40 protein-coding genes, 3 tRNA genes, 1 pseudogene and 1 riboswitch are annotated in these 42,377 nt (G+C 32.1%); of the genes and pseudogenes, 15 read left to right on the forward strand and 29 right to left on the reverse strand.

Features of this window, described 5'->3' with window-relative positions; genetic code table 11:
* The first annotated feature begins 384 nt into the window (after positions 1–384).
* A complete protein-coding gene (locus N5D03_RS09750; RefSeq protein ID WP_280051520.1) occupies positions 385–1,758 on the forward strand; it encodes an NAD-dependent succinate-semialdehyde dehydrogenase in 1,374 nt (457 codons plus the stop codon).
* 61 nt (positions 1,759–1,819) lie between these two features.
* Here the strand turns inward: N5D03_RS09750 and N5D03_RS09755 are convergent, their stop codons facing one another.
* Positions 1,820–2,218 carry a group III truncated hemoglobin gene (locus N5D03_RS09755; RefSeq protein ID WP_019975256.1) on the reverse strand — a complete coding sequence of 133 codons (399 nt, stop codon included), beginning with the start codon at positions 2,216–2,218 and terminating at the stop codon, positions 1,820–1,822.
* 94 nt (positions 2,219–2,312) lie between these two features.
* Between N5D03_RS09755 and rbfA the strand changes: the two genes are divergently transcribed.
* Together rbfA and N5D03_RS09765 are read left to right on the forward strand one after the other, a co-directional pair.
* A complete protein-coding gene (rbfA, locus tag N5D03_RS09760) occupies positions 2,313–2,672 on the forward strand; it encodes a 30S ribosome-binding factor RbfA (protein ID WP_038334637.1) in 360 nt (119 codons plus the stop codon).
* Positions 2,672–3,856: an FtsX-like permease family protein gene (locus N5D03_RS09765; RefSeq protein WP_219034704.1), complete on the forward strand. Its 1,185-nt coding sequence runs from the start codon at positions 2,672–2,674 to the stop codon at positions 3,854–3,856. The genes rbfA and N5D03_RS09765 overlap by 1 nt, the downstream gene beginning before the upstream one ends.
* Positions 3,857–3,910: 54 nt before the next feature.
* Here the strand turns inward: N5D03_RS09765 and N5D03_RS09770 are convergent, their stop codons facing one another.
* From N5D03_RS09770 to guaA, 9 genes are all read right to left on the reverse strand, one after another.
* Complete coding sequence (locus N5D03_RS09770; protein WP_280048984.1) at positions 3,911–5,737, reverse strand: hypothetical protein; 1,827 nt, start codon at positions 5,735–5,737, stop codon at positions 3,911–3,913.
* 8 nt (positions 5,738–5,745) lie between these two features.
* Entirely contained in the window at positions 5,746–6,303 is a 558-nt protein-coding gene (locus N5D03_RS09775; RefSeq protein WP_038334631.1) for a C40 family peptidase, read from the reverse strand.
* A 44-nt stretch (positions 6,304–6,347) separates the two neighbouring features.
* On the reverse strand, positions 6,348–6,890 hold the full coding sequence (locus N5D03_RS09780) for an RNA polymerase sigma factor (protein WP_038334626.1): 543 nt from the start codon (positions 6,888–6,890) through the stop codon (positions 6,348–6,350).
* An 81-nt stretch (positions 6,891–6,971) separates the two neighbouring features.
* A tRNA-Gln gene (locus N5D03_RS09785) sits at positions 6,972–7,042 on the reverse strand.
* A 39-nt stretch (positions 7,043–7,081) separates the two neighbouring features.
* A tRNA-Gln gene (locus N5D03_RS09790) sits at positions 7,082–7,152 on the reverse strand.
* A 92-nt stretch (positions 7,153–7,244) separates the two neighbouring features.
* Positions 7,245–7,315, reverse strand: a tRNA-Gln gene (locus tag N5D03_RS09795).
* A gap of 145 nt (positions 7,316–7,460) precedes the next feature.
* A complete protein-coding gene (locus N5D03_RS09800) occupies positions 7,461–8,633 on the reverse strand; it encodes a hypothetical protein (RefSeq protein ID WP_115001283.1) in 1,173 nt (390 codons plus the stop codon).
* 153 nt (positions 8,634–8,786) lie between these two features.
* On the reverse strand, positions 8,787–9,356 hold the full coding sequence (xpt, locus tag N5D03_RS09805; RefSeq protein ID WP_115001284.1) for a xanthine phosphoribosyltransferase: 570 nt from the start codon (positions 9,354–9,356) through the stop codon (positions 8,787–8,789).
* A 73-nt stretch (positions 9,357–9,429) separates the two neighbouring features.
* The gene (gene guaA / locus N5D03_RS09810) at positions 9,430–10,962 is read right to left on the reverse strand and encodes a glutamine-hydrolyzing GMP synthase (RefSeq protein WP_280051521.1); all 1,533 of its coding nucleotides are present in this window, start codon (positions 10,960–10,962) and stop codon (positions 9,430–9,432) included.
* Between the two features lie 168 nt (positions 10,963–11,130).
* Here guaA and N5D03_RS09815 point away from each other — a divergent pair, with 168 nt between their 5' ends.
* On the forward strand, positions 11,131–11,886 hold the full coding sequence (locus tag N5D03_RS09815) for a glycerophosphodiester phosphodiesterase family protein (RefSeq protein ID WP_280051522.1): 756 nt from the start codon (positions 11,131–11,133) through the stop codon (positions 11,884–11,886).
* A gap of 33 nt (positions 11,887–11,919) precedes the next feature.
* Positions 11,920–12,402, forward strand: coding sequence for a GNAT family N-acetyltransferase (locus N5D03_RS09820; protein WP_125349031.1), 483 nt, complete (start codon positions 11,920–11,922; stop codon positions 12,400–12,402).
* A gap of 37 nt (positions 12,403–12,439) precedes the next feature.
* Here the strand turns inward: N5D03_RS09820 and mtgA are convergent, their stop codons facing one another.
* The 5 genes from mtgA to N5D03_RS09845 all read right to left on the reverse strand — a co-directional run bounded on the left by mtgA (position 12,440) and on the right by N5D03_RS09845 (position 15,972).
* Complete coding sequence (gene mtgA / locus N5D03_RS09825; RefSeq protein WP_125349030.1) at positions 12,440–13,111, reverse strand: monofunctional biosynthetic peptidoglycan transglycosylase; 672 nt, start codon at positions 13,109–13,111, stop codon at positions 12,440–12,442.
* A 93-nt stretch (positions 13,112–13,204) separates the two neighbouring features.
* On the reverse strand, positions 13,205–13,720 hold the full coding sequence (locus N5D03_RS09830) for a c-type cytochrome (RefSeq protein WP_280051523.1): 516 nt from the start codon (positions 13,718–13,720) through the stop codon (positions 13,205–13,207).
* A 111-nt stretch (positions 13,721–13,831) separates the two neighbouring features.
* Positions 13,832–14,746 (reverse strand): 23S rRNA (adenine(1618)-N(6))-methyltransferase RlmF, encoded by a 915-nt coding sequence (gene rlmF / locus N5D03_RS09835; protein WP_114999549.1) that lies wholly within the window; start codon positions 14,744–14,746, stop codon positions 13,832–13,834.
* Between the two features lie 67 nt (positions 14,747–14,813).
* Positions 14,814–15,071 carry a chaperone modulator CbpM gene (locus N5D03_RS09840; protein WP_125349027.1) on the reverse strand — a complete coding sequence of 86 codons (258 nt, stop codon included), beginning with the start codon at positions 15,069–15,071 and terminating at the stop codon, positions 14,814–14,816.
* A 4-nt stretch (positions 15,072–15,075) separates the two neighbouring features.
* Positions 15,076–15,972, reverse strand: coding sequence for a J domain-containing protein (locus N5D03_RS09845; RefSeq protein ID WP_280051524.1), 897 nt, complete (start codon positions 15,970–15,972; stop codon positions 15,076–15,078).
* Positions 15,973–16,179: 207 nt separating this feature from the next.
* Between N5D03_RS09845 and N5D03_RS09850 the strand changes: the two genes are divergently transcribed.
* Genes N5D03_RS09850 through N5D03_RS09860 form a run of 3 tightly spaced genes read left to right on the forward strand, consistent with a single transcriptional unit; the run spans position 16,180 to position 17,783 of the window.
* A complete protein-coding gene (locus tag N5D03_RS09850) occupies positions 16,180–17,124 on the forward strand; it encodes an ADP-ribosylglycohydrolase family protein (protein ID WP_114999545.1) in 945 nt (314 codons plus the stop codon).
* 51 nt (positions 17,125–17,175) lie between these two features.
* Positions 17,176–17,397, forward strand: a complete 222-nt coding sequence (locus N5D03_RS09855) for a VF530 family protein (protein WP_038332359.1) — start codon at positions 17,176–17,178, stop codon at positions 17,395–17,397.
* Positions 17,397–17,783: a hypothetical protein gene (locus tag N5D03_RS09860; protein WP_114999543.1), complete on the forward strand. Its 387-nt coding sequence runs from the start codon at positions 17,397–17,399 to the stop codon at positions 17,781–17,783. Before N5D03_RS09855 ends, N5D03_RS09860 begins: the two co-directional genes overlap by 1 nt.
* 57 nt (positions 17,784–17,840) lie before the next feature.
* Here the strand turns inward: N5D03_RS09860 and purD are convergent, their stop codons facing one another.
* The 11 genes from purD to N5D03_RS09915 all read right to left on the reverse strand — a co-directional run bounded on the left by purD (position 17,841) and on the right by N5D03_RS09915 (position 32,978).
* Positions 17,841–19,133 (reverse strand): phosphoribosylamine--glycine ligase, encoded by a 1,293-nt coding sequence (gene purD, locus N5D03_RS09865; protein WP_125349024.1) that lies wholly within the window; start codon positions 19,131–19,133, stop codon positions 17,841–17,843.
* A gap of 45 nt (positions 19,134–19,178) precedes the next feature.
* Entirely contained in the window at positions 19,179–19,538 is a 360-nt protein-coding gene (locus tag N5D03_RS09870; protein ID WP_280051525.1) for a four helix bundle protein, read from the reverse strand.
* 109 nt (positions 19,539–19,647) lie between these two features.
* The gene (gene purH, locus N5D03_RS09875; RefSeq protein WP_280051526.1) at positions 19,648–21,159 is read right to left on the reverse strand and encodes a bifunctional phosphoribosylaminoimidazolecarboxamide formyltransferase/IMP cyclohydrolase; all 1,512 of its coding nucleotides are present in this window, start codon (positions 21,157–21,159) and stop codon (positions 19,648–19,650) included.
* A gap of 89 nt (positions 21,160–21,248) precedes the next feature.
* Positions 21,249–21,809 (reverse strand): phosphoribosylglycinamide formyltransferase, encoded by a 561-nt coding sequence (gene purN, locus N5D03_RS09880; protein WP_038332368.1) that lies wholly within the window; start codon positions 21,807–21,809, stop codon positions 21,249–21,251.
* 159 nt (positions 21,810–21,968) lie between these two features.
* Positions 21,969–22,469, reverse strand: coding sequence for a peptidylprolyl isomerase (locus N5D03_RS09885; protein WP_038332370.1), 501 nt, complete (start codon positions 22,467–22,469; stop codon positions 21,969–21,971).
* A 129-nt stretch (positions 22,470–22,598) separates the two neighbouring features.
* The gene (locus tag N5D03_RS09890) at positions 22,599–24,278 is read right to left on the reverse strand and encodes a helix-turn-helix domain-containing protein (RefSeq protein WP_280036522.1); all 1,680 of its coding nucleotides are present in this window, start codon (positions 24,276–24,278) and stop codon (positions 22,599–22,601) included.
* A gap of 260 nt (positions 24,279–24,538) precedes the next feature.
* Positions 24,539–25,531 (reverse strand): phosphoribosylformylglycinamidine cyclo-ligase, encoded by a 993-nt coding sequence (gene purM, locus N5D03_RS09895; RefSeq protein WP_114999539.1) that lies wholly within the window; start codon positions 25,529–25,531, stop codon positions 24,539–24,541.
* A gap of 53 nt (positions 25,532–25,584) precedes the next feature.
* Positions 25,585–27,090, reverse strand: a complete 1,506-nt coding sequence (gene purF, locus N5D03_RS09900) for an amidophosphoribosyltransferase (protein WP_125349020.1) — start codon at positions 27,088–27,090, stop codon at positions 25,585–25,587.
* Between the two features lie 19 nt (positions 27,091–27,109).
* Complete coding sequence (gene purC, locus N5D03_RS09905) at positions 27,110–27,832, reverse strand: phosphoribosylaminoimidazolesuccinocarboxamide synthase (RefSeq protein WP_038332381.1); 723 nt, start codon at positions 27,830–27,832, stop codon at positions 27,110–27,112.
* Positions 27,833–28,628: 796 nt separating this feature from the next.
* Entirely contained in the window at positions 28,629–32,336 is a 3,708-nt protein-coding gene (locus tag N5D03_RS09910; RefSeq protein ID WP_280051527.1) for a phosphoribosylformylglycinamidine synthase, read from the reverse strand.
* Between the two features lie 104 nt (positions 32,337–32,440).
* A riboswitch (purine riboswitch) is annotated at positions 32,441–32,539 on the reverse strand.
* 193 nt (positions 32,540–32,732) lie between these two features.
* Complete coding sequence (locus N5D03_RS09915; RefSeq protein WP_038332385.1) at positions 32,733–32,978, reverse strand: hypothetical protein; 246 nt, start codon at positions 32,976–32,978, stop codon at positions 32,733–32,735.
* A gap of 192 nt (positions 32,979–33,170) precedes the next feature.
* Here N5D03_RS09915 and N5D03_RS09920 point away from each other — a divergent pair, with 192 nt between their 5' ends.
* The 7 genes and pseudogenes from N5D03_RS09920 to N5D03_RS09950 all read left to right on the forward strand — a co-directional run.
* A complete protein-coding gene (locus N5D03_RS09920; protein WP_280051528.1) occupies positions 33,171–35,135 on the forward strand; it encodes a sulfatase-like hydrolase/transferase in 1,965 nt (654 codons plus the stop codon).
* Complete coding sequence (locus N5D03_RS09925; RefSeq protein WP_280051529.1) at positions 35,125–36,012, forward strand: diacylglycerol kinase family lipid kinase; 888 nt, start codon at positions 35,125–35,127, stop codon at positions 36,010–36,012. The genes N5D03_RS09920 and N5D03_RS09925 overlap by 11 nt, the downstream gene beginning before the upstream one ends.
* A gap of 3 nt (positions 36,013–36,015) precedes the next feature.
* Positions 36,016–36,699: a response regulator transcription factor gene (locus tag N5D03_RS09930; protein ID WP_114999531.1), complete on the forward strand. Its 684-nt coding sequence runs from the start codon at positions 36,016–36,018 to the stop codon at positions 36,697–36,699.
* On the forward strand, positions 36,692–38,086 hold the full coding sequence (locus N5D03_RS09935; protein WP_280051530.1) for a histidine kinase dimerization/phospho-acceptor domain-containing protein: 1,395 nt from the start codon (positions 36,692–36,694) through the stop codon (positions 38,084–38,086). Before N5D03_RS09930 ends, N5D03_RS09935 begins: the two co-directional genes overlap by 8 nt.
* A gap of 28 nt (positions 38,087–38,114) precedes the next feature.
* Positions 38,115–38,318, forward strand: a complete 204-nt coding sequence (locus tag N5D03_RS09940) for a (4Fe-4S)-binding protein (RefSeq protein WP_221855540.1) — start codon at positions 38,115–38,117, stop codon at positions 38,316–38,318.
* A gap of 204 nt (positions 38,319–38,522) precedes the next feature.
* Entirely contained in the window at positions 38,523–40,109 is a 1,587-nt protein-coding gene (gene abc-f / locus N5D03_RS09945; RefSeq protein WP_280051531.1) for a ribosomal protection-like ABC-F family protein, read from the forward strand.
* Between the two features lie 278 nt (positions 40,110–40,387).
* Positions 40,388–40,614 (forward strand): annotated as a pseudogene (locus N5D03_RS09950) (transposase); the annotation flags it as partial.
* On the opposite strand, the gene N5D03_RS09955 reads toward N5D03_RS09950, so the two are convergent.
* From N5D03_RS09955 to N5D03_RS09965, 3 genes are all read right to left on the reverse strand, one after another.
* Positions 40,560–41,219, reverse strand: a complete 660-nt coding sequence (locus tag N5D03_RS09955) for a protein-tyrosine-phosphatase (protein ID WP_125349013.1) — start codon at positions 41,217–41,219, stop codon at positions 40,560–40,562. The pseudogene N5D03_RS09950 and the gene N5D03_RS09955 overlap by 55 nt on opposite strands.
* A gap of 15 nt (positions 41,220–41,234) precedes the next feature.
* Positions 41,235–41,699, reverse strand: coding sequence for a DUF6428 family protein (locus tag N5D03_RS09960; protein ID WP_125349012.1), 465 nt, complete (start codon positions 41,697–41,699; stop codon positions 41,235–41,237).
* Positions 41,700–41,776: 77 nt separating this feature from the next.
* The gene (locus tag N5D03_RS09965; protein WP_125349011.1) at positions 41,777–42,106 is read right to left on the reverse strand and encodes a metalloregulator ArsR/SmtB family transcription factor; all 330 of its coding nucleotides are present in this window, start codon (positions 42,104–42,106) and stop codon (positions 41,777–41,779) included.
* Positions 42,107–42,377 lie beyond the last annotated feature (271 nt).

Raw genomic sequence — 42,377 nt, forward strand, 5'->3', positions numbered from 1 at the left:
TAATGACTTGGCTATTTATTATCATCGAAAGGTAGAAGAAGGGAAAAATAAAATGTCTGTTTTAAATGCTGTTAGAAATAAAATTATTCATCGGATTTATGCACTAATTAAAAATCAAAATATTTATAAAAATAACTTGGTTTTGTCATAGAAATCAGAATGACTTATCATCTTTCAAAAATCTTTAAGAAATCTAAAACCTTAAACATTTAGAAAAGAAAAATTTCTGAATTCAGCAAACAATCATCTAGCTTAAATTAATATAAAAACTAAACAATCAACTACATTTAGTTTAATTCAACAAACTATCAGTTTTATTTATCCTAAAAGTTTTGTTAGGAACGAGAATTGCTACAACTTTGTATACATTAAATAAAGAGTGAAATGGCAAGTTCAATCAGAACATTAAATCCTGCTACAGGTAAAATCGAAAAAGAATTTCAAGCCTACACAAGCGAAGAAATCAATCAATATATAGACGACGCAAACGAATTATATCAAACATGGCGATTCGAATCTTTCGAAGAAAGAAAAGCTGTTATGAACCGTGTTGCAAACGAAATGCGCAAGCAAAAAACTCGATTAGCTGCTTTGATTACAACAGAAATGGGAAAACCATTGTATGAGAGCGAAATCGAGATTGATTATAGTGCAAATATCATCGAATATTACGCTGATAATGCAGAAGAATTCTTGGCAAATGTTCCTTTACAAACAGAAAAAGGTGACGCTTATGTGGTTTCAGAACCTATTGGTGTGTTATTAGGTGTCATGCCTTGGAACTTTCCTTTTTCTCAAATTGCACGTTTTGCTGGGCCTCACATTATGGCTGGTAACACAGTTGTTTTGAAAACGGCTTCTAATATTCCGCAATGTGGAATCGCTTTCGAAGAAATGTTTACTGCTGCTGGCGCTCCAAAAGGTTTGTACAAAAACTTATTGATGTCAGGAAAAGACACAGATTCGATTATTAATAATCCAAAAATTGTTGGTGTATCTTTAACTGGTTCAGAAGTTGCTGGTGCAGAGGTTGCAAGTATCGCTGGTAAAAATGTAAAACCTTCGGTTTTAGAACTTGGTGGTTCTGATCCAATGATCGTTTTGAATGATGCGGATATCGAAAAAGTGATGAACGGAACCATTAACGGTCGTTTACGTAATGCTGGACAAGCTTGTACTTCTTCGAAACGTATTATAGTACAAGAAGGTATTTACGATGAATATTTGAAAAAAATTACGGACTATATAAACGGAATGAAAGTTGGCGACCCTACACATGCTGACACCAATATGGGACCTGTAAGTTCGGAAAGCGCGTTAGAAAAATTATTGGATCAAATTAATGATTCAGCTAATAAAGGAGCAACAATTGTTTCAGGAGGAAAACGTATTGATCGTGATGGGTTCTTTTTACAACCAACAATTTTAACAGATTTAAAACCTGGAATGAAGGCCTATGACGAAGAAGTTTTTGGACCTGTAGTTTGTATTTGGAAAGTGAAGGATGTAGAAGAAGCAATCAAAATTGCGAATGATACGCCTTACGGATTAGGTGCTTCTATTTATACAGAAGATGTTCCGAATGCGGAGAAAATCGCTCGTAGAATAGATTCGGGAATGGTTTACGTAAACAAACAAGTTTCTTCAAGCCCAGATTTACCTTTCGGTGGTGTGAAACATTCGGGTTACGGACGCGAACTTTCTAAAGCTGGAATTATGGAGTTTATCAATAAAAAATTAATCATGATTGCGAAATAATTTTTCAATCATTAATCAAATTATACAAAAAAAATGCAACTTTTATGAAGCTGCATTTTTTTTATTGAATAAACCCTTGTTTTTGTTCCATTTGGTCAATTTTGAAAAGAATTAAATCACGCATAATTTTTGCTCTATTTTTTGCTTCATTTGCTATTTCTCCTTCAAATTTTTCGTCAATTATTCCGTACCACAATTCAATCCAACGCTCGAAATGATGCGGTTTTAATTTCTCTTTCTGACTCAAAACCAAATGTGTTCGCATTGGCCAACCTTCAAAAGTTGCTTTTCCTAATAAAACAGTTTCCCAAAACTGAATCATATGCGGCAAATGTTCGTCCCAATTTACCTTTGCAACTTCCGAAAAAAAGTAACCAATGACATCATCTTTTTGCACTTTATCGTAAAACGTATTTACCAATAAAGCAACATCTTCTGAAGTTTCGATATCTTTTTTCATTAAAACAAATTTACAAAGAACTTAATTCAATTCATCAATGTTTTTAATCACGAAAAAATGCAGTAATTTTACAGTCTCATAAAAATGAATAGAATTGGATAGCAATAGACAACAAAAAGTAAGTAAATTATTTCAAGAAGAATTAGCAGAAGCTTTTAGAAAATGGGCTGTAAAGGAATTCCCTGGAAATTTGATTAGTGTTACAGAAGTAAAAGTAACACCAGATTTGAGCGTTTCTAAAATCTATGTAAGTATTTTTCCAAGTACTCAAAAAGACGAAATTTTCAAAGAAATTAGAGTGAATACACCATTATTTAGAGGAATTTTATCAAAAAGTGCTTCTAAACAAATGCGTATTACACCAGAATTAATTTTCATTTTAGATAATTCGTTAGACGAAATGGATAAAATCGACAAAGCGCTAAGAGGAGAAGGAAATAATCCAATCTTATAATGAGAAACATTTCACTTTACATTGCGAAACGCTACATTTTTTCGAAAACGAATACAAACGCCGTAAACATTATTACATCGATTGCTGTTGGTGCTATTTTGGTTGCTACAGCGGCTTTGTTTATTATTTTATCCGTTTTTTCGGGATTAGAAAAAATGAATTTAAAGTATTATAGCAATGTAAATCCTGAAATTAAAATATCACCTTCGAAAGGAAAAGTATTGGACAGTTTAACTTTTGTTGTGGATCAATTGAAGCAACAAAAAGATGTCAAAGCTTTTTCTAAAATCATCGAAGAAAAAGTCTACATCGATTACAAAGGAAAGCAAGATATTGCCTATTTGAAAGGTGTTGACGAAAATTTCACCAAAATTACACGTTTAGATACGGTAATTTATGGTGGACAATATTTAGACTTTAATCGCGATGATAATTTTATTGTTTCGAATGGAATTGCAGAGCGTTTGCAACTTTATATCGATCCGATAACGCCAGCAGATTTGATGATGCCAAAAGCTGGAACAGGTCTAATAAAACAAGAAAGCGATGCTTTTACACGCAAAGATGCGTACAGTGTTGGCGTGTTTATTTTGAACGAACAATACGACAAACACATATTTACGACTTTAGGTTTGGCGCAAGAATTATTGTTGTTAAACGAAAATCAATGTTATTCAATTGAGGTAAAAACGACTGGAAAAAAATCGTTTAACGAAGTAAAAATTCAACTTCAAAAAATATTAGGTTCTCATTATAAAATCGAAACCAGACAAGATTTAGATTCAGCTTTCTTGAAAGTAATGAATATGGAAAACTTAATCAGTTATTTGATTTTCACGTTAGTCATTATCATTGCATGTTTCAATTTGGCAGGAACAATTATTATCTTGATTTTGGATAAAAAGAAAGAAATTCAGACGATGTATAGTTTTGGATTATCACGAAAAAATATTCGTAATATTTTCTTCCAAACTGGTTTTATTATCACCTTTATTGCGATGACAACAGGTTTATTAATCGCCTCTGTTATTGGATTATTACAAATAGATTTTGGTTTGGTTATGGCTTCGCCAACTGTTCCGTTTCCATTTATCTTTTCTGTCGAAAACTTTGTTGCAGTTATTGTAACTGTTTTAGGTTTGGGAAGCTTGGTTTCGTGGATCGTTTCCAGACAAGTGAAATAAAAAATATTAAGACATAAAAAAAGCTTGAAGAAATCTTCAAGCTTTTTTTATACTTTAATCCCACCTATTCCAACGAATATAATTTGGTTTTGAGAAGTCGAAATCCATCATTTGGAAATCTCTATTATCTAATAAATTTGTCTTGATTAGATTATCACCTTGTCCAGGAATTGAAGGATAATACGACAATGAAAAACGAATATTATTAAACACAAAATAATCATTTGTCAACATCACACCCAAACTAAAACGCGAATAAATTGGGTTATTATTCAGTATAAATTTTTTGTTATCTCCAATTGCCGCAACCATCGCATTGAAAAATGGCGAAATACGAAATCCTAAAAACTCGTAAGGCGTATAAGATTGCAATTGATACTCGAACATTAATTTCTGTTGACCTGTTAATCCTCTATCCGATTTGAAACCTGCCATTCCCAAATAATCATGTTCATGAAGCGAAAGTTGATCCGCAGGAGAATCTAAAAGATCATGTCCCAAAAGATAATTAGTTTTCATGAAGTTTCTGAACTTCCATTTTCCCCAATTTATCAACTTTGCCATATATTGTAATTCTACAGACAGCGTTTTTTGTTCAAATTTTCCTTTATTAAAAAATCCTCCAAACTCAACTCCAAATCCCCAAAAACCGGTATTTAAAAAACCTCCAGCAGAAGCTTTTCCGCCAAGATAATAACGATCAGTTTGACGAATATTTTGAATTCCTCCTATAATGCCCAATGATTTCCCTATCGCAATATCTTCTTCAATATCATAATTGAAAATATATTTTGTTTTGATATATCGTTTTGAAGAAATTCCTATCCCTACTAAATAATTCGTTTGGTCAGAAAAAAAGTTCACAGGATCGTTTTCTGGAGTTGGTGTTTCGGTATAAGATCGATCATAAAATCGCCCTGAAACAATAAAATTGGTAATATTTTCTGAATGACCATCATCAATTCTAAACGCTCTTGCCAACCAATAATCTTGGTAATTATATTTGAAATGGTTATCAACCAAAATAGGTTTTTCGAAATCTAATGAATCTTTAAAATACACTTGTCCAACCGAAACTCCACCTGCATAATGTGCTAATGGCGAATAAAAAGGTCGTACAAAACTGATTGATTTTGTATAATGATTATCTTCATTTTTGAAATAACGTACATTCCCAATAATTCGAGTTTGGGCAATATTTGGAACCGTATAATTAAATTGATATAACGAATTTCCTGTTTTGTAATTGTGACGGTAACGATTATCAAACACATGTCCTAAACCTAAAAAATTTCGCTCTCTAATGCGAATTCCAGCTTTTGAACTCGAAACCGAACCTGTAATAAACATACTCCAAGAGTCAATTGAATTGACATATAAATCAACCGAATCATTCCCGACAGCTTCTTCCTTAATCTCTACTCGACGAATAGAACGATTGGTACGTATTAAACGCTCAGATTCAGCTGCTTTTACAGAATCATATTTATCTCCTAGTTTCAGCAACATATTTTGACGCAACACAAATTGCTTAGATTTCCCGTGTAGTGTATTTCCAGTTCTTTCAATCCATTTTGTCGGTTTTCTTGTCGTGTCCTGCAAAGAATATCCGAAAGGGTCTTGTGTTTTGTAGTAAATATTTCGAATAATTTTTCCTTGATATTTTCCATCACCTACATTATTATTGGGCAGAATAGGAAAACTCGTTGGTTTTTTCTTGAATAATAATTTTTGGTAAAACTTTCTAAACTTAGAATGATTTTTATTCTCAATTCTAACTGTATCAATTTTGACACTATCTTCTTGAGCATTAACAACTATGGATAAACTAAAAAATAGTAATCCAAAAAAAGTTAATAATATAGTTCTTTTTTTAAGCACACGTCAAGTTATAAAAGTCTAACCGCTTTTACAAATCTAGTTTTCCAATAATTTTCATCAAGGGAAGAAATGATGACACCTTTCGAAGTTGAAGAATGTACAAAACTGATTGATCCGTCATGATTAATACTTTCTACAATACCTACATGAGAGATTGAATTTCCTGAAGTATTAAAAAATATTAAATCACCTATTTTAACATTTTCGATTGTAATTTCTTTTCCATATTCAGCTTGATCACTCGAACGACGAGGCAATTCTAAATTCATTTCCTTGAAACTTACATAAACCAGTCCCGAACAATCGAAACCTGTTTTCGTAACTCCACCATATTTGTAAGGTGTTCCTAAGTAAGATTTTGCCGTTTTTAGAATTTTATTTATATCACGAGGCGCACTATCATCAGCATTTTTAGAACGAAAAACCTCTGTAGATTCGTTTTTTTTGGAAGAAGTATAAACTTTTTTAGAACCAGTTTTCTTATACGAAGTTACTTTACTACTTCCACAAGACGTCAAGAATAAACTTGCGATAATAATTGTTGTAAGGTATATGTGCTTCTTCATTTTCGATCCAGTTTTCTTCAACAAATTTTCAACGAATAAATTTACTAAATATTATCTTGCATCACCTCTGTTAACAATTGTTTGGCTCTTAAAAGACGAACTTTAACATTTGGTAAGGTCAAATTGAGTTCTTCAGCAATCTCTTTGTATGTTTTATCTTCGATATAACGCAATTCTATAATTTTTTGATAAGGTTCTCTCAATTTTGCAATAGCTTTTATCAGCGTGTCATTATCTTGTTTTAAAATCAAATGTTCTTCTGGCGAAGGATGATCTTCTAAAATTTCTAAAAAATTGGTTTCATCATCAAGAGAAATATTCAGTTTTGGAGATCTTCTGATATGATCAATCATCGTATTATGTGCGATAGAAATTACCCAAGTCGTAAAGTCAAAATCTTCGTTATATAATTTCAATTTTGTAAAAACCTTCGTAAACGTTTCTATAGCGATATCTTCGGCTTCTTCTTCGTTTCTAATCTTAGAAAATACATAATGATAAACTTTGTTCCACAAAACCTCTATCACTGCGTTCTGAGCATTTCGTTTCCCTTTTTTAGCTTCTAAAATTATGTCCTCTAATGTCATTTACTAAATCAATTATGATAAATATAACAAAATATATAGTATAAAAAAAGCTTCAATAAAAATATTGAAGCTTAAAATCTGTAGACCCACAGGGATTCGAACCCCAACTAGCGGCACCAAAAACCGATGTGCTACCGTTACACCATGGGTCTGTCCATGATTATTATGTTAAAATTGAAAAGAAAAAATTGTAGACCCACAGGGATTCGAACCCCAACTAGCGGCACCAAAAACCGATGTGCTACCGTTACACCATGGGTCTGACTAAATTTTATTTCAATTTTTGCAACTTTTCTCTTAACTAGGTTAGATAAAAATGCCTCAACAATTGCTTATCGAGGCATAAGACTTTTGTAGACCCACAGGGATTCGAACCCCAACTAGCGGCACCAAAAACCGATGTGCTACCGTTACACCATGGGTCTATGTCTTAATTGCTGTGCAAATATAGAAAGGTTTTTTAATTCACCAAAACTAATTTTACAAGTTTTTAGCTAAAACAGACGTTTTATGTGATAAGCTATTGAAAATGAATTTTAAAAAATGATTAAATTTTTTACATTTTTTTTATCAAAGCTTCATACGGATGATTTCGTTCTTGAATTTACGTTTCAAATCTTGTCCACAATCAAAAATCATTTGCTCATTTGATGGAAATGGAGCTGGTCTTCTACCAATCATATTTATATAATCTCGATCCAAAGAACGTCGATCTCCTTTGTAAGTTCCGTAAGAATCTCTAAAAATAAACTGACTTGCTAAGTTTTTAGAATCAATGGCTTGTTCTTTTTGATTATCGATCAAATAATATCTCGCTGTAATTGCAGCTTCTTTGATACGTTGTACTTCTTCGAATCTACTTTTTACTGTAATATAACGATCTACCATCACGGGTTTTCCGTCTTTATCTTTTACCACTACTCCATTTTGCACCAATTCTTCTTTACCATCAACAATTTTTTTCTCAAAATTATGCACCTCAATTTTTTCTCGTTCAGGTGAAACATTTATCGTCTCAAAACTTAATTGAATTACATAATCATACGAGCTATTTAGTTTTCCTGTGTAAAATTCAGTCCAATTAGAATCCAATCCATATGAGTTAAAATCTAACAAATCTTTCTCTAGTAGTTTAGGAATAACAACTTCGGTGTTGTTTACCAATTGTACCAAAACTTTATACATTCCGTTTGTGCGAGCGGTATTCATCAAACTACGAGTATCTTTATAATTAGAATAAACACTTTCTAAAACTTGAAACTTTTGATAGGCCGTTTGCGCATTCAATTTTCCTCCTTGATTTAAAAAAGATTTTGCATCATCGTACAAAAATTGCGCATATTTTTCTTGAATCGTTTTATAAGCTGCTGAATAATCTTTGGTTTTGAAATTATAGGTTTTCCCGCTAATCGATCTTCCATCAATTCCAGCAATCGTTTTTTGTCTTTCTTGCAAACGATTAATAATTTGATACGCTTCCTGATATTTAGAAGGATTAGTCAACGTTTCAATTTGTTTTAATCTATTTTCATCTTCTTGCTGTCCTTTATGATAAGCTTCAAAAATTAATGGAACATATTTGATTCCATTTTTCTCCGATGGATTTTTGAAATAAGCTTGTGTAGATTGCTCAAAAGCTTGCTTAAAATTACCAGAAACTAATGCTGAATTCGCCGTTTTGTACGAATTGCAAGCTGTAAATAGTAAGATTGTAAGTGTTAAAGCAAGTAATTTTACTTTCATATGCGTCTAAATATGGTTTTTCCTAAGAAAAAGAAAATTGAGATAGTAATATTGTTGCTATAAATAAAGTTTTTTTCATAATAGTAAGTGTTTAATTTATTTCTAAGTTAATCTTTAAAATTATAAAAAAATAAATTTAACAATTTTGTCAAATTATTTGACGAATTCAATTGAATCTTCAGCAAGCCAATCAATACGAACGAGAGATTCTACTCTCACTCCCTGATCTATCAATCTCTCTCTTCCTTCTTGAAATGATTTTTCAATGATGAATCCCATTCCTACCAAATCAGAACCTGCTTGTTTTATTAAACTTTTAACACCTAAAGCTGCATTTCCATTCGCTAAAAAATCATCAATAAAAATAACATGATCATTTTCATTCAAAAATTGACTACTTACGCAAACATCGTACGTTCGGTCTTTCGTGAATGAATACACTTGCGACGCATAAAAATCTGCCATCGTTTTAGGTTTTGCTTTCTTCACAAAAACAACAGGCAAATTCAATTCTAATCCAACCATAATCGCTGGTGCAATGCCACTCGCTTCGATTGTAATGATTTTATTAATGTTTAAATCCGAAAATCGCTGGACAAATTCCAACGCAATTGCTTTCATCAGAACAGGATCCATTTGGTGGTTGATAAAACTATCAACTTTTAGAATTCCACCATCGAAACTTTTTCCATCCTTCAGAATTCTTTCTTTTAAAAGTTCCATTTAATATTTAGTTTTTTAAAGTTTACATAGAAAAAAAGCCAGCACATTGGCTGGCTTTGATATATTTTTTAGCTTATTCCCACTCGATTGTTGCTGGTGGTTTTGAGCTGATATCGTAGGCTACACGGTTAATTCCTTTTACCTCATTGATAATTCTATTCGAAACTAATTCTAAGAATTCGTAAGGTAATTTTGACCAAGTTGCTGTCATAAAATCAATCGTATTTGCAGAACGAACAACCGCCGTATATTCGTACGTACGCTCGTCTCCCATTACACCAACAGATTTTACAGGTAATAAAACCACGAAAGCCTGAGAAACTTCGTCGTATAAATTATGTGCATAAAGCTCGTCAATAAAAATTTGATCTGCTTCTTGTAAAATTCTAACTTTTTCTTCGTCTACTTCACCTAAAACACGAATTCCTAAACCTGGTCCTGGAAATGGATGACGGTAAACTAATTCGCGAGGAATACCTAATTCTACTCCAACTTTACGAACCTCATCTTTGAATAATTCGCGTAATGGTTCTAATAATTGAAGTTTCATATCTTCTGGTAATCCACCAACATTGTGATGCGATTTGATTGTTGCAGAAGGTCCTTTTACAGATTGCGATTCGATTACATCAGGATAAATAGTTCCTTGTGCTAAGAATGCTGCATCTTCAAATTTATTTGATTCTTCATCAAAAACAGCCACGAAATCTTTACCAATTGATTTACGTTTTGCTTCTGGTTCATCGATACCTTTCAAGTTTGTTAAGAAACGTTCTGAAGCATCTACCATTTTGATGTTCATGTTGAAGTGCTTTCCGTAATTTTCCATTACTTTTTTCCCTTCATCTTTTCTCAATAAACCAGTATCAACAAAAATACACGTTAATTGATCGCCAATTGCACGATGAATTAAAACCGCTGCAACAGAAGAATCAACACCTCCTGAAAGTCCTAAAATCACTTTTTTATCACCAACTACTTCTTTTATACGAGCAATTTCTGTTTCGATAAAATCTTTTAAAACCCAATTCTTTTCAGCCTGACAAATATTGAAAACAAAGTTTTCTAACATTGTTGAACCATATTCTGAATGTGTAACTTCTGGGTGAAATTGTACCGCAAAAATATTTTTATCTTCGTTTGCGATTGCTGCAATATCTATATTTGATTTTCCTGAAATTGTAAATCCTATTGGCGCTGTCATCACTTCATCGAAGTGACTCATCCAAACTGTAGATTGTTCTGGAACTCCTGCGAATAAACTGTTTTGAGCTAAAACTGTTAATTCAGATTTTCCATATTCTCCTTTTTCTCCTTTCTTAACTTCTCCACCTAATAAATGCGAAATCAATTGCATTCCATAGCAAATTCCTAAAACAGGAACGCCCATTTCGAATAATTCTTTTTCTACCAAAGCGGCTTCATCTCCAAAAACTGAAGAAGGTCCTCCTGATAAAATAATTCCTTTTGGATTGTGTTTTTTGATTTCTTCGATCGAAGTGTTGTAGGGAATAATTTCTGTATAAACTCCAAATTCTCGAATTCGGCGCGCGATTAATTGATTGTATTGCGAGCCAAAATCTAAAATAATAATTCCTTGCGTCATTGTGTTTGTCTTTGTGCAAAATTAAGTGAAATTCGGCGCAATCACAATTTTATTCACGTCATTTTTCATTCTTTTAGGTAGATTTTTATAGTTTTCCAAGAACTTAATATTTTCATAACTTTAAAACCGATTAATCGAAATAATTTTACCTTGAAAAAACAATTCATCATGAAAAAAATTATATTTACTGCCTTAACAACCTTTATGCTTACAAACATGGCAAATGCTCAAAAAATTATTGCTCATCGTGGTTATTGGGACACCGAAAACAACGCAAAAAATTCGATTAAATCATTAAAATCTGCACAAGAAATTGGTGCTTATGGTTCTGAATTTGATGTATTAATTAGTGCTGATGATGTTTTGATGGTGAATCATGATGATCATTACCAAGGTCATACAATCGAAACTACAAATTCTTCTCTTTTAAAAACGTTGAAATTAGCTAACAACGAAAATATGCCAACTTTAGAAGAATATTTTGAACAAGGAAAAAAGAATAAGAATGTCAAATTAATTTTCGAATTAAAACCTCACTCATCAAAAGAAAATGAAGATCGTGCAGTAAAAAAAGCGATTGAAATCATCAAAAAACATAAAGTAGAAAAACAAGTTGAAATCATTTCATTTAGTCAAAATATTTGTGATGAATTTAAGAAATTAGCACCAAAATTTCACGTTTCTTATTTAGCCGGAGATTTGTCTCCTCAAGAAGTAAAAGAGAGAAATTGGAATGGAATTGATTATCATTACAGCATTTTTCAGAAAAATCCTACTTGGGTGAAAGAAGCGAAAAACTTGGGATTATTGGTTAATGTTTGGACAGTTAACGACCCAAAAGTGATGCAAGAAATGATCGATATGAAAGCTGATTATATTACAACTGACAAACCTTTGATTTTAAAAGAAATTTTGACTAAATAAATTAGTATATTTAGCGGAATAAGAAATCATTTTATGCCTCAACTTAATTCATTCGAAATCTATTCATTTACAACATTGAACCAAATTCATAAAGAGTATATTTTTAAAATTTGGAACAATGAATATCCTATTAATCTGACTTTTGAGAGTTTACAGGACACCGAAAATTATTTGAATAGTTTGATTGATGCAAAACATTTTTTTGCTGTAGATGAAAACAATCAAATGCAAGCTTGGGCGGTAATTTTTGAAAGAGATTATGAGAAATGGTTTGCAATAATTGTGGATAGCGAATTGCATCAAATTGGTTTAGGACGTAAAATTCTTAATCGATTAAAAACATTTTCGACAGAACTAAATGGTTGGGTAATCGACCACGAAAAAGATACAAAAGCAAATGGAGAGCCTTATCGTTCTCCGTTGGCTTTTTATATGAAAAATGATTTCAATTTACTTCCTGAAACTCGTTTAGAGTTAGATAAAATTTCTGCAGTTAAAATTAATTGGAGAGAGTAATAAAAAAAGAGAAGCTTATTAACTTCTCTTTTCTATTTTATTCTCCTAAAACCTTTTCCAAATCAGTGCTTCCTTGTATATTTCGCATTTGTCGCTCGATATGACTAGCGCGTCTACTGATAAAAGACGAAGGCGGATTCACATTATATTTTCGAGGCAATGGCAAAGCTGCTGCAATTCGAGCCGCTTCATTTTTAGTTAAATCTTTAGCAGGCTTATTAAAATAATATTCAGAAGCTGCTTCAACACCAAAAACACCAATTCCCATTTCAGAAGTATTCAAATACATTTCTAAAATACGTTGTTTGCCCCAAATTTTTTCGATCATAAACGTAAAATAAACTTCCAATCCTTTTCTCAACCAAGAACGACCTTGCCACAAAAACACATTTTTCGCGACTTGTTGAGAAATCGTAGAACCTCCACGAAGTTTTTTACCTTCTTTATTCTTTTCAATCGCTTCCTGTATTCCATCCATATCAAATCCATTGTGCACAGGAAATTTTTGATCTTCAGAACCAATTACAGCCAATTTTATATTTCGTCCCATTTCGTCATAGGAAATATAATCGCGCTTAAATTTTCCTTGTTCAAAACCTTGCTGAACTTGCGTAATCGTGAACGGCGGATTAATCCACTTTAACACAACAATGTATACAAGATGAGCTACAAAAAGATAAATTACAACCTTACGAATAAATTTAAACATTTTATTTCTTTAAATTATGAAAGCAAAGTTATACGATTTATTGAATTTTGAAAATAAAAAAAGCTCCAAAAATGGAGCTTATATTTCTATTCTTTATTTTTTCTCAACTTTCGTTGAACCAGATGCCGGAGCTAATTTTTCTTTTGCAACATCTTTCACATTTTTCAAGTCAACGTTTACAGGCTCAATCAATGATTTTGTAGGACTTTCGTTTCCTCTGTGGCACATTACACATGTTACAACATTGATCATTTCAGGATTTTTTGCATTTTCCCAATTGAAATTTTTTGCGTTTATATCACGTGTCATCACAATCATATGACGTGCAAATTCCTTTTCTTTTTTTGCATCACTTGCAAAATCCATCTTTTTCGTATCTGGATTTTCGGCGTGGCAAAAATTACATTTCACTCCTAAAGCAGCATTATATCCGCGCATCAAACCTTTCAAACTATCTTCTGAAATGTTTTGTGGTAACACTTTTAGGTTTTTCCATTCTGAACTTGAAATTGCTTTTCCTGTGTCAATTTGGCGAGAAGTTGTAAACGAAAAGATACTAAACATCAACGCTAAAACTCCCAAAGAAGCTATTATTCTATTTGTTTTCATTTGTAATAATTTTGTTTATACAAGGTAAAACAAATCTTAAACCGAATAAACCCTTCAGAAAAATTTGGAATAATTTTAAATAAAACCTTTAATGAATTAAAAATAAATCAATTAAAATCTCCAAACTAATAAACGCGAAATTTTATTCCCTTGTTGCATATTTACAATTCGGTAATCTCTTACTTTTTCACGTTTTAAAATTCCTTCTAAAATTCGAACATTTTCTTTCTTAGAAACCAATGTTGTAAACCATTTTACTTGATGTTTATAGTCTGCACTTTCTTTTATCATTTTCGTGATAAACAGACGCTCTCCTCCTCTACACCAAAGCTCAGAATTATTTCCACCAAAGTTCTGAATTGGTTTTTGATCAGATTTTTGCCCCAAGTTTTTCAGTTTACGCATTGTTTGTTCCATCACTTCTTGATTTGATCTAAAAAATGGAGGGTTACAAATTGTAATATCAAATTTTTCGCCTTGTTTGATGATATTTTTGAAAATATTGTTTGGATTAAATTGCATTCTAATCTCAACTTTGTTACGTAATCGAGCATTTTTCTTGACAATTTCTTCCGCATTTTTGAAAGAAGCATAATCCAACTCTGCACCAACAAAATTCCAATCGTATTCGTAATTTCCAATAATCGGATAAATACAATTCGCACCAACACCAACGTCCAAGACTTTTACATCTTTTCCTCGCGGAATTACTCCATCGAAACTTTCGCCCAAAATATCGGCAACGTAATGAATATAATCGGCGCGACCAGGAATTGGCGGACACAAATTATCTTTTGGCAATTCCCAATAATCGATGTCATAATATGTTTTCAACAACGCTTTGTTCAACGCTTTTACAGCTTCTCTATCCGAGAAATTAATCGTTGGTTCGTTCTCTTTATTGGGTTTGATATATTTGGAAAGTGGCGAATAAATCGCACACAATTTTTCGAAATTATAAGGCGCTAAATGACGATTGCGCGAATGTAATTTTTTTAATTTACTCTTCTTTTCGGGAGTATCCATACAAAAATATTTATGCAAAAATAAGACAACCTTTGCAGTTTTCTGCAAAGGTTGCTTTTGATTTCGATTATTTAAGTTGTTTTTGTAGCGTTTCGATTTGTTTCAAAAGATGATGAATCACTTCTAAACCTTCTAAATTAACGCCCAAATTATAATGAAATTCAATAAATCGTTCGATTAATTTCAAATCATTTTCTTCGATAAAATATTCTTGGTTACGTTCATGCAAAACAACCAAATCATTTTTGTACAAATCAATCACAAATTGAGGTTCAATCTGATGATATTTACTAAACTGAATAACAGATATCGTTACATTTTTCATGGTTTTAAGCTTTTTTAAGTGAACGTAATTTCTCGAATAATTCTTTCTCTTCTGCTGATAAATTAGTTGGAGTTTTTACAGAAAATGTCACATACAAATCTCCAAATTGATCATCTTTCTTATAAATTGGCAAACCTTTTCCTTTCAATTTTACCTTTTTATTATTTTCCGTTCCTTCTTTTATCGGAACTTTTACTTTTCCAGAAAGCGTATCAACCATTGCTTCTCCACCCAAAATTGCATCGTATAAATCGACTACAATAGTAGTAGATAAATCTGCTCCATTCACTTCAAACGAGGTATTATTTTCGATATGAAACGTGATATACAAATCTCCATTGGGTCCATTGTTATAACCTTTTCCTCCGTGACCTTTTATCTTAATCGTTTGTCCATCTTCTACTCCAGCCGGAATTGTAATTCGAATATTTTTACCATTCACCGCAAAAGTTTGTTTGTGCGAAGTCAATGTATCTGTCAAATTTAGTGTCAAACTGGCATTAACATCTTGCCCTTTATAACCTGTTGATCTACTCCTTCCTTCGCGTCCAAACATCGAACTGAAAAAATCTGAATAGCCATCGAAATCACCAAAACCTTCAGCTCCATCAAAATCGCTATTACTATATTGATATTGTTGCTGTTGTTGCTGACGAGCTTTTTCATATTCTTCACCATGTTGCCAATTTTCTCCATATTTATCGTATTTTTTACGTTTTTCTGGATCGCTCAACACTTCGTTTGCTTCATTTAATTCTTTAAATTTCTGTGCAGCTTCATCGTTATTTGGATTAAGATCGGGATGATACTTACGTGCCAATTTCCGATAAGCTTTTTTTATCTCATCTTGTGATGCGGTCTTTTGCAGACCTAATGTTGTATAATAATCTATAAAAGCCATAGTAATAATAAGTTTGTGTGGTAATTTAATCAAAATCAGTTCCAATTTTTTCAAAACTGACAATACGACTTATTCTTTTTATTCATTATAAAATTTTTAATATTTTATCTAAAATGAATAAATTTATTATGATTAATTTATAAATTTTCAAAAATAATTTGGATATATTCAAAAAAAACAATTATTTTTCATTTATAAAAGAAAGTTATGAATAGAAAAAATTTTTCGAAAAATATATTAATTGGATCGGCGGTTGGTGACGCATTAGGAGTTCCAGTTGAGTTTAAAAGTAGGCAATATTTACAACAAAATCCTGTCACAGATATGATGGGTTATGGAACATACAATATGCCTCCTGGCACTTTTTCTGACGATAGTTCGATGATGTTTTGCTTGGCTGAATCGTTGTGTAATGGTTATAATGTGAATGATATTGCAGAAAAATTTCAGATGTGGATGCACGAAGGTTATTGGACGGCTGACGGAGAAGTCTTTGATGTTGGAATTTCTACACGAAAAGCAATAAATCGTTTACGAGTTGTAAAAAATCCAATTGAGGCTGGTTCTACATCCGAATCTGATAATGGAAATGGATCGTTAATGCGTATTCTTCCTTTAGCAATTTTCACGAAAGATTTATCGATTGATGAACGCTGTGAAATCGTCAAAGAAGTTTCTTCTATCACGCATGCGCACAATCGTTCTGTTTTGGCGTGTATTTATTATATTGAATTTGCGTTGAACGTTTTAGATGCCGAAAATCTAGAAGAAGCTTATCTGAACACAAATTTTTGGTTAAAATTATTCTTAGAAGAAAATGAAATTTATAAAAATGAATTTACATATTTCGAACGAATTTTAAGTGGAAAACTAATTGATTTAAAAGAAGATGAAATTAAATCAACTGGTTATGTCATGGATAGTTTAGAAGCTTCTATTTGGTGTTTGCTACATACAAGTTCGTATAAAGATTGTGTTTTGAAAGCGGTGAATTTAGGACATGATACCGATACAATTGCTTGTATTGCTGGTGGAATTGCAGGGATTTATTATGATGCAGAAACAATTCCGACCAATTGGATTGAACAATTGGCGCGAGTGAATGATATTTTACATTTAGCAGAACAATTGGAAGAAAAATATGAATTTTAGAAAGCTTGAACTATTCTAAATTCACCAAAAACATTTTCGTAAATTTGCAAAATGGAAAGTCAAAAAAATAATCCATTACACGGAAAACGTTTAGACGATATTATCGAAGAATTAGTAATTTATTACGGCGGTTGGGAAGGTTTGGGAAATCAAATTAACATCAGATGTTTTAATGATAATCCAAGTTTGAAATCATCGTTGAAATTTCTTCGAAAAACAGATTGGGCACGTGCAAAAGTAGAAGAATTGTACATTAAGAAAATTGCAAAATAATGAGTGCAACTATTCTTGAAGAAAAGATTTTTATTGATTCTGAGCTCTTAACCAATATCGAAGAAGAAAGTCAGGTTATTATACATTGTTGTATGGCGGCAGATGAATATGCAAATGCTGCACGTATTTGGCCTTCTACTTTTATTATTGATAATCAATCAGGAAAACGTTGTCAATTGGTTTTTGCGGACGGAATTACAATGTATCCAAATTGGACGTATATCGAAGAAGGTTCGTCTCTTCATTTCACTTTAATTTTTAATGGTTTGCCCAAAAGTTGTCAATCATTTGATTTAGTCGAAATTATTCCGCAAGCTGGAGGATTTGAATATCGAAAAATAAATCGAAATAAAAGCGATGTTTATCACGTCGAATTTTCAGAATAAATTAAAAAAAATGCGTTTCATTTGAAACGCATTTTTTAATAATATAAACTGTATTTTTTATTGAATTACTCCAATATCATTTCGATAATATTCGTAATCAAAATGTACTTTTTTGATGTTTTCGTAAGCAGTTTCACGTGCTTCTTCTAATGTATTTCCTAATCCAACTATGTTGATTACGCGTCCACCAGAAGTAACAATTTGTTCACCTGATAATTTTGCACCAGCAATAAAATTAGGACAAGTTACATTTTCTAAACCACGAATCTCAAAACCTTTGTCGTAATTTCCTGGATATCCTCCCGAAACCATCACCACACAACACGCATGTTGATTTTTGAAAGTCAAGTCAAAATCTTCTCCTTTAATTGCTTTATTTACAACCTCAGCCAAATCATTTTCTAACAAAGGTAAAGTTGTTTGCGTTTCTGGATCGCCCATTCTTAGGTTATATTCCAACAAATAAACACCTTTTGTTGTAATCATCAATCCAAAGAAAATAACACCAGCAAACTCTGATCTTTCCTTAATTAAACCACATTTTGTTGGCTCCATAATTTCTTCTTCGAACATTTTGAAATGCTCTTCCGTAAACAATGGATTTGGAGCGATAACGCCCATTCCACCAGTATTAAGACCAGTTTCTCCTTCACCAATTTTCTTGTGATCTTTTGCCGAAACAAATGGAACGATTTTTTTCCCGTTAAAGAAAGACAAAATAGAGGCTTCAAAACCTTCTAAATATTCTTCAATAACCACTTCGTTTCCTGCATCACCAAAGGTTTTATCTTCCATGATATCCAAAACAGCTTGTTTTGCTTCTTCAAAATCTTGGCAGATAATAACTCCTTTTCCAGCCGCTAAACCAGAGGCTTTCACTACAATTGGATAATCTTGTGTTTTCAAATAATCAATCGCCAACATTGGTCCTTGAAAATTTTTATATTTTGCTGTTTTCACACCATATTTATCCATAAAATCCTTCGCAAAAGCTTTAGAAGCTTCTAATTGCGCAGCTGCTTTATGAGGTCCAAAAACATTTAAATTCTCTTTCTGAAAAATATCAACGATACCTTCTGCTAATTCAGCTTCTGGTCCAACAAAAGTTAAATCGATTTGATTTTCTTTCGCGAAATTTTTCATTTCTTCAATCGAAGAAACTGAAACGTTTGTTCCGATTTGAGCTGTTCCTGCATTTCCTGGAATAAAAAACAATTCTAAATCTTGTCCTTTTTGCTTGAAATCTTCAGCAAACTTCCATCCTATTGCATGTTCACGACCACCTGAACCGATTACTAAGATGCGAGTTGCGGTTTGCGATTCGCGGTTTGCGCTATTATTTTGTTCCATTGTTTTAATTTTTTAATGAAAAATGAATAATGATAAACGAAAAATCTATTTAGAATTTAAACTTGCTTTAGCCGTTTTAATAGAGCTGACTAATATTGCGATTAATTCTAAATTAAGTTTTTTCAGATTTGTATATATATTATTTTCAATCAAATTTGAATCATTTAATAAATCTAACCAATATAACGATTCGTTTGCCTCTTTTAGCGAAATACTCATTTTATTGATAAAATCTTTCTTTGATTGAGCAAATTCAGCTTCTCGAATAAGAGCACCAATTGCTGTTCCAGATCTCATTAATTGTCTTCCTAAAATATATTCACTTTTATTTTGAATAATATTTCTTGAAAGTTTAATAATTTCTAAAGCAAAATTATAACTCTTATCTTTCAAAACATTTTTCATTATTCACTTTTAGTTTTTAATAATAATTGAAAATCCTATTCTCGATACATTTTCTACGAAAACACTCGAATTGACGAATTTTCAAATTAGCACATTAACTAATTATCAATTAGTGCATAAAATGTCTCATTCCTGTGAAAACCATTGGAATTTCGCGTTCGTTACAAGCATCAATAGATTCTTGATCTTTAATTGATCCACCTGGTTGAATAATTGCTTTAATTCCATTTTCTGCTGCAAAATCTACTACATCACGGAAAGGGAAAAATGCATCAGAAGCTAAAACTAAATCTTCTTCCACTTTTTCTTTTGCACGAGCAATCGCTTGTTGAGCTGCCCAAATGCGGTTTGTTTGACCTCCTCCGATTCCGTAAGCTTGACCATTCGTTGCTACAACAATCGCGTTAGATTTTACCCATTTTACAATTTTTTGAGCAAAAACTAAATCTGTCATTTGACGATCAGTCGGTTGAGCTTCTGTTACTACTTTAAGATCTGTTGAAAACTGATTATCTGTAGACTGAACAATTAGTCCTCCATCAACTTTTACATAAGTAACTTTATCCGACACAGGATTCTTCACTTTGATGATACGTAAATTTTTCTTTTGTTTAAAAATTTCTAACGCTTCTTCTGTAAATGAAGGTGCAATTACAATTTCTAAGAAAATTTTATTTAATTCAACCGCAGTTTTTCCATCAACTTCTCTATTGAAAGCGATGATTCCACCGAAAATTGACATTGGATCACATTCATACGCTTTTTCATAAGCTTCTAAAACATTCTCTCCAATTGCCACTCCACAAGGCGTTGAATGTTTCACTGCACAACAAGTTGTTTCCTCAAATTCTGAAACCACTTTATAAGCCAAATCCATATCACGAATATTGTTGAAAGAAAGTTCTTTTCCTTGTAAATATTCGAAATCTTTCATTGCGCCATTTTTCGTTTTATCAACATAATAAGCTGCTTTTTGATGTGGATTTTCTCCATAACGTAAATCCATCACTTTCTCGTAAGAAGACTCTAAAAATTGAGGAAAATCTTCTCCTAAAATGTAAGTAGAAATCGCCGCATCATAAGCAGAAGTTAAGTTGAATACTTTACCAGCACATAATTTACGCGTTTCGATAGAAGTTGAACCATTCTCACGAATTTCATTCATCACTACTTCATAATCATTCACATCCGTTACAACTGTTACATCATAAAAATTCTTTGCAGAAGAACGTAACATTGATGGACCACCGATATCAATAAATTCAATCATTTCCGCTTCAGAAAGACCTGTATTCATCTTTTCGAAGAAAGGATAAAGATTTACAATAACGATATCAATTGGGTTAATTCCATGTTCCGCAATTGTTGCCATATGATTTTCGTCCGAACGACGCGCCATAATACCACCATGAATTGCAGGATGTAAAGATTTTACGCGACCATCTAAAATCTCAGGAAAACCAGTTACATCTTTTACTTCTGTAACTTCGATTCCGTTGTCTTGTAAATGTTTGAATGTTCCTCCAGTTGATAAGATTTTGTAATCTTGTTCAACCAAGAATTTTGCAAATTCTAACAAGTTCGACTTGTCCGAAACACTTATTAGCGCTTGTTTTTGCATTGTGTTTAGTTTTTAAAGTTTATTGTTTGTTTACTATTTTATTGGAAATGAAAAACCTCAATGTACACAACATTGAGGCATTCTATATTTTATGCTTCGCTGATTTGCTTGATTGCCTTAATGTAGATTTCACTTTCTACCTCAGCAACTTTACGCTGTAAATCTGCTACTTCATCACCTTCTTCAATTTCAAAAATTCCTTGACAAATAATTTGTCCTTCGTCTACACCAGCCGTTACAAAATGTACAGTTGCTCCTGATGTTTTTTCACCAGCTTCTAAAACTGCTTTGTGAACTTTCGCGCCATACATTCCTTTTCCACCAAATTTTGGTAATAATGCAGGATGAATATTAATCATTTTCGAGCCCCATTTCGAGGTAAATTCTGGAGATAATATGGTTAAAAAACCTGCCAAAACAATAAGGTCGATTTCTTCTCCTTCTAAATTATGTTCAGCATCTTCCGAAAAAGTTTTTCGGTCTAAGACATACGTTCGGATATCTTTATCCAACGATCGTTCTATTGCATAACAATCTCGGTCTGCCATTACCATCGAAATCTCGACATTTGGTAACGTTCCGTCTTCAACTGCATCAATAATATTTTGAAGATTTGTTCCGCCACCGGAAACAAATACAGCTATTTTCATGTTTGTTTGTAAGTAATCTTGTTTGTTTTACAAAGATAAGATTTTAGTTGATGCAAGTCGAAAAATATAACGTGGATTTAATCTATTTATTAATGATTTATTCACAATTAAAAACAAGAAAGGCTATCTCAAATTGAAATAGCCTTTTGAAAATATTTTTTAGTGCCCTTGAGTTCCGTCAACTCCATGTGCGTGTCCGTGAGATAATTCTTCCTCAGTTGCTGGACGAACATTAAGAATTTCAACTTCAAATTCTAATGTTTTTCCTGCCATTGGAGGATTCAAATCTGCAATTACAGCCTCTTCTGTCACTTCTACAACTGAAGCACGGAATTGATTTCCTGCATCATCAGTCAAAGGTAAAATTGCTCCAACTGGTGGCAATCCAGATTCTTTGAACATATCTAAAGGTAATTGAGCAACAGCTTCTTCTACTCTTTCACCGTATCCTTCTGCTGGAGTAATTACGAATGATTTTTTATCACCAATTGTTAATTCTTTTAATTCTTCTTCAAATTTTGGAATCATCATTCCAGCTCCAAATAAAAAAGTTAATGGCTCTTCTGTATTTGATTGTTCTACAAATACTTTTTCACCATTCGCTTCGATGGTATGTAATGAGTAGTTTACTGAAACTACATTATTGTTTTCTATTGACATAAATTGTAAATTATGGATGCTTTTAAAAAGCGTTCATTTTTAATACTTATCTTTTAACAACAACTATTCCTTTCGAATAATTTGACCAATTTTGTCAGTTATTTAGATTTTTGAACTGACAATTTTTATTTAATCTATAAAAAGTAATGCTTTTTTGATGTCTTCATAACCAATTTCACCATTGAAATAATCATAAATTGGTTTTAAAACTTTATTCTCTTCAAATTCGATTTCACTATACGCTAATCGAACTTTATCAATAATTTTATCAGAAGGTTTAAATTTTGAATAATCCAAATCAGGCTCACTTTCTTTGATTTTACCAATATGATCGACAATTGCTGAAGTAGTTAAACCTCTTTTCTCTGCGATTTGATCCAAAGACAAACCTTCTTTCACATATTCTAATGTAATTTCGTAAGTCGATTTCTTTTGTCCTTTTTCTTTGGTTTTATTCTTTTCGATATTTTTTGCAATTTGTTTTTTATCCAAAGTTCCACCAGAATATCGGATAAAAGCAGCCCAAGAGTTTTGCAATTCTTTTTCATCTAGAAACTCATCCATTTCATTCGATAAAACCTGAAAACGTCTATCTGCCTTCATTGCAAGTGAATCAATTTCTAAAGCTGTTTGATTCAATCCGTGTAACATCAACGAATTTAAATCTCGTAAACGTGAAAGTGCAACATACCCTTGTCCTTTTTCGAACGCTTTTGATAGATCTATAAACGCAGAATCTAACGTCATTCCTTGCGATTTATGAATTGTAATCGCCCAAGCCAAACGCAGCGGAACTTGTGTGAATGAAGCCAATGCTTTTCCGCTTTCGTCCTCTATTGCCCACGTTTCTGGTTTTGCAACGTAAAATTCTCCATCTAATGTTTTGATAATTGGCTCATCTTTTTCAGTATACCCCGAAACATTTCCAAGCGTTCCGTTTACAAAACCAACTTCGAAATTGTTACGAACAAACATCACTTTCGCTCCTATCTTCAATTCTAAAACTTCTTCTGCTAAAACAGATTTTTTAAGAACCTCAACCAAAGCTGGATTTCCCGCAACTTTTGCTTCAAATGTTTTGGAAGAAGAATCAATATTAATCAATTGACCTTTATTAATTCGGTCCACATCCATATTATGTGTATACAAACGAGTTTGTGAATCTATTTCATCTGGAAAATATTCGATTCGAGTTTCTAATAAATCAACTGTTTTTTGCGAAATATTCCCCGAACGAATTTCATTCAAAATATCATTCAATGCATTATTTGTTTGACGATATTGCTCTGTCAAATAACAAATATGCACTTTTGCTTGAACCCAAGCATCGGACATAAAACAGAATTTATCTTTCGATTCTTCCCACTCTTCACCAATCGGCGGTAACTGGAAAAAATCACCCGAAAAAATTACTTGAACACCTCCAAAAGGTTCATCGTTTTGTTTGAAAAACTTCAAAACATAATCAACCGCATCCAACTGATTTCGGTGCAGCATCGAGATTTCATCAATAATTAAGACTTTTACTTTGTCCATTTTATCTCGGAAATATTTCTTGTCGCGAAGCGAAGCCAAATATCGATCAGAAACATAATCTTTTATTCCAATTCCAGCCCAAGAATGTATCGTTTGACCATTCATGTGCGTCGCAGCAATTCCCGTAGAAGCCGTTATAGCAACAGGAACGCCATGTTGTTTAAGATATTGAATGTATTGATTTAACACATAAGTTTTTCCGGCACCCGCAGAACCTGTTAAAAATACATTTCGACCAGATTTTAGAATTGCCAAAGCCTTTGATTGTTGCATAACTTATGAGTGAATTTGGAGTTTTTTGAATGAAATGCAAAGATACGAAGATTGAATGAGGTGAGGAAATGCTTAATAAATTAAAAAAAAGAAAATGAATTAACTTTAAAAGCTATTGTATTTTAATTAAGCTTTTTTATTTAAGAAAAAAACTACAAAATTTTATAACAAGGATCAATCTTAATCAAAAACAAATAATCCCAAAAAATAAAAAAACCGGATAAGAAATCTTATCCGGCTTTTTTAAACTATTTAATCTACTATTTCAATATAATTTTGTCAGCACCTTCTTGAATTTCTCCAATCAACGCACTTCCATCAATAATATTCAATACTTTTTCAGCATCAGTTTGGTCAACGATGACAACCATTCCAACACCCATATTAAATGTTCCAAACATTTCGTTTTCTGCAATTCCTCCGCGTTTAGCTAATTCTTGCATCACTGTTGGTACATTTATTTTTGCTTTTTCTATTACAGCAGTTAATCCGTCATTTATAATACGAGGAACATTCTCGATTAATCCACCTCCTGTAATATGAGCAATTCCAGACATTTCGATTCCAGCATCTTTGATTTTGAAAATATCATTTTGATATAATTTTGTTGGAACTAATAATGTTTCGAACAAAGGTTTACCTTCAAATTCTTCGTTAAAATCTGGGAAAACTTTACGAACCAAAGAGAATCCATTCGAATGGAAACCACTTGATGGTAACGCAATAATTACTTGTCCAGCTTTTATTTTAGAACCATCGATAATTTCATCTCGTTCTACTACTCCAACACAAAATCCAGCAACATCATAATCACCAACTTGGTACATTCCTGGCATTTCTGCTGTTTCTCCACCAATTAATGCTGTTCCAGTTTCTTTACACGCTTGTGCAATTCCACCTACAATTTCTGCTGCGATATCAGAATCTAATTTTCCACAAGCTAAATAATCTAAGAAAAATAATGGTTTTGCTCCATGACACAAAATATCATTTGCACACATCGCGAAACAATCAATCCCAACTGTATCGTAAACTTTAGAATCTAAAGCCACACGTAGTTTAGTTCCTACACCATCGGTTCCTGATACCAAAACAGGATTTTTGTAACCTCCTAATTGGTAAAATGCACCAAAACTTCCAATTCCATTCAACACGTTTGAATTGTGTGTTGCTGCAACTGCATCTTTAATTTTCGATACCGTTTGATAACCTTCTTCCTTATCTACTCCGGCTTGTTTATATGTATTGCTCATTTTAATTATGATTTAGTTTTTCGAAATACGAGATTCGAAATTCGTATAACTTATTAATCTATATGCAAAGGTTTTACCTCTTTACATTCTTCATTAGAATAATTTACGGGATATTTTTCTGTAAAACATCCAAAACAATGTTCTTTACTTCCTAATAAATCAATCAGATTATCAACTGTTAAGAAATCTAACGAATCGACATTCAAATAATCTTCAACCTCTTTAATTGACTTATTTCCTGAAATTAAATCTGCTTTAGAAGGCATATCAATTCCTAAATAACAAGGTGCAATAATTGGAGGCGAAGCAGAACGGAAATGAATTTCTTTTGCTCCTGCTTCTTTTAAGATTTTGATTAAAAGTTTCGAAGTTGTTCCACGTACAATCGAATCATCTAAAACAACCAAACGTTTTCCTTTGATTTTATTTTTGATGGGATTCAATTTTAAGTTGACCACACGTTCACGCATTTCTTGTGAAGGAACGATAAACGAACGCGACATATAACGATTCTTAATCAAAATTGGTTCGTAAGGAATACCCGAAGCTTCTGAATAACCAATTGCAGACGGGATCCCAGAATCTGGAACACCAATTACAATATCGGCAGCAACAGGAGATTGTTCGTATAATTTTCGACCAGATTCTACACGTAAATCGTAGATTTCATTTCCTTCGATATTCGAGTCAGGACGTGCAAAATAAATGTACTCAAAAGCACAAATATTACGCTGCGTTGGTTGATTTAATGAATAAGATTTCAAACCTTGTTCATTTACAACAATCAATTCACCTGGCTCTACATCACGGATAAATTCAGCTCCGACAGCGTCTAATGCACATGTTTCTGAACAGAAAACATAGGCATCGTCCAATTTTCCTAAACATAAAGGACGAATACCATTTGGATCGCGAAAAGCTGCCATTTGATTATTCGCTAATAACAAAACCGAATAAGCTCCTTTTACCTTTTCTGTACCTTTCTGTATAGCTTCTACAATATCTAAATGCGAATATTTTTGAATAGAACGTAATAAAACCTCCGTATCCGAAGTTGCTAAAAATGGTAAACCTTCTGCTTCTAATTCAGCTCTTAATGCTTCAACTTCAATTAAATTTCCGTTATGAGCAATAGAGAAATGAGGTTTTCCATAAATATTGTACGTGTAAAGTGGCTGAATGTTACGACGACTTCCACCTCCAGCAGTTGTGTAGCGTGTATGTCCAATCGCAGCATTTCCTTGGTATTCTTCAATCTCGGCTTCCATTGTTTTGAAAACGTCTAATACCAATCCTGTTTTTTTCACCGTTTTAATGTTTCCATCTTTCAAGAAAGAAACACCACACGCTTCCTGTCCACGGTGTTGAAGCGCAAATAAACCAAACTGTGCAATAGAATATGTGTTGATATTATTTGGCGAATAAACCCCAAAAACACCACATTCTTCGTTTACACTATCCACAGTATCGGCTGCATATTTTTTTAATAAATTTCTTTCGTAGAAATTCGTTAAATATTCAGCTTTTAATTGGCTTTTATGTAATTTTTTATCAATCATTATAGAATGAAAAAAATGTTTATTTTAAAACTTCTGTCAAACGATTATATACTTCGTGATAAGCTTCTGAAACATCACCTAAATCACGACGAAAACGGTCTTTATCTAATTTTTTTCCTGTTTCAACATCCCATAAACGACATGTGTCTGGAGAAATTTCGTCAGCTAAAATGATATTACCATCAACATCTTTACCAAATTCAATTTTAAAATCAGCTAAAATTAATCCAGCTTTTAAGAACAATTCTTTCAACGCTTCGTTAATTACTTCTGTTTGTGTGTACATTTCATCTAACTCATCATATGTTGCAGCTCCTAATAAAACCGCATGATGATCGTTGATTAATGGATCTCCTAATTCATCTTTTTTGTAACAGATATCAAAAATTGTAACTGGAGATTTCGCTCCTTCTTCTAATCCTAAACGTTGAGCCATAGACCCAGCTACATAGTTGCGCACAACCATTTCAATTGGAATAATTGATACTTTTTTCACCAATTGCTCACGATCATTCAACTGCTCGATGAAATGAGTTTTAACTCCTTTTTCAATCAAATAGTTGAAAATTAAAGTCGAAATTTTGTTGTTCATTTCTCCTTTGTCCTCAACAGTTCCGCGCTTTTGTGCATTAAATGCAGTTGCGTCATCTTTGTAATAAACAATTACTTTGTCTGCTTCCTCTGTTGAGTAAACTTGTTTTGCTTTCCCTTCGTAAATGAAGTCTTTTTTTGTTAAGCTCATCGTTGTTGTTTGTTTTTTCGAAGCTCGATTTTCGAAATTCGAAGTTAAAATTCATCTAACTTCTAGTTTCTAGTTTCTAACTTCATTACATCGTTTTTTTTGTTTTGTTTGAAATGAAAAAGTCCACTTCGTGTTTGTTGTTTGTTTTGAAAATTAACTTGTTCAAGGTTAACTTTCGAGATTAATTTCGATTGGTTCAGGATCGAAATTGGTATTAGTTTGTTGTTTGTTTCTTTTTAGTATTTAGATGTTAGATATTAGTATTTAGATTTTTTTCTAACTATCTCTAACTTCAAAATTCCTTATTTTTATTCAATGTCAAGCTGAATTCAGTTCAGCTTCTCACACTCTTTAGGATGAGTTCCTGAAACAAGTTCAGGATGACTAAATCTTTATTTTTAAATTGTCATTCTGAATGAAGCTTTAGCGTAATGAAGAATCTTTTTAGATTCCTCGACAAGCTCAGGATGACTAAATCTTTATTTTTAAATTGTCATTCTGAATGAAGCTTTAGCGTAATGAAGAATCTTTTTAGATTCCTCGACAAGCTCGGAATGACAACTTTTTATTTCAATGTCAAGCTGAATTCAGTTCAGCTTCTCACTTTTTTAAGATGAGTTCCTGAAACAAGTTCAGGATGACTCAAACTTTATTCTTCAATTGTCATTCTGAATGAAGCCTTGGCGTAATGAAAAATCTTTTTAGATTCCTCAACAAACTCTAAATGACATTTTTTATTTAATTTTTAGAAGTTAAATTTTCTCATATCTAACTTCTAATATCTCATATCTATAATCTACCCTCTAAAATACTCCACCGCATTTTTGAAGATATTCATATATCCATTTCCTGGAATGTTCTTGAATAATCCTTCTTCGTAACGCTCTGGATGTCCCATTCGTCCGTAAACTTTTCCACAAGGCGATACAATTCCTTCTACCGCAAACGTAGATCCATTTGGATTATAAGGCATTTTTCCAGCTAATTTTCCATCCAAATCTACAAACTGAGTTGCGATTTGTCCTTTATCAATTAACTTTTCTAATTCAACCTCATTTGCTACGAAACGACCTTCTCCATGCGAAAATGGAATCCAGAATTCTTGACCTTCCATTCCTTTTAACCAAGGTGAGTGCGATTTATTCACTCTCACTTTCGCTAATTGTGTAATGTGACGACCAATTTCATTGAACGTTAATGTTGGTGTATCTTCTTCTAAATCTTGAATACGTCCATAAGGCAATAATCCTGATTTAATCAATGCTTGAAAACCATTACAGATTCCTAAAACCAAACCATCGCGCTCTAATAAATTGTGAATTGCATTTTTGATTTTCTCATTGCGTAAAACCGTTGCAATAAATTTACCTGATCCATCTGGCTCATCAGCAGCTGAAAAACCTCCTGGTACAAAGAAAATATTGGCTTGATTGATTTCATTTACAAAAGCATCAACTGATTCTTCAACATCTTGTTGTGTTAAATTACGGAAAGGCAAAGTCGAAACGATTGCTCCTTCTCTACGGAACGCTTTTGCTGAATCATATTCTGAATTTGTTCCTGGGAAAATTGGAATGAAAACTTTTGGGTTTTCTACTTTATGATCGGCGAAGGCAAAACAAATTTGTTCTGCTTTTAAATCTTTTTCCTCAACAACAGTTTCAGTAGTTGATTTATATGGAAACAATGAATTGAATGTTTCTTTCCATTGTTGTTTTAATTCAATCAAATTAATTTCTTCTCCATTAAAGTTGAATGAAGTTGAATCATTTGTTTGACCTAAAACATGATAATTTTGAGCAATTTCAACAGGAATATTTAAATCATCTGAATGTTCAATTACAATCGAAGCTGGATAATATTTTGCTACATCTAAATCAGTTTTGATTTCAAATCCGATTTCATTACCAAAAGCCATATTCGCTACAGTTTCTGCAATTCCACCAAATTTAACTGTCATCATTGATTTTACATCAGCATTAATTGTTCCGATAAAATCAAAAATAGCTTTTGTATTTGCTTCGTCGATTAAATAATCTTCTGTTAATGTTGGAATAAAAACTGAAAGTTTAGAATTCTTTTCAACTAAAGTTCCTTGTACAATTTTTTCAGCCAAAGAAGGCGCAACTGCAAAAGAAATCAACGTTGGCGGAACATCAATATCTTGGTAAGAACCAGACATCGAATCTTTACCTCCAATTGCAGGAATTCCGAACTGTTTTTGTGCTTCAATCGTTCCTAATAAAGCCGCAAATGGTTTTCCCCAACGCGTAGCTTCATCACGTAATTTTTCAAAATATTCTTGAAAAGTTAAACGAATATCAGCGTAATTTCCACCAGCAGCAACAATTTTTGTCATCGAATCAATTACCGCAAAATAAGCTCCGTGATAATTTGACCAACGAGAAATTGTAGGATTGTAACCAAATGAAGCAATAGAAACTGCATTTGTAAATCCGTCTGTTGGGAATTTTTGTACCGAAACATCTTCTGGTGTATCCATTGTTTGTCCACCAAAAGCATTCAAAATAGTAGAACGTCCAACGTTATTGTCAAACATTTCTACCATACCTTTTTGCGACGCATGATTTAACTCTTGCATCATTGCAATAAACGCTTCTTTATTGAAGGCTTTATTCTCAAAAGGATTTGTATATTCTTCGTCCGTAACTTCGATTTTAGCTTGTTTACGAACGCCATTTGTATCTAAAAATTTACGGTCTAATTCAACAATTTTTGTTCCTTTCCAAACCAAAGTCATTGTATCATCTCCCGTTACCTCAGCAACACAAGTCGCATCAAGATTTTCTTCTTTTGCTAATGAGATAAATGTTTCCACATCTTTAGCCTCAACCGCAACAGCCATACGTTCCTGAGATTCAGAAATCGCTAATTCTGTTCCGTTTAATCCAGCATATTTCAATGGAACTAAATCTAAATTAACATTAATTCCGCGTGCAATTTCACCAATTGCAACAGAAACACCTCCTGCTCCAAAGTCATTACATTTTTTGATTAATGCTAAAACATCTGGATTACGGAATAAACGTTGAATTTTACGTTCAACAATTGCATTTCCTTTTTGAACTTCTGCTGATAAATCGTCTAATTTAAGACCATCGTGTGTTTTAGATGAACCAGAAGCTCCTCCTACTCCATCACGACCTGTTGCTCCTCCTAATAAAATAATTCGGTCACCTGCAACTGGTTCTTCACGACGAACATATTCTTTTTTTACAGCTCCAGCCACAAAACCAACTTCCATGCGTTTTGCTTTGTACCCTTCGTCATAAATTTCTTTCACAAAAGTTGTCGCTAAACCAATTTGATTTCCATAAGAACTGTATCCGTTTGCTGCTTCTTTAGAGATTTTACGTTGTGGTAATTTACCTGGTAACGTATCTTCAATTTTTTCTAAAGGATTTGCAGCTCCTGTAATACGCATCGCTTGGAAAACGTAAGAACGTCCACTCAAAGGGTCGCGTATTGCTCCACCAACACATGTCGAAGCTCCACCAAATGGTTCCACTTCTGTTGGGTGATTATGTGTTTCGTTTTTGAATTGTAATAACCATTCTTCTTCAACACCATCTACATCGATTGGAACGACAATAGAACATGCGTTAATTTCTTCAGAAACATCAATATTTTTCACAACTCCTGTACGAGAAAGATATTTTCCCATCACAGTTGCTAAATCCATCAAACGAATTGGTTTAGTTATTCCTAATTCTTGACGAACTTGTTGGTAATAATCGAATGTTTTTTGAAGTGTTTCGTTAAATTTAGAATTAAATTGAACATCTGTAATCTCCGTCTCAAAAGTTGTATGACGACAGTGATCAGACCAATAAGTATCTAAAACTTTTAACTCAGTTTCGGTTGGATTACGATTGATTGATTTGAAATAGTCTTGAATAAAAACTAAATCATCCATCTCTAACGATAATCCAAATTGGTTGTAAATGTCTTGTAGTTTATTTTCGTCAGCAGAAATAAAACCTTCAATAATTGGAACTTCTGTAGCTTCTGGATTAGCTGGAATTTCCATTTTTGAAAGATCTTTCTCGCGCGACTCAATTGGATTGATTAAGTAATCTTTTACTTTCTTTAAATCTTCCACAGACAAATCATCATTGAAAACATATAGTAAACCAGATTTTACGGTTACATTTTCAACATTCATCAACACTAAACATTGTTCCGAAGAATCATCGCGTTGATTATATTGACCTGGTAAAAATTCGGTTGCAAAATAATTTTTAGAATAAGGAATGCTTTCGTTAACTGCATCTTCTACGTATTTGAAAACAACGTCTGTCACAGGATCGACAAACACCTTATTTTGAACCTCTTGTAATTGGCTTTCTTCTATATTAAATAGATCATAAATAACAAAAACCTTGCACACAATTGTAGGTACAAGGTTTTTGAGTTCTATTGTAGTCTTCTGACTGATAACGTCAAAATTTGATTTCTTCTGAATGAAAAGTCTGTGGTTCATTGTATTGTTTGCTGTACTATTTGGTTTAATGTGTTTAAACCATTTGTATCATCTACATCAACAAACAAACTATTTTCTAACGAGAGTGGTTCAAGACTCATTTTGTAGAAAAAAAATTCATTTGTAGTGGCAATTTTTTATGGTCTGCCGTAGAGACGCTCAACCTTATTATGAGCTATACAAATGTTGTAAACTTTAAAAACTAAATCACCTTTAAAAGTGAACTGCAAAATTAAACATTTTAATTAGTAAAATCAAATCTAAATCAACAATATTTTATTTAATTTTTTGGTTAAATATTTTTCTTAAAATTTAAGCATGATTATCAATCAAATGTCCCTTTTTACAACAAAAAAATCCTTATCAAAATTGATAAGGATTTTTCGTTTTCCGTAATTATCTTGTAATTGTCAAATCGTATTCGTTGTCTGATTCATCATATTTATATGATAATTTCATATTGAAATCTTGCATAAACTTTTTGCAAAACGTTTCTATATTTAATGAATCTGGAAAAGTAGCTTTGTTAACTGTCATAAACAAAGTTGTCCAACTTGTATTGTCTTTAAAAATTGTAGAGAATCTTTTCTCCCAATATGTTAAAAACTTTTCTTCTTTTTCATTGATTAATATCTCTTCCATTATACCTACTTTATAAACCAAATACAAATTTACAACTATTTCTAATCAAAACCATTTTTTTACGAATTATTAACGTTTTCAGCTTCTATCTTTCATTCAAAATTCTCAAACTTAAGATTCGCTTAAGATTCACTTTTCCACATCAACAGTTCACTAAATATCAAGACATTTGGACAATAATTTAAAAGCAAAATGTTTACAAATAATTTAAAAGGACGTTACAGTATTTTACTATTTTTCAGTTCGTTATTTATTCTAATTTCATTTATTCTACGCCTAATTTTTGCAATTTGGGTAAAAAGTGATTTCGATTGGAATATTGGCTCGTTATTGCACACTATTTTTTATGGATTGGTGTACGACATTAGCGTTGTAAGCTGTTTCACGTTATTCTTATCATTTTATTTTATGATTTTACCAAACAAATTCGTCAATTCATTATTTGATCGAACTTTCGTGTATTTCGTTTATACATTGTATTTGGTAATCATTTATTTTACATTTTGGGACGAAGTTACATTTTGGGACGAATTCAAAAGCCGATTCAATTTTATTGCAGTCGATTATTTAATTTATACCTACGAAGTTGTTAAAAATATTCAAGAATCATATCCTTTACCAGTTTTAATTGGCGGAATTGTTTTAATTACTGGCTTAACAATTTTTGCAACAAAAAAAGGTTACTTCTTTTACAATACATTTCATAACAAGCCAAAAACAAGTCAAAAAGTTGGTGTTTTTGTGTTCAATTTATTACTTGCGGTTGGCTCATTATTCCTTTTAAACAACGATAGCAGTTCAACTTCAGAAAACCGATACAACAACGAAATTTCAAAAGCGGGAATCTTTTCTTTCTTTTCAGCTTTCCGAAATAATCATTTAAAATATGACGAACATTATAAATCTATTCCGATTGAAGATGCTTTTGCAGTGATGAAATCTGAATTGCAAGATTCGAAAACTGTTTTCGATCAACAATTCAAAAATCCAATACGAAGAACAATTTTAGCGAGTAATCCATCACAACCAGAACAAAAACCAAACGTGATTTTTGTGTTAATGGAAAGTATGAGCGCTTCATTTTTGCAAGAGCAATTCAACGGAAAATCAATCACTCCAAACCTTAATGATATTGCAAATAACAGCATTTACTTCTCAAATATGTTTGCCAACGGAACGCGTACTGTTCGTGGAATGGAAGCTGTCACATTATCAATTCCTCCTACGCCTGGAAACAGTATTGTGAAGCGTGTTGATAATCAAAATTTATATACTATTTCGAATGTTTTCAAAGCAAAAGGATACCACAATATGTTTTTTTATGGTGGCGATGGATATTTTGACAATATGAATGCGTTTTATGGTGGAAATGGTTTTGACATTTACGATCGCGGTCGTGGCAGCGTTTTGAGTGATAAAATCAATACCAATCGATACAATATTAATGATGATGAAGTTACTTTTGAGAATGCTTGGGGAATTGCCGATGATGATATTTACAGAAAAGTGATCAAAGTTGCCGATGAAAAATACAAAACAAAACAACCATTTTTTGCTTTTGTCATGTCAACTTCTAACCACAAACCTTATACGTACGAAGATGGAAAAATTGATATTCCGTCTGGAACTGGTCGTCCTGGAGCTGTAAAATATGCCGATTATGCAATTGGAGATTTAATTGCAAAAGCCAAAACAAAACCTTGGTTCAGTAATACCGTTTTTGTTTTTATTGCCGATCACTGTGCAAGTAGCGCGGGCAAAGATGCAATTGATGTAAAAAATCATCACATTCCGGCATTTATCTATAATTTAAAATCGCACGCCAACGAAAATGTCACAAAAGAAGTTTCTCAAATTGATATTTTCCCTACGTTATTTTCGTTGTTCAATTGGAAATATACATCTCAATTTTATGGAAAAGATATTTTTGATCCGCAATACAAATCACGTTCTTTTGTTGGTACGTATATTAAATTAGGAATGAAAAAAGGTGAAGATGTTTCGATTTTATCTGATCAAAAGAAAATCAATCAATACAAATGGATTGACAAAAATTTAATTGATACAAAGGTTGATCCTATTTTCGAGCGTTCTATCATATCTAATTATCAAACAGCCGATTATTTATTTAGCAATCATTTATTAAATGAAAAATAAAATCATTTTTATCATCAATCCTATTGCTGGAAAGGGAAAAGGACGAATGATTGAAACTGAAATTCAACACTATTTTAGTCAAAAAAATGTTGATTTCGAAACATTTTTAACTGAAAGTATTGGTCACGCAACTGAAATTACAAATCAAGTTCTGACCAAAAATCCTAATATAATCGTAGCTTGTGGCGGCGACGGAACGATAAACGAAGTCGCTCAAGCCTTGGTTGGCAGCAATGTTGCTTTGGGGATTATTCCGATTGGCTCTGGAAATGGATTAGCAGCGAATTTACATATTCCTAAAACCACAGAAAAAGCTTTTGAAACGATTTTGAATGCAAAAATCAATAAAATTGATGCAGGAAAAATCAACGAAAATTACTTTTTTAGCAATATGGGATTGGGAATTGATGCAGATGTGATTAACAATTATGCGCAAACCAAAACCAGAAACTTTTTGGGATATGTAACTGCCAGTACAAAAGCAATTTTTAACTTTCAACCAAAAAAATTTAGCATCGAATTAGATGATCAACATACATTCGATGATGATTTTTATTTTGTGTTCTGCTCTAACTCTAACGAAGCGGGTTACGGCATCTCATTTTCACCCAATGCAAAATTAAATGATGGAAAATTAGACTTTCTTGCAGTAAAAAAGCTTAATTTTATACAACAAATTCAGTTTTCGGCTAATGTTTTAGGAAAACGAATTGAAAAAATGAAGCAAGCAAAAGTATTGCAAGTCAATTCAGTAAAATTCAATTCCAAACAACCAAAAACAATTGCTCAAGTTGATGGTGAAGCCGTTATTTTTAACCAAAATTCTATTGAAGTTTCGATTGTCCCGAATGCTTTAAATGTTATTGTTCCGAATTAGAAAATGAACAAACCAAAAGTTTTAATTGTTGAAGATGAATTGGGAATTGCCAATTTTATGCTTCAAGGTTTAGAAGAAGAAAATTTATCGCCAACGCACTGTTTAAGTGGCGAAGATGCTTTAGTGAAAATAAACAACGAGAAATTTGATGTTATTTTGTTAGATTGGATGATTTTAAATATTTCTGGATTAGAAGTTTGTAAAGCAATCCGAAATTCTGAAAATATGAACCAAAAAACACCCATTATTTTCATTACAGCGAAAGATACAGTTCAAGATACGATTGAAGGTTTGAATGCTGGTGCAAATGACTACATCAAAAAACCATTTGATTTTAATGAATTGGTAGCACGAATTAACGTTTATCTTCGTCAAAATGAATCAAATAATCTTTTGAATTTCGGAAATATTTCAATCAATCCAGAAACGCACCAAACTTTTTTAGACAATAATTTAATTGAATTAACACTAAAGGAATTTCAACTTTTAGCTTACCTATTCAAGAATAAAAACCGAATTTGTACACGCAAAGAAATCATTGAAAACGTTTGGGACATTCACTTTGAATACGATACAAGTGTGATTGATGTTTTTATTAATGCGATTCGTAAAAAATTAAATCTAAAAAAAGACGATCCGCGCTTACATACTATTCGTGGCGTAGGTTATATAACAAACGATGTTTAAAAAATTATCTGTAAAAAATAGAATAGCAACCTTTTACAGCATTTTATTTTCTGCTGTTTTACTCATTATTTTTGGGTTAATTTTCTTTGTTGTAAATAGGGGAATTAACAAAACAATGTACGAAACGTTAGAAGAAGAAATTAACAGTCACGTCGATTATGTTTTACACGAACCTACATTTACAAGTTTTGTACAACCACGTGAATGGGAAGAAGTAGAACATACAGACATTGCGCTGAATCCTGTTTTTATCTCGATTTATGATAAAACTTTCAACTTAGTTGAAAGTTCTCCAAACATGGTTCAAAATCAATTGGATTGGAACAATGAAGAACCAGAAAACAAGCCATTTTATGCTGAATATAATTCAATTCAGTTATTAATTTCTCAAGCAAAATTAATTCATCATGGCGAAGTTGTTGGTTATTTAGTAATAGGCGTTTCTACAAAACACAATCAATTAGCATTAGATTATTTAAAAACTGCCTTACTTATTATCTTTCCTATTTCGGTTTTATTGACGTTTCTTTTAGCTCGTTTTATTGCTGCTAAATCGATTAAACCTGTTTTCAATGTGATTCATACAGCACAGTCTATCACAGAAAATAATCTTTCAGAACGCATTCAATTACCTAAAAATAAAGATGAATTATTTCAACTTTCAGCGACAATAAATTCATTGTTAGATCGATTAGAGTTTCAAATATTAAAAGCTAAACAGTTTTCGGCTGACGCTTCACACGAACTTCGAACACCATTAGCGATTATAAAAGGAACGTTGGAAATTTTGATTCGACGCGAACGCACGCCTGAACAATACAATGAAAAAATAGATTACACATTGAAACAAGTGAATCGTTTGGATCGTTTGGTGGAACAATTTTTATTGCTTTCTCGTGTCGAAAATAATAGTTTGGAGTTAAAAACTTCTTTATTTGAACTAAAATCCGAAGTTTTAAAATCAATTGAACGTTTTGATGTTTTGTTACAAGAAAAACAAATTTCTGTTGATACGGAACAACTTCAAGCTTATGAAATTGATAATTACCAAGAATTTTTTGAGATTATTATCGATAATGTTTTATCAAATGCTATAAAATATTCTAACTTAAAAGGTCAAATAACAATTCTTTCTAACATCGAGAATAATAGTTATGAATTGATTTTTGAAGACAATGGAATTGGAATGAATCAAGAAGATTTAAAATTTGTTCAAGAACGATTTTTCCGTATTCAAAATGATTCAACACTCCATATTTCTGGTTCTGGATTAGGACTAAATATCGCGACACAATTAGCTAAAATAGCTGACATTAAAATGCGAATTGAGAGTACCCAAAATATTGGAACTAAGATTATTTTAACATTGAATATTGAAAATTTTTAAGTAACTTCAATTCATCAAAAATATCAAAATGAGTCAACACGAATATACAAACGGAGAAATTACTATAATCTGGAAGCCTGAATTATGTCAACATGCAGGCATTTGCGTAAAACTACTTCCAAATGTATATAATCCGAAAGAAAAACCTTGGCTAAAGCCAAAAAATGCAAGTAGTGACGAACTTATCAAACAAGTTCATCAATGTCCTTCAGGTGCCTTGAGTATAAAGTAGTAAAATAAATATTTTAGCATTTTATGTTCCTATCTAGCTAATCTTTAACTTCCCTCTGATTTCTTATTCATTAAATATAAGTTCGTATATTCGCAAAATCAAAATTTAAGTAAGACACAATGTAAAAAATAATTTCTTTCAGACAAATCAGAACAACAACCTCAAAACGGTTGCTGTATTGTTTCACTTCTAAAGAAAGGAATTATGCTTACTTTACAAAATATTTCATATCAACATCCAAACAAGGATATACTGTTTAGCGACATTAATTTAACAGTACAAAATCAAGAAAAAATTGCTTTAATTGGTAACAACGGAGTAGGAAAATCTACTTTATTGAAAATTATCGCCAAAAAATATCAACCGTCAAATGGACTAATAAACGTTGAAACCGAACCTTATTATGTTCCACAAATTTTCGGACAATTCAATCAGTTGACGATCGCTCAAGTACTGAAAATCGAAGATAAATTAAGTGCTTTGAACGAAATCTTAAACGGAAACACAAGTGAAGATAATTTCAATTCACTCGATGATGATTGGACAATCGAAGACCGTTGCAATGAAGCATTAAGTTATTGGCAACTCAACGATTTGGACTTGAATCAAAAAATGGAAACTCTAAGTGGTGGACAAAAAACAAAAGTTTTTTTAGCTGGAATTTCCATTCATCAGCCCGAATTAATTTTATTGGATGAACCTAGCAATCATCTCGATAATGTAAGTCGTCAACTTTTATATGATCTAGTTCTCGATACAAAAAGCACGTTAATCATCGTAAGCCACGACAGAAAACTTCTAAATCTTCTAAATAGTGTTTATGAGTTAAGTAAAAACGGGATTAAAATTTATGGTGGAAATTACGACTTTTATAAAGCTCAAAAACAGATTGAAAACAATGCCTTGAGTCAAGATATTCAAAGCAAAGAAAAAGCATTGCGGAAAGCCAAAGAGAAAGAACGAGATACTTTAGAACGACAACAAAAATTGGATAATCGTGGAAAAAGTAAACAAGAAAAATCAGGTGTTGCTCGAATAATGATGAACACTTTGCGAAATAATGCCGAAAATAGTACATCAAAATTAAAAGGTGTTCATGCAGAAAAAATTAATGGAATTTCCCAGGATTTACAATCGCTTCGCTCCTCTCTATCTCCTTTAGATAAAATGAAATTTGGTTTTGATCATTCAGACTTGCATAAAGGAAAAGTTTTATTTACCGCAACTAACATTAACTTTGGTTATAGCGATAAACTGATTTGGAAAAATAACTTAAATTTTGAGATTACAAGTCGCGAACGCATTGCATTAAAAGGAAAAAACGGTTCAGGGAAAACCACGTTGATAAAGCTTATTTTAGGTAAGATAAAACCATACAAAGGAACAATTTATCGAGCAGAAAATAAATCCATTTACATAGACCAAGATTATTCGTTACTTAATAATAAACTAAAAGTTTATGAGCAAGCACAACAATTCAATACCTCAGCATTGCAAGAGCATGAAATCAAGATTCGTTTAAACCGATTTTTATTTTCAAAAGACGACTGGGAGAAACCTTGCTTAATGTTGAGTGGTGGTGAAAGAATGCGTTTATTACTTTGTTGTTTAACAATAAACAGTAAAGCTCCTGACATTATTATTTTGGACGAACCTATCAATAATTTAGATATTCAGAACATTGAAATTTTGACAAAAGCCATAAACGAATATCAAGGAACGCTAATCGTTGTATCACACGACGAAGCATTTTTGGAACAAATAAAAATAGAACGGACGATTGATTTATAAAAAACATAGTAAATAATCAAATTCCTTTCAATGGATTCAAAAGTTACTCAATCCCACATTCGATATATTTTTGGAATTCTTGAAAAAGTTTGAAGAAGAAAAAAATAATGAGTTTATAAAAGCTATATGCATAAAATAATACCTTCATTGTTCACAAGTAATAAGAATGCATTCAATTTTAATCATAGACGATAAAACAAAAATCAGAACACTCCTAGCTCGAATTAGAAGGTTTTGAAATACATCAAGCAGAAAATTTAAAATCAGGGATAAAAAAAATTAAAACACTTACTCCTGAAGTTATTTTATGTGATGTAAAATTACCTGATGGTAATGGTGTTGAGTTTGCAAAAGAAGTCAAAGAACAAATTTTAATTGTAATGGAAGCTTAACGAGCAGAAACTCCATAGCCCAACTTTGTAGAAAATATAGTATAAGTCAATCTCAATTTTATAAGTGGAATAAAGAATTTTTAGAAGCAGGTAAAAAGCGATTATCGGGTGATATAACTCGAGAAAAAACGTAAAACATTTCTGTTGCTATCTGCAAACTTCTTTCTGCATACACTTTTGATTGCTCTGCTGTATGGTCTGAAACTTTAGGATCTTCAAATGTTATCGGTATTCTTTTTTCAGCTCCTGCAATAAACGGACAATCTCCATCTGCTTGCGAACAAGTCATAATAGCTGCGAATGTTCTAGGATTGAATGGATGATCATATTTCTTTGAAAAGCCTATAATTGGAAGTGTATTTTCATCAAACTTAATGGAATAAATCGGATTTGTACTTTCTTCAATTTTGAAAATAGTAAAACCTTGATTCCTTAATGTTTCCACTACTTTCGGGAATAGCGCCGTTTCTTCTGTTCCACCTGAATAACAATATACATTTTGTATGTTGTAAAACGAAGCAGAAACCTGTGCCCAAACTTGTGAAAAATGACTTCGACGTGAATTGTGTGTACAAATAAAGTTGAGATTTACAGCTTGATTATCATTTATTTTCTGTTGAATATAATCTACCAAAGGCTGCAAAACAGCCTTTCTGTCGGTAGATATTCGATCAAAATTTTGAAACTTGATTATGTTTTCTTTTAGTATTGAATACATTGTTTAGTTAGAATTTTAACAACATCCTGAATTTGGTGTGCAACAAGACGATTGAATCTCTGATAATTTCACTTTTGGTTTTTGATTTGGAATACCACATGCATCCTCTGCTAAACAAGCTGTTTGTTTGTTTTTTAAGACAAAGTTTTTACCATTGAATTCTAAATCATATTTCCCAATTGTTTCAGCTTGATACTCTACCTCTATTTCACTGTTCTCGATTCCCAACTGTTTTTCAGAAAGCTCGATGATATGAAGCAATTTATTTGGTTTTAAGCGATGTTCATAATCGTCGGCATTCCATAGTTGGAAATTCACAGCTTTCTCGTTTCGTATTGTTCCTCCACAATCAATAAAATTTTTAGTAATTTGCCCTACTTCTGTTACATGGAAATGTTCTGGTACAAATGTTCCATCTTCTAATTGAAATTCAACATTGTCTAAATTTGGCAATATTTCTTTAATTTGTTCAAGTGTCATATGAATTGAATTTTAAATTTATTTTCTTTTTTATTCATCGTAATATTACGATGTATATAGATTAAAAAAAAATGCCTTTAACAGCATTGTTTAACTTTCACCTCTTGATTAAAGAAAGTGACTAATTCGTTTTGTATCTCATTCCATACTTTTTCTTCAATACAATAACAAACAGACTTTCCTTCTATAGAACCTTGTATAATTCCTATATTTTTTAATTCTTTTAAATGCTGAGAAATAGTTGCTTGTGCTAAGCCCAATTCATCTACCAAATCGTTACAAATACACGCTTTTTGATTGATAATATGTTGTAAAATAGCAATACGAGCCGGATGTCCCAAAACCTTAAACAGCACGGCTAATCTATTTTGTTCTTCTGTAAACATCTCTGTTTTAGTAATTCCCATTTCTCTTTTTATTACATCGCAATATTACGATTTTAAATTTAAAATGTAAAACTTCCTTTCTCTTTTTATTCTTATTATTTTTCAAATGAATTCATATGACCTTCGAGAAATCTTGATGCAAATTAAAGTATTGTAAAAAGTAGATATAAGTATTGAGAATTAAATTTTCAGAAATTAAATTTTAATTTATTGGTTAATATTTTCTACGATAAGACTCTTCTATTTTTCTATTTAATAATAATTCTTCCATAAGGCTTCCTTCTTTTCATAA

It is taken from the genome of Empedobacter sp. GD03861, from assembly GCF_029840885.1.
GTDB lineage: Bacteria > Bacteroidota > Bacteroidia > Flavobacteriales > Weeksellaceae > Empedobacter > Empedobacter falsenii_B.

What these genes read in the sequence shown, in the direction of transcription:
- N5D03_RS09750 (WP_280051520.1), top strand. Translation starts at nt 385, where the DNA reads ATGGCAAGTTCAATCAGAACATTAAATCCTGCTACAGGTAAAATCGAA.
- N5D03_RS09755 (WP_019975256.1), bottom strand. Translation starts at nt 2,218, where the DNA reads ATGAAAAAAGATATCGAAACTTCAGAAGATGTTGCTTTATTGGTAAAT.
- N5D03_RS09765 (WP_219034704.1), top strand. Translation starts at nt 2,672, where the DNA reads ATGAGAAACATTTCACTTTACATTGCGAAACGCTACATTTTTTCGAAA.
- N5D03_RS09775 (WP_038334631.1), bottom strand. Translation starts at nt 6,303, where the DNA reads ATGAAGAAGCACATATACCTTACAACAATTATTATCGCAAGTTTATTC.
- N5D03_RS09780 (WP_038334626.1), bottom strand. Translation starts at nt 6,890, where the DNA reads ATGACATTAGAGGACATAATTTTAGAAGCTAAAAAAGGGAAACGAAAT.
- N5D03_RS09800 (WP_115001283.1), bottom strand. Translation starts at nt 8,633, where the DNA reads ATGAAAGTAAAATTACTTGCTTTAACACTTACAATCTTACTATTTACA.
- xpt (WP_115001284.1), bottom strand. Translation starts at nt 9,356, where the DNA reads ATGGAACTTTTAAAAGAAAGAATTCTGAAGGATGGAAAAAGTTTCGAT.
- guaA (WP_280051521.1), bottom strand. Translation starts at nt 10,962, where the DNA reads ATGACGCAAGGAATTATTATTTTAGATTTTGGCTCGCAATACAATCAA.
- N5D03_RS09815 (WP_280051522.1), top strand. Translation starts at nt 11,131, where the DNA reads ATGAAAAAAATTATATTTACTGCCTTAACAACCTTTATGCTTACAAAC.
- N5D03_RS09820 (WP_125349031.1), top strand. Translation starts at nt 11,920, where the DNA reads ATGCCTCAACTTAATTCATTCGAAATCTATTCATTTACAACATTGAAC.
- mtgA (WP_125349030.1), bottom strand. Translation starts at nt 13,111, where the DNA reads ATGTTTAAATTTATTCGTAAGGTTGTAATTTATCTTTTTGTAGCTCAT.
- N5D03_RS09830 (WP_280051523.1), bottom strand. Translation starts at nt 13,720, where the DNA reads ATGAAAACAAATAGAATAATAGCTTCTTTGGGAGTTTTAGCGTTGATG.
- rlmF (WP_114999549.1), bottom strand. Translation starts at nt 14,746, where the DNA reads ATGGATACTCCCGAAAAGAAGAGTAAATTAAAAAAATTACATTCGCGC.
- N5D03_RS09840 (WP_125349027.1), bottom strand. Translation starts at nt 15,071, where the DNA reads ATGAAAAATGTAACGATATCTGTTATTCAGTTTAGTAAATATCATCAG.
- N5D03_RS09845 (WP_280051524.1), bottom strand. Translation starts at nt 15,972, where the DNA reads ATGGCTTTTATAGATTATTATACAACATTAGGTCTGCAAAAGACCGCA.
- N5D03_RS09850 (WP_114999545.1), top strand. Translation starts at nt 16,180, where the DNA reads ATGAATAGAAAAAATTTTTCGAAAAATATATTAATTGGATCGGCGGTT.
- N5D03_RS09855 (WP_038332359.1), top strand. Translation starts at nt 17,176, where the DNA reads ATGGAAAGTCAAAAAAATAATCCATTACACGGAAAACGTTTAGACGAT.
- N5D03_RS09860 (WP_114999543.1), top strand. Translation starts at nt 17,397, where the DNA reads ATGAGTGCAACTATTCTTGAAGAAAAGATTTTTATTGATTCTGAGCTC.
- purD (WP_125349024.1), bottom strand. Translation starts at nt 19,133, where the DNA reads ATGGAACAAAATAATAGCGCAAACCGCGAATCGCAAACCGCAACTCGC.
- N5D03_RS09870 (WP_280051525.1), bottom strand. Translation starts at nt 19,538, where the DNA reads ATGAAAAATGTTTTGAAAGATAAGAGTTATAATTTTGCTTTAGAAATT.
- purH (WP_280051526.1), bottom strand. Translation starts at nt 21,159, where the DNA reads ATGCAAAAACAAGCGCTAATAAGTGTTTCGGACAAGTCGAACTTGTTA.
- purN (WP_038332368.1), bottom strand. Translation starts at nt 21,809, where the DNA reads ATGAAAATAGCTGTATTTGTTTCCGGTGGCGGAACAAATCTTCAAAAT.
- N5D03_RS09885 (WP_038332370.1), bottom strand. Translation starts at nt 22,469, where the DNA reads ATGTCAATAGAAAACAATAATGTAGTTTCAGTAAACTACTCATTACAT.
- N5D03_RS09890 (WP_280036522.1), bottom strand. Translation starts at nt 24,278, where the DNA reads ATGCAACAATCAAAGGCTTTGGCAATTCTAAAATCTGGTCGAAATGTA.
- purM (WP_114999539.1), bottom strand. Translation starts at nt 25,531, where the DNA reads ATGAGCAATACATATAAACAAGCCGGAGTAGATAAGGAAGAAGGTTAT.
- purF (WP_125349020.1), bottom strand. Translation starts at nt 27,090, where the DNA reads ATGATTGATAAAAAATTACATAAAAGCCAATTAAAAGCTGAATATTTA.
- purC (WP_038332381.1), bottom strand. Translation starts at nt 27,832, where the DNA reads ATGAGCTTAACAAAAAAAGACTTCATTTACGAAGGGAAAGCAAAACAA.
- N5D03_RS09910 (WP_280051527.1), bottom strand. Translation starts at nt 32,336, where the DNA reads ATGAACCACAGACTTTTCATTCAGAAGAAATCAAATTTTGACGTTATC.
- N5D03_RS09915 (WP_038332385.1), bottom strand. Translation starts at nt 32,978, where the DNA reads ATGGAAGAGATATTAATCAATGAAAAAGAAGAAAAGTTTTTAACATAT.
- N5D03_RS09920 (WP_280051528.1), top strand. Translation starts at nt 33,171, where the DNA reads ATGTTTACAAATAATTTAAAAGGACGTTACAGTATTTTACTATTTTTC.
- N5D03_RS09925 (WP_280051529.1), top strand. Translation starts at nt 35,125, where the DNA reads ATGAAAAATAAAATCATTTTTATCATCAATCCTATTGCTGGAAAGGGA.
- N5D03_RS09930 (WP_114999531.1), top strand. Translation starts at nt 36,016, where the DNA reads ATGAACAAACCAAAAGTTTTAATTGTTGAAGATGAATTGGGAATTGCC.
- N5D03_RS09935 (WP_280051530.1), top strand. Translation starts at nt 36,692, where the DNA reads ATGTTTAAAAAATTATCTGTAAAAAATAGAATAGCAACCTTTTACAGC.
- N5D03_RS09940 (WP_221855540.1), top strand. Translation starts at nt 38,115, where the DNA reads ATGAGTCAACACGAATATACAAACGGAGAAATTACTATAATCTGGAAG.
- abc-f (WP_280051531.1), top strand. Translation starts at nt 38,523, where the DNA reads ATGCTTACTTTACAAAATATTTCATATCAACATCCAAACAAGGATATA.
- N5D03_RS09955 (WP_125349013.1), bottom strand. Translation starts at nt 41,219, where the DNA reads ATGTATTCAATACTAAAAGAAAACATAATCAAGTTTCAAAATTTTGAT.
- N5D03_RS09960 (WP_125349012.1), bottom strand. Translation starts at nt 41,699, where the DNA reads ATGACACTTGAACAAATTAAAGAAATATTGCCAAATTTAGACAATGTT.
- N5D03_RS09965 (WP_125349011.1), bottom strand. Translation starts at nt 42,106, where the DNA reads ATGGGAATTACTAAAACAGAGATGTTTACAGAAGAACAAAATAGATTA.